Source organism: Paenibacillus sp. FSL R10-2748 (genome assembly GCF_038005565.1).
Taxonomy (GTDB): Bacteria; Bacillota; Bacilli; order Paenibacillales; family Paenibacillaceae; genus Paenibacillus; species Paenibacillus polymyxa_B.
On sequence record NZ_JBBOTK010000003.1, the window covers coordinates 634388 to 692058 of the forward strand.

Here is a 57671-nt window from a genome sequence, read left to right on the forward strand (position 1 = left end):
GTAGCGGGATTGGCAGCAGGCACGGAAGAACCACCAATGGTCACACTGCCCGGTATGAAGGATGATCCGGCGGGAATGCTCTCCGAAAAGCTGAGATTTGCAGCAATGCTGCCCGTGTTGGATATCTGAAACGTGTACGTAATCGTATCTCCAACTGTAGCAGCCGTTGTATTGGCACTTTTAACAATTCCAATAACAGGTTGGTAGATTGGTGTACTGGCAGTGTTGGACGGAACGTTGCCAGAAATGACAGGTCCTCCAGGCACGGTTTGGAAGGAAAAGGATGCCGATGCTTGATTGCCCAGCTGGGTGTTTGCTGGCAATGAAGTAACGGTTGCACGAAATGTAATGGTCACCGTGGAAGCAGGAGCTACACTGCCCACTGTGATACCTGTAGCGGGATTGGCTGTTGGCTGGGCTGTGCCCGCGACAACAACACTGCCGGGTACGAAGGTAGCCCCAGCTGGTATGGTATCGGTAAGTACTGTGTTGGAAGCACTGACGAGCCCCGTATTCGAAATGTTAACCGTATAGGTCACAGTATCGCCAATAACCAAGCCTGTAGAGCTGGCAGTTTTGGTCAGGGTCACCAGTGGAGCATTGATATCAATTTGAATGGCATTGGCATTTACAGTGTAAATGTCACCATTTGTTGTCAGCTGGAGGACACCTGTGGTTTGGCTATTGAGCAGCGTGGAGGAAATATCGACATTGGTAATGTCCCAACCTTGCCGTCCACCCGTGACCTGCGTTCCAGGTGCTCCATTCACGGCATTAGTTGTACCGAAGGTCCCCGTCGTGACCAATGTACCGTCGTCTCCGTTAATTTGGGAAGCGAAAAAATTAGTCGAAAAATTATTAGGCCCAGACAGCGCAGTCAAACTCGATGTGGTAGGTCCAAACAACGCACGGTCACCCGTAATGTCCACGTCACCCTCTTGGGCGCTAATCAGCGCCCTACCACGCAAAGTCCCCTGCACAGGTGTGGCAAAGCCGCTCACCACTACATTGACCGAGCCTGTAGCGGTACTGACCCCTTCACCACCAACACGTAGCGACAGGTTGCGGAAGGGCAGAGACGGGTTATTGTACACCACAGCCAGCGTCCAGCCGGCATGGTTGGTGTTGGTGGAATCGGGAACCGTGATGGTGCCCGTCACATTTCCGACCGTATACGCACCAGCGCCACCTTGAATGACCAGATTTGTGACATTCGCTGTTCTCACATAGGTACTGAGACTAGTGACGTTGACCGATGTTGCAGATTCAGGACTGACCGTAGTAGATAAAGCAGGTGTCTGAAATGTGACAGGGTTGCTGGTGCTGGACAATACATTGGTACTGCCGTTGGCATAACTTCCTCCCCAAATAAGCTCAGCATACAGCACCGTACTGCCCGCAGGGAGCACAAGGAATGCTGTCGATGAGTTACTGGTAAAGGTAGAAGTCGTGCCAAATGGATACGTACCGAAGCGAGAGGCTGTATTAGTTGTGATGAACGCGCCAATGCTGGTCGCTGTTCCCGGCACTCCTACCGAATTAGAGCGTGCCAGCCCAAGTGTATTCCCTATAAAGGTGACAGCCCCCGTCTGGTTCGTTACGTAACGCTGAATAAAAGCCATGGATTAGCTTCCTACTTTCCATCTCTTCCAAATCCGTTATCTTAGGATTTTCGTATAGGAAGAGCCAGCTAGGCTGGGTGTAATAATCCTTTCGTATAAATTGCCTGCGTTATAACCAGGCCTTGCATATCGCACAAGCCCATGTACCTAATCCAGCGGGAAAAGGTCACCCCCTTTTCGATAAAATAGCTTAGCATGAAGCCCAAAATAGTTGTTTGTCGTGACGTCAGCGGGGCAATATTTATATATGCACTCATTATTCACATATGTATGCAAGTCAATTTTAAACATACCTGTTTTCAAAGAATGACGTTATCGGAAGCGTTTTAGCGAAAAAAGAAGAATTTTGTAAAATAGCTTCGAAATGTTGGTCTCTTTTTTTACTTGGCGTTAACATATGTGCTATACTGAAGGAGCAAAGGAGGCGTGCCCTATGAACTTAACAGTACGAGGTCAACAGATCGAGGTTACCGACGCTTTGAAGGACTACGTTGATAAGAAATTCAGCAGACTTGAAAAGTATTTCGATGCACCCCCGACGTCTGATGGAAGTGTAACGTTAAGCACAACCAGAGATTTGCACACTGTAGAAGTAACCATTCCTTTGCCGGGGCTTGTACTCCGTGCCGAAGACGAGAGCGATGACATGTATTCATCCATTGATGCCGTGGTAGACAAGCTTGAACGGCAAATTCGCAAGCACAAAACCAAGCTAAACCGAAAATTCCGCCAGGAAGGCAGTTTGAAAACCCTTTTTGTGGAAGATCCGGCAGGTGGCGTGGCTGTTGCTGAAGATGAGGATGTAGAACTGGATGAGCTGGAAGTCGTCCGCACCAAGCGTTTCTTATTGAAACCTATGGATGTGGAAGAAGCTATTCTTCAAATGAACATGGTTGGACATAATTTCTTTGTGTTTTCCAATATTGACAACGAAGAAGTTAACGTAGTTTACAAGCGCAATGATGGTAAATACGGTCTGATCGAACGGGAATAGCCTATGAAGTAGGAACTTTTCACATTTTAAAATGAATAGAACGATTTCGATTGAAGCATGCTTCATGGATATTAGGAAAATGAAAACAACACGAGCCTTATCCTTGCGAACCTGGCGGGATAGGGCTCTTTTATATGTTTTTTTTGTAAATGTAAGGAAATTTTAACTTGGATAAGCGTAACGAAGTTGTGTATTTCGTGCGTCAATTGTTTTGGTATCTTTAACCGGATGCAAATCTGGAGGCTGCTTGTGTTGCGGCATGTCCTACAAACTGTTACAATTTATGCAAAGAACATCGCACGATGGGCTGGTACAGCCGGGCCTGTCAAACATATCGGGAATCAATTTCATCATGGACCCTTTCTTATTGTGAAATTGATTCTATTAATTGTTTTGCGCGAAAGGGGTAAACCATGCTAGGAATTGTTAAGAAAATCTTCGGAGATACCAATGAACGTGACGTCAAGCGTTTAATGAAGACGGTTGAACTGATCAATAAGATAGAGCCGGATTTCGAAAAGCTCTCGGATGAGGAGTTGCAAGCGAAGACGGCAGAATTTAAAGCTCGGGTCGAACAAGGGACTACGGCTGAAGAAATTTTGCCGGAAGCTTTTGCAACGGTTCGCGAAGCGTCAAAGCGGGTGCTGGGTAAACGTCATTATGACGTACAGATGCTCGGCGGTATTGCGCTGCATGAAGGTAAAATTGCCGAGATGAAAACCGGTGAAGGTAAAACACTGGTAGGAACACTGCCGGTTTATTTGAATGCTCTGTTGGGCAAAGGCGTGCACGTGGTTACGGTCAATGACTATTTGGCGCAACGTGACAGCGGAGAAATGGGACAGATTTATAACTTCCTGGGAATGTCCGTAGGGCTGAATTTGGCCAATATGGATCATGCCGCCAAGCAGGCAGCCTATGCTTGTGACATCACGTACGGTACAAACAACGAGTTCGGGTTCGATTATCTGCGTGATAATATGGTGCTTTACAAAGAGCAGATGGTACAACGTCCGTTGTACTTCTGTATCATTGATGAAGTCGATTCTATTCTCGTCGATGAAGCCCGTACGCCATTGATTATTTCAGGACAAGCTCAGAAATCGACAGAGCTGTATTTCGCGGCTGACCGATTTGTGAAGAGCCTGAGTGTTGAAGAAGATTACACTCTGGATATTAAGGTGAAGTCGGTTGCTTTGACCGAAAACGGCGTATCCAAGGCCGAGAATTTCTTTGGTCTTGAAAACTTGTACGATCAGGAAAGTGTTACAATCAATCACCACATTGTACAGGCATTGAAGGCTAATGCCATTATGCGTTTGGATGTGGACTATGTCGTAGCTGACGGTGAGGTCCTGATTGTCGATGAGTTTACAGGTCGTCTGATGGCTGGACGCCGTTACAGTGATGGTCTGCATCAAGCCATTGAAGCGAAGGAAAACATCATTGTACAAAATGAAAGCATGACGCTAGCGACGATTACATTCCAAAACTATTTCCGTATGTACCGCAAATTGGCGGGGATGACGGGTACAGCGAAAACAGAAGAAGAAGAATTCAAAAAAATATATGGTCTGGAAGTACTCCAAATTCCAACGAATCGGCCTAACCAGCGTGTAGATATGCCTGACGTTGTATACAAGAGCGTAAAAGGCAAATTCCATGCAGTGGTGGATGAAATCCTGGAGCGCAACAAAAAGAACCAACCGATATTGGTAGGTACGGTTTCTATTGAAAACTCGGAGCTTCTTTCTGAAATACTGAAACGCAAAGGCGTTCGTCACAAAGTGCTTAACGCCAAGTATCATGCTGAGGAAGCTGAGATTATTTCCCGTGCAGGTGAAGCTGGCGCAGTTACCATCGCTACCAACATGGCTGGACGCGGTACTGACATCGTACTGGGCGAAGGCGTATCAGAACTCGGTGGTTTGCACATCATCGGTACAGAACGTCATGAATCCCGTCGTATTGATAATCAGCTTCGCGGACGTGCAGGACGTCAGGGTGATCCGGGCTCCACACAGTTTTACTTATCGCTGGGCGATGAGTTAATGAAGCGTTTTGGTGCGGACAACGTGCTGAGTATGATGGAGCGTTTGGGCTTCGAGGAAGACCAACCTATCGAGAGCCGTATGATTACACGTGCTATCGAATCAGCTCAAAAACGTGTCGAAGGCAACAACTTTGATCAGCGTAAAGTTGTTCTCCAGTATGATGATGTAATGAACCAGCAGCGTGCTATTATTTACAAGCAACGCCGTGAGGTGCTGGAATCAGAGAACATCAAGGAAATTGTGTTCGACATGATCAAGCCTGTCATTGAGCGCGTAGTGGAAGCTCATTGCGGCGATGACATTCCTGAAAACTGGGAGCTTGAAGAAGTAGCAGAGTATGTGAACAACAACCTGCTTGAGGAAAATACACTTACGCGTGATGACCTGTGGGGCAAGGAAAAAGAGGAGATCGTGGATATGATCTTCGAGAAAGTTACCAACAGATACCACAGCCGTGAAGAAATGATTGGCGAAGATATGGTACGCGAGTTCGAGAAGGTTATCGTATTGCGTGCAGTCGATAGCAAATGGATGGACCATATTGATGCTATGGATCAATTGCGTCAAGGTATTCACTTGCGTGCTTACGGCGGTACCGATCCGCTGCGCGAATATCAATTTGAAGGCTTCGAAATGTTCCATGCTATGATTGCTAGCATCCAAGAGGAAGTAGCGACATACATCATGAAAGCACAAATTGAATCCAATCAAGAGCGTCAGGCTGTCATCGACGAAGACAAAATCTCGACGAGTGGTGAACCTGCGGCTCCTAAAAAGAAATCCGCTCCTTCGCGTCCGCGTAGAAAATAACGGATTGAAATTAAGGGAGAGATCTTGAGATACACTATTCCCTGCAGTGCATATAATGGCAGGCGGCAGTTCACCACTGACCGTCGGCCATTTTGTGCCATACAGGGGTGAGACTGATGTTTTCAACTTATAGGTCTCTGTTGGAGGATCAGTTTGAACATTGATGAATGGCTAGCTTGATCTCAATTCTTTTTAAACAATTATGACAAGCAAGCTGGTCTCTGCTTGTTTGTCAGTTAATTCAGTTCTTGACTCGGCTCACATACCAGAGCCGATAATTTAAAAGTCGTTTGACTCTACGGCGGTCGGCAGCGAAGCGGAGGATTTGAATCTGGAGAAGCGCCAGCGATCGTAAGATCAAATCATTCGCGCAGCGTCTCTTCACCCAGCCGTAACTCACAACGCTTTTACTCCCCTAACCCTATATTAAAAGGAGAATGTCATCATGATTGATCCAAATGTAAAACATGATTTAAGAGAAATAGGCAAGAAACTAACAAACCTTAGGGGGTCTCTTTGACTTAGATCTCAAACAGGAAATGATCTCAAACTTTGAGGAAAAGATGGCTGCGCCTGATTTTTGGGATGATAACGATAAAGCTCAAGCCGTGATCGCGGAAATGAACGCGGTTAAGTCTTCTGTAGACAGCTATGAACAGCTCCGTCAGGAATATGAGGATGCGGGGATGATGGCTGAGCTAGCTGATGAGGAAGGCGACGAAACACTGGCTGGAGAAATTGAAAATAGTATCAGATCTTTGCTGAGCAAGCTTCAAGAGTTTGAACTCCAATTGCTTTTGAATCAGCCATATGACAAGCTTAATGCCATTTTGGAGTTGCATCCGGGGGCGGGTGGAACCGAGTCGCAGGACTGGGGTCAAATGCTGCTACGGATGTATACACGCTGGGCAGAAAAACGCGGTTTTAAGGTAGAAACGCTGGATTACCTTGCGGGTGATGAAGCAGGGATCAAAAGTGTAACGCTGCTGATCAAGGGCTATAATGCTTATGGCTACCTCAAAGCAGAAAAAGGCGTGCATCGTCTCGTTCGCATTTCTCCATTTGATTCCTCGGGTCGTCGGCATACGTCGTTCGTATCCTGCGATGTCGTACCGGAAATTGCGGATGATGTGGACGTTGAGATCCGGACAGAGGATCTTAAAATTGATACGTACCGGGCCAGCGGTGCAGGTGGTCAGCATATTAATACGACCGACTCAGCCGTTCGAATTACGCATCTTCCTTCCGGCATTGTGGTAACTTGTCAAAATGAGCGCTCCCAGATCAAGAACCGTGAGCAGGCAATGACGATGCTCCGTTCCAAGCTCTACGAGCGTAAGATCGAAGAGCAGCGTCAGCAATTGGACGAAATCCGCGGAGAACAGTCCGATATTGCATGGGGAAGTCAAATTCGCTCCTACGTGTTCCATCCATACAGCATGGTTAAGGATCATCGTACTAGCGTGGAAACTGGCAACGTAGGAGCTGTCATGGATGGCGATCTCGATCCGTTCATCGATGGTTACCTGCGCAGCCAAATTAAGCTGGACGCAGAATAATAGCCTGTACGTTTTCCTACAGTCTGCAGACCATGTGCCTGCGGACTGTAGGAATTTTTGTGTAACGGTATTTTTAACTAAAGGAGAACACGAATGATGTCTCAATTGAATCCCCCCGCTGCCCGCCGAAGACGCCGTAAGCCTCTGATTGCCGCCAGCGGACCCGCACGCAACGTGACCGACATTTTGCTGATTATACTCGGCTCTTTCATTACAGCGCTGACCTTTAACATGTTCTTGCTTCCAAACCGGATTGCATCCGGGGGTGTATCGGGCTTGTCTATCTTGGGTGAGGACCTGTTTGGCCTGGAACCAGCCTATACGCAGTGGGGAATGAATATTCCGTTATTTATAGCAGGGGTCCTGCTGTTAGGGAAAAAATACGGTTTGCGTTCTTTACTGGGAAGTATTATGCTGCCGCTATTCGTTTATGTCACGAAGGACTGGGCAGTTCCGACAACAAATCCGTTGCTGGCTTCGCTATATGGTGGAATCGGAGTAGGGTTGGGTTTGGGGACTGTATTTCGGGGCAGGGGCTCGACGGGTGGACTGGCTATTTTGGCGCAGATTATTCAAAAGTATACGGGCTTTAGTCTTTCTCTCTGTGTCATGTTGATGGATGGCACGGTGATTACACTGGCTGGTTTCGCCCTCTCGCCGGAACGTGCGCTGTATGCGTTGATTGGCTTGTTTGTAACTGGTAAGGTCATTGATGCTGTGGAAATGGGACTGAGCTACTCCAAAGTAGCTTACATCATATCCAATCAGAAAGAAACGATCACGCAGGCTATTTTGCAGGATTTGGACCGAGGATTGACAGAGCTGGCAGGGCGGGGTGGTTACACGAACGAAGAACGTCCTGTTCTTATGGTTGTAGTCGGACAAAACGAGGTAACTCGCCTCAAGACGCTCGTCCGCTTGGTAGACCCGGAAGCTTTTGTGATTATTAGTAATACTCGTGAGGTATTGGGTGAAGGGTTTAAGAAGGAAAGCTAAAACAAAGGGGCCTGTCTGAGACTTGCTCTTAACTGAATCAATGCAGGAGAGCCCACTAATGTAGTAGGCTCCTCTCTCTTTTAGAATAGCTTTACTAGATTCTTTTTACTAATCGTTCAAGCCAATTTGCCGGTTGTCCTTGATTGAAATACGAGGTTAGCGTTCCTCTTACCCCTGTTTTGACCATAAATAGACCGCCTGCTAATGGTTGATCGGCACTATCATTATCTTGAGCAGTCGTAATATATAACTCATCCAGATGTTCACCGCCAAAAGCACACGAAGTCACACAATTGACGGGGAGTGACACCTCAGCAATCACTTCTCCATGAGCAGGATGGATACGGGAGACACGTTTACCACCCCATCGCGCGACCCACAACATGCCCTCTGCATCGATTGTCATGCCATCTGGATACCCTTCACTTTCATCCAATCTAGCCACCAGTTGCTTATTCCTAATCGTGCCTTGTGCCACATCGTAATCGAAGGAGACGACCTCCAATGTTGGAGTATCAATGTAATACATTGTACGATGATCTGCGCTCCAGGCTAATCCATTAGATATGGAAGCTTTATCAACCAGTAAGGAGACATTGCCTTTTGTGCTCAGACTATACAATGCTCCTTGCGCGTGTTCGCCATTTAGGCTCATTGTTCCTGCTAAAAAACGTCCTGTAGGATCGCATTTTCCGTCATTAAAACGATTACCTAGTTTACCTTCCTCAGGATCATGGATCAATACTTTGGCCCCTGTCTCAATATCCAAACAATATAGACCGCTAATCAGCGCTACGATCACTTTATTTTTGAGATAAGGTACAACTGCACCAATATGTTCACCAACCTCTATTGTACGATCTGTGCACGTAGAAGGATCATAGATATGCAATTGAAAACCTTCAATATCGACCCAAAATAAACGCTGAAACCGCTGATCCCAGCTGGGACCCTCGCCTAACTTTGCCTTTGCATCTATAACGATATTCGCTGTATATGTTTCGATGTGTAGCACCCCTAACGTTTAAGTTTATTTTCGACCCCAATTATCCGCTTCAGCGGCTCCTCTGCGCAGATTCACTAGATGCAGCCCATGTGACTCCCTTCATGTTCAACAAGTTCATAAAGTGCAGCAAACGGCCAATCGAGATGAATACCAATATATGAGATAATTTAAAGGGAATATCCCCCCCTTTTCTTTATGCAAAACGGCAGACTGTATTCAAGAGACTCTCTGTCTATTTTTTATTTCCTTTATTATAGCTCGTACAGCTTGTCCGTCAAAAGAATAGACAAGAGCGCATATTTTAAATTTGGAGGAATAACATGACATGAGGTGTTGTATTTATATGAATAGAGTCGTATAATAATACATATTTCATAAGAACGGAATGGAGGAAGGTCTGTGAGCAGCAAGTTAAAAGTGGCAATTGTCGGTTCCACCGGGTATGGCGGGGTGGAGCTGATTCGTTTTTTGGTTCATCATCCGCAAGTAGAGATTGTATCTGTTATTTCTTCGTCCAGCGCGGGTGTCCCAATCAGTGACGGGTTTCCACATCTAACGGACATTGTGGTGCAGGATTTGGACGGTGTCGAAGTCCACGAAATTGCTGCCAAGGCCGATCTGGTTTTCACTGCTACGCCATCGGGCGTTAGTACCAAGTTAGTGCCGCAGCTTCTTGATGCCGGACTGAAAGTCATTGACCTTTCCGGGGACTTCAGGCTTCGAAGCGGGGAAACGTATGAAGCATGGTATAAAAAGCCTGCGGCTTCACCCGAGTATCTCAAGCAAGCGGTATACGGACTCAGTGAGGTGTATGCAGAAAAGCTGGCGGGCGTTTCTTTTATTTCAAATCCAGGCTGTTATCCGACCGCAACATTGCTGGGGATTATTCCTGCGCTGAAAGCGGATTGGATTGACCATCGGTCGCTGATTGTGGATGCCAAATCCGGTGTATCCGGCTCGGGTAGGGGAACAAGTCTTGTTTCGCATTATGCGGAAATGAACGAGAATTTCAAGGCTTATAAGGTGAATAAGCACCAGCACATCCCTGAGATCGAACAGGTACTAGGTGATATTGCGGGCGAGGACGTTACGATTACGTTTACGACACAACTTGTTCCAATGACCCGAGGAATTATGAGTACAATTTATGTCACGCTGAAGGGTGACCATACAGATCAGGATCTTATCGGGTTATACCGGGATTATTATAAAGGGCATCCTTTTGTCCGTGTACGTGGCGAAGGTATATGGCCAGCAACGAAGGAAGTATTGGGTTCGAATTACTGCGACATCGGTTTTGCAGCAGATGCCCGAACCGGGCGTCTTACGATTATTTCTGTCATTGATAATGTTGTGAAGGGTGCAGCTGGACAGGCGATTCAGAATTTAAATTTGATGATGGGATGGGAGGAGAACCTCGGGCTGGGCTTCATACCGGTATATCCGTAAGTAGCAAGTAACCGCAACAAGATGCAGGAAACGTCAGCGAGCGGAATTTCGAATACAGGCAGCTGCCATTCATCGAATATGTTGCGAACGAGGGCACATAATTATGGGCAAAGTAGAGTTTACAGTAGTAAACGGGGGGAACATTGTAACTCCGCGTGGCTTTACAGCCGGGGGATTACACTGCGGACTAAAAAATTCGAACCGCAACGATATGGGCGCGATTCGTTGTGAGGTAGAGGCGACAGCTGCTGCGGTGTACACCACCAATGTGTTTCAAGCTGCACCGCTGAAGGTGACCCGCGAGAGCTTGGCAGATGGTCGATTGCAGGCAGTAGTGGTGAACAGCGGGAACGCCAATGCCTGCACAGGACAGCAAGGAGAGCAGGATGCCTACGCTATGCGTTCGGCTGCGGCTCGTGAACTGGGTGTTGCTGAGAGCAATGTAGCCGTCGCCTCGACGGGCGTGATCGGCGAGCATTTGAAAATGGATCGTGTGCTTGGCGGAATATCCTCCTTACCTGACCGTATGAACGGGGCAAACGATGGAGCGGAGCAATTTACCCAAGCCATTCTGACAACGGATTTGGTTAAAAAGGAAGCGTGTGTGGCGGTTGAGGTGGACGGTGTGACCGTACACATCGCCGGGGCGGCCAAGGGATCGGGCATGATACATCCGAATATGGCAACGATGCTCGCTTTTATGACCTGTGATGCAGTGATCGGACAGACGGCGCTTCATCAACTATTAAAGCAGGCAACGGATACCAGCTTTAATATGATTACGGTGGATGGGGATACGAGCACGAACGATATGCTAATCGCCATGGCGAGCGGACTGGCTGGCAACCGTGAGCTGCACGTAGGGCATCCCGATTGGGACGCTTTTGCCGAGGCGTTCACCTATATCTGCCGAGAGCTGGCGAAGGCAATTGCTCGCGATGGAGAGGGTGCTACGAAGCTGGTAGAGGTGTCTGTAAGCGGAGCGGTAAGCGATGCGTCCGCCCAAGCGATAGCCAAGACAGTGGTTGGGTCCAGTCTGGTCAAGTCGGCCGTTTTCGGAGCAGATGCGAATTGGGGACGGATTATTGCGGCCGTAGGGCGTGCCGGAGAACCTGTTAATCCAGATACGGTAGATATTCGCTTGGGTGATATTGTTGTGCTAAGCCAATCGAGTCCGGTCGCTTTTGACGAAGAAGAGGCGCTAGCCTATTTGCGGGGAGATACGGTGCAAATTATTGTTGATTTGCAACACGGGAACGGAATCGCTACAGCGTGGGGCTGTGACCTAACCTATGATTATGTGCGGATTAACGCTGCTTATCGGACATAGGTACCAGAATAAAATACGGATTGAATAAGGATAGTAGTTGTTAGAAGCAACGAGCGGATGTAAGCCCAGCATCATTTAAAAATGGCACGGATATGCAGAGAAGAAAAGGAGAGATGATATGCAATCGGCAGTGGAACACGCGGATCAAGCGAATCATGCGGGAGTGGCACGTCGTAATTTTGTGATGAAATGCGGAGGAAGTACGCTGGCTGCGTTACCTGATTCCTTTTTTGAAGATTTGGCGCGTTTGCAGTCGGAAGGTCTTCAACCTGTCATTGTACATGGCGGTGGCCCTGCGATTTCCGACAACTTGGCGAAGCTGGGGATCGAAACGGAGTTTATTCATGGATTACGCAAAACGACCGAACCTGTGTTGGATGTCGTGGAAATGGTACTGGCAGGCAGCATTAACAAGCAGATTGTACGTAGAATAGGGATGCATGGGGGCCGAGCGTTGGGGTTGTCAGGCAGTGATGGCTATTTAATCGAAGCCAAGCCTGTGTCGAATGCCGTTGAGGTCGGTTGGGTCGGAGAGGTAACATCCGTTCAAGCCTCGATTATTACAGGTGTACTGGATATGGACTATATGCCTGTTATTGCACCCATCGGGATTGATCGATCGGGTCAGCGTTACAACATTAATGCGGATACAGCGGCGGGTGCGGTAGCCTCTCATCTGGGGGTCAGTCGGATGATCGTCGTTACAGATGTACCAGGCATATTGAAGAAGTATGGCGGAGAAAAGAGAGTGCTGGATTCTATCACCGTACAGGAGATTGAGGATATGATCAGCACAGGTGAAATATACGGTGGTATGATCCCGAAAGTGAGAGCGGCTATTGCCTGTATCCACGGCAAAGTGAAGGAAGTCGTCATTGTGAACGGTAGCGAACCGCAGGTACTAAGCCGTGTGCTGGGCGGAGAATCGATTGGAACACGCATCGTGCGTATGCAGTAATTACAATATATAGCTTGACCTATATAACCAAACGATAAAGGAGCGTGAACATAATGAGTAAGGAACCGAATACGCTGGTGAGCGAGGAAATGCCAAGTACGGATGGAAGCGGAGTGCAAACGGAAAAGGTGTCGGCAAAAGCGCAGACAGAAAGCTCTCTTTTTCCAACCTACGCAAGATACCCGCTTACACTGGTAAAAGGACAAGGAAGCTGGCTGTGGGATGATCAGGGCAAGCGTTATCTGGATTTCATGTCAGGCATTGCCGTTACCAATCTCGGCCATGCGCCTCAAGCAGTAGCTGAGCGATTGAAAAAACAGATCGATGAACTGTGGCATGTATCCAATCTGTTTCATATTCCGGGGCAAGAACGAGCCGCTGCCTTGCTGACAGCCAATAGCAGCGCGGATGCTGTGTTTTTCTGCAACAGCGGGGCCGAAGCGAACGAAGCTGCAATTAAGCTGGCGCGTCGTTACCACCAGAAGGTAAAGCAGACTGGTCGCTACGAAATCATTACGTTCACGCAATCCTTTCACGGACGGACGCTGGCAACCTTGACTGCTACGGGTCAGGACAAAGTTAAAGAGGGTTTTTTACCGCTTCCTGCTGGGTTCAAAAGTGTTCCGCTTCATGATCAGACGGCGCTTGAAGCAGCCATCAGTGAGCATACGGCGGCAATTATGCTGGAAATGGTGCAGGCCGAAGGTGGCATGTATCCGGTAGACCCTGCTTTCGTAGATGTGATCACAAAGCTGTGCCGCGAGCATGGTTTGCTGCTGATCATTGACGAGGTACAAACAGGTATGGGACGGACGGGCAAACTGTTTTCCTTTGAGCATTATGGTATAGAGCCGGATATCTTTACATTGGCGAAAGGACTGGGCAGTGGTTTCTCTGTGGGTGCGATGCTAGGCAAAGGATATTTGCGTGAAGCGTTCACAGCGGGCAGTCATGGTTCTACCTTTGGAGGTACGCCACTTGCTATGGCAGCGGTTCAAGCTACTATTGAAACGATTATTGATGACAAGCTACCAGAACGTGCAGCTGAGATGGGAGATTACCTTTTCCATAGTCTGCAAAAGCAGCTTGGAGATAGTCCTTTTGTAAAGGATATCCGTGGAAAAGGTCTGATGGTCGGTATTGAGTGTGCAGAACCGGTAGCGGAGCTTGTTTTGGCAGGACAGAAGAAGGGGATTCTGTTCATTACAGCAGGACCGAACGTGATTCGTCTGTTGCCTAACTTGTATGTAACGAAAGACGAAATAGATCAGGCTGTAACATTGATTGCTGAATTGATTCGGGAGCATGTGGCTTAGTGTAAAGGCCAAATCATCCTAGACTAGAGTACAAAAGGAGACGATAGCATGAGCCAGGGCGGCGCACTGCAGCAGATGAATTTGAAGGGGCGGGACTTCCTGGAACTGGACGATTACTCTTCAAAGGAAATCCAGTATTTAATTGATCTCGCCATTGAAATTAAGCGTAAGCACAAAAACGGAGAAACCTATCAGCCGCTAAAAGGGAAAACGCTCGGACTGATTTTCGAAAAATCCTCTACACGTACACGGGTATCTTTCGAAGTCGGTATGTATCAATTGGGTGGGCATGCTCTTTTCCTCAGCAAAAATGACATTCAACTGGGACGCGGCGAACCGATTAGCGACATGGCTCAAGTCATGTCACGTTATCTAGATGGCATTATGATTCGTACCTTTGGGCACGATAATGTTGTAGAGTTGGCACGTTATGCGTCCGTTCCTGTGATCAATGGATTGAGTGATTTAGCTCATCCGTGCCAAGTGCTAGCTGATTATCAAACCTTGTATGAGCAAAAGGGTAAGCTAAAAGGGCTCAAATTGGCTTACATCGGAGACGGTAACAATATGGCTCATTCCCTCTTGATTGGGGGAGCGAAGCTTGGAGTGCATGTGTCCATCGCAAGTCCAGCTGGATACGAGCCTGACCCGAGTGTGGTCGCAGCTTCCCGTGAAATTGCCAAACAGACAGGTAGTGAGATCGTTATAACCCAAAGTCCGCAGGAAGCAGTACAAAATGCGGATGCGATCTACACAGATGTGTGGGCGAGCATGGGCTTTGAGGAAGAGCAGAAGGAGCGGGAGCTTGCTTTTGCCGACTTCCAGGTGAATGAGGAGCTGGTCAAGCTGGCGAAGCCGGATTATTTATTCCTGCACTGTCTCCCTGCGCATCGTGGGGAAGAAGTGAGCGCAGGCGTAATCGATGGTCCGAATTCGGTCATTTTTGATGAAGCGGAGAATCGTCTGCATGCGCAAAAAGCGCTGTTAGTTGCTTTAATGGCTTAAGATTGATAGGTATTGATAGGTAAAGAAGATAAAGGTAAGCAATCGGGGAGGACTTCAACAATGGCAAAAGAAAAAATCGTACTCGCATATTCCGGCGGTCTGGATACGTCGGTCATTCTGAAATGGCTCAAAGAAACTTATGATGCTGAAATCATCGCATTCACCGCAGATATCGGTCAAAAGGAAGAACTGGACGGTTTGGAGGAAAAAGCACTCGCTACGGGGGCCTCCAAAGTGTACATTGATGATCTGCGTGATGAATTCGCCAAGGATTTTATCTATCCGATGTTCCAGGCGGGTGCTTTATATGAAGGACAATATTTGCTCGGAACGAGTATTGCACGTCCATTGATCGCTAAGCGGATGGTCGATATTGCGATTGCCGAGGGAGCAACAGCCATTGCTCACGGGGCAACAGGCAAAGGTAACGATCAGGTGCGCTTCGAGCTGAACGCGGCGGCGTTGACGCCGGATATCAAGGTGATCGCACCTTGGCGGCTGGAAGAGTTCCGCAATCAGTTCCCGGGCCGTGCAGAAATGATTGCCTATGCGGAAAAACACGACATTCCGGTAACTGCTTCTGCAGCCAAGCCATACTCCATGGACCGTAATCTGCTGCATATCAGCTATGAAAGCGGCGTGCTGGAGGACCCTTGGTTTGATCCAAGTGCTCCTGAAAATAAAGAAATGTTCTTGCTCAGCAACGCGCCTGAGGACGCTCCTGATGAAGCAGAATATTTGGAGTTGGAATTTGAAGCAGGTAACTGCGTCGCTTTGAACGGAGAACAGCTAAATCCACTGCAAGTGATGGAAAAACTGAATGAACTGGGCGGCAAACATGGTATCGGACGTGTGGATATGGTGGAGAACCGTTTTGTTGGTATGAAGAGTCGGGGAGTCTATGAGACGCCGGGCGGTACGATCCTGTTCACAGCTCACCGTAAAATGGAATCTATCACGATGGATCGCGAGGTTATGAATCTGCGTGATAGTCTGATTACCCGTTATGCTACCTTGGTTTACAACGGTTTCTGGTTCGCACCGGAACGTGTCGCTTTGCAGGCTCTGGTTCATGAGAGTCAGAAAAATGTCAGTGGTACCGTGCGCGTGAAGCTGTACAAAGGCAACGTTATCGGTGCAGGCGTTAAAAGTCCAGTTAGCTTGTACAACCCGGACATTGCGACCATGGAAGCCGATCCGACACAAGCCTACGATCAAGGCGATGCAACAGGCTTTATCCGCTTGAATGCTCTGCGTTTGAAGGTCAACGCGGGCGTAACACAAAATCATAAATAATGATGTAACCTAAAAAATGTACGGGATGCGGGCCGTTCTTGTCCAAACGACGAGGGCGGCTTGTATTGCAGAGAGGGGATCATGCAATGAGTAAGCTATGGGGCGGACGGTTTACGAAGCAAACGAACAAGCTGGTAGAGGAATATACGGCTTCTATCGGGTTTGATCAGACGTTGGCGGAAGAAGATATTCAAGGCAGTTTGGCTCATGTGGCCATGCTGGGGAAATGTGGAATTATTCCGCAGGAGGATGCAGACACGATCAAGGGAGGACTACACACGGTCCTAGAGCGTATCCGCCGTGGGGAAATTGAATTTTCTGTTTCGGATGAGGATATTCACATGAATATCGAAAAAAATCTAATCGAGGCCATTGGTCCGGTCGGGGGTAAGCTGCACACTGGGCGTAGTCGTAACGATCAGGTAGCAACGGATATGCACTTGTATTTGCGCGGACGTGTGGTATCGCTGGTGGGTATGCTGCATGATGTACAAGCTGCATTAATCGGGCAGGCAAAGGATAATCTGGACACGATTGTACCTGGATACACACACTTGCAGCGTGCGCAGCCTATTTTATTTGCACATCATCTGCTGGCGTATGTGTCTATGCTGGAGCGTGATATTGACCGACTCAAAGACAGCTACAAGCGGATTAACGTGTTGCCGCTCGGTGCTGGCGCTTTGGCCGGGACCACTTTTCCGATCGACCGTCATTTTGTAGCCGAGCAACTGGGATTTGATGGCGTATATGAAAATAGCCTCGATGCCGTCAGCGACCGGGATTTTATCGTAGAGTTCCTGGCTGGCGCCTCGCTGATTATGACGCATTTGTCTCGTCTGAGCGAAGAATTGGTGCTATGGAGCAGCACGGAGTTTGGTTTTATCGAGCTGGATGATGCTTTTTGCACAGGCAGCAGCATTATGCCGCAGAAGAAAAACCCGGACGTGCCCGAGCTGGTACGTGGTAAAACCGGACGTGTCTATGGAAACCTCATGGGCTTGTTGACTGTACTGAAATCCTTGCCGCTGGCATACAACAAGGACATGCAGGAGGACAAGGAAGGGATGTTCGATACCGTTGCCACGCTGGAAGGAGCCTTGCAACTGTTCGCACCGATGATCGCCACGATGAAGGTGAACAAGGATCGCATGCGTCAAGCGGTCAACCAGGATTTCTCCAATGCAACTGATATTGCGGACTTTTTGGTCGGCAAAGGGCTTCCGTTCCGTCAGGCGCATGAGGTCATTGGCAAAACCGTGCTGTATTGCATCCAGCATGGAAAATATTTGCTTGATCTGACACTGGACGAATTTCAGCAGTTTTCGGATCTGTTCGACGATCGTATTTATGAGGTGCTTCAACCAGAAGCGGTAGTTAATGCACGGAATGTATATGGCGGAACCGCTACTGGGCAGGTACAGGCAGCCATTGGGCGCAGTGAACAGCTCCTGGCGAATACATCAACATGGTTTGAAGGGCACAAGCCGAAAAATTAATCAGTAAAGAAAGATATTATTGTCTTGCACAGTAGCGGGATGCTGTGTAAAATCAGATTTTAAGGAATTAGCAATCTAGGTTTCAAAGGCACCGTTCGCGGTGTCTTTTGTGCTTTTTGAGGTATTTGTTTTATTCATGATCCCAATGATCATGAAATGCATAGATTTCCTGGAAGGTATTTTTCATAGCATTTAATTTATAGTTCTAAATACCTACTAATACGCTAGTGTGAAAGTTTCTAGAATTTACATTTTTGTATACTACGCCTACGATGATTATGGTAGAATAGCACTAAGTTTTTCATTGAATTACCAATTCAATAGGACAAGAACTATATTCAATAAATAAATGTCAAGTTACTAGAGGCACTTTTGATTAGGACAATTTCATAAATGTGTAAATGAAGGGCTTGAATGAGAACATAGGTATGTCCTGGTTTCGGGAGAACGGCAAGTAAAAGCTCTAAAGTCGATGTAGCTGAAGGCAGAGTCGGGATGATCTAGGGAGGTATTATGAGAACTAAAAGGACGGCGCGTCAGTTAAAGAGCGCTTGGTTCGGTTATCGCGCTTCTGAAGCCGATCAACTGATATCTTCATTGCATGAGGAACGGGTGCAAGCGGAGGAGTTACTGCGTGAGGAGCGGGAACTTTTCCACGCGGCGCTGGAACGGAAAAAGCAGCGGGATGCGGAGTTAAAGCAGCTGCTTGCGGATGCGCTTGCGGAAGAGCGGCGCTGGATTGAAAGGGCGGGAATTCATGGGTGACAAGCTTAGGTGGCAGGTTGGAGGAGTTTCAATTCGCCAAACCAAGAGAAGAATAAAAGAAGAGCGTCAGCGAATCGAACAACTGCAACAACAGCTAGAGGCTCAGCGGTTAGAGCAGGCCCCGGTGCTGTACAAGCTTGATTTTCATATTGAAGAGTTAGAACGGCGACTTCAGGATACAGAACTTCGTATCCAGGCGATACAGAACGCCAATGATACAGCAGCAGCTGTGGAACAATTGCTGGATGAAGGGATACAGGATGGACAGGTGCAGGAGGCTCAAGTCCAATATGCCTCTGGGCAGGAACAGACAGCAGCAGGAGCTGCTATGGGCGCTGGTTCCAGTATCCCTGGTACGGAAGGCGAAGAGGCGGCAACAGGAACGCAGAGTGGACGAAACGGCAAGGCCCGTCTGGGGGATCAACTGGTGGAGAACGGGATGATCACCCGCGATCAGCTGACAGATGCCATCCGTAACCAGAAGCGTTACGGTGGCAGGTTGGGTGATATTCTTGTAGAGATGGGCTTCATTACAGCCGAGCAGCTCCAAGAGCAGGTTGACGGCGACGAGTCCAAGGAGCGCCTAGGCGATATGCTGGTTCGTTCCGGCTATATATTACCGGAACAACTGGAGCGCGCACTGGAGTTCCAGGCGAAGAGCGGCGGGCTGCTCGGCGACATCTTGCTGTCATTGCAAATGCTGGAACCTGCGGATTTGTACCGCGCGATTGCTACACAGAACCGAATCGGGCGCATTGGTGAGGAGCTGGCGCTGGATGCGGCGTACAAACTACCCGAGCAAGTGGCAATGGCTTATGGCGTGGTCGTCATCCATCAGTATATGAACCGATATATTGTGGCGGTTAGCGATCCGTTGCCAGAAGAGCGACGCTTGAAGCTGGAGGAAATCTTGGGTATGCCGGTAGAGCAGGTGCTTGCTACGAAGGAAGAGATGGAGCAGCTCTGGGGTAAAATCTACGGTGAAGAAATGATGCAGGAGAGCACGACTGGGCTATTGGAAAAAGAACCGCACAATTCGGCGCGGACGACTTTTACAAAGGGACAACTTTGGGTGTTCGCAGCTATGGGTATGATTACACTGCTCGGTCTCTTGTGGAACAGTTGGAAAACGGTGTTGATCATCAATATGATGATTCAGCTGTTTTATTTTGCGATGACGCTATTTAAATTTGGCATTATTTATCTCGGTTCCCGGCGTGGGGCGCAGCTTCGTTTTACGAAGGAAGAGGTTGACGCCATGGATGAAAAGAAACTGCCGATCTATACCATTCTTGTACCTATGTATAAGGAGGCGGGCGTGCTTCCGATGTTGTTGCGGAATTTGGAGCAGCTGGATTATCCAAAGTCCAAGCTGGATGTGCGGCTGCTGATTGAAGAGGATGACATTGAGACGATCGAGCTACTCCGTGAAATGAAGCTGCCGGCCTATTACACGACACTGGTCGTTCCAGACGGTTTGCCGAAAACCAAGCCGAAGGCATGTAATTATGGACTTATTCGGGCACGTGGCGAGTTTGTCGTGATTTACGATGCTGAGGATCGTCCCGACGCTGATCAGCTTAAAAAGGTCATTGCAGCGTTCGATTCACTCCCTGAGCATTATGCATGTATTCAAGCGAAGCTCAACTACTTTAATAGTACACAAAATTTGCTGACCCGCTGGTTCACTCAAGAATACAGTATGTGGTTCGAGTTACTGCTGCCGGGTATTATGCAGTTAGATACCCCAATTCCTTTAGGCGGCACATCCAATCATTTTCGGGTATCTGTATTGAAAGATATTAATGCGTGGGACCCCTACAATGTAACCGAGGATGCCGATCTGGGCATACGTCTGTATAAAGGCGGCTACAAAACTGCTATTGTCGATTCCCGCACATGGGAGGAAGCTAACAGCCGCGTGGGCAACTGGATTCGTCAGCGGTCACGCTGGATCAAGGGGTATATGCAGACATGGCTGGTTCATATGCGCAATCCGGTTAAGCTGGTGCGCGAAGTGGGCTGGAAGGGCTTTTTCGGCTTTCAGGTGATGATTTTGGCAACTCCGATGTTGCCGTTGCTGAATCCGATTTTTTGGGGTTTGCTTATTTTATGGTTTGGCTGGGAATTATCCTTTATTCCCAAGCTGTTCCCGGGGTATGTGTATTACCTGGCCAGCGCGGAATTTTATATCGGTAACTTTCTGTTCGTATTCAGTAACGTGGCCGGAATGTATTGGGTCATCGGGGAACTGGAAGAGCGCGGTGAACGAACATTTTCATACGCGATGGTCAAATATGGGCTACTCTCGCCGTTATATTGGGTACTTATGAGTATAGCTGCGGTGAAAGCCGCTTGGCAGCTCATTACCAAGCCGTTCTATTGGGAGAAGACGACACATGGTCTGACCGATATGCACGACTTGGATGATACCCCGGCACAGTCCTCCTGAATATGAAGAAAGAAGGAGCAAGAATGGAGACAAAAACACCTTTTTTATCCGTCGTCATTCCCATGTATAATGAAAGCTCGCATCTCGAGCGTTCACTTAAGGTAATTGATGGGGTATTGTCTGTTGTCACCTCACGCTATGAGCTCATCATAGTAGATGATGGTTCCAAAGACGATACGTGGCTCAAGCTGTCCGAATTGTCCCGTCGTATGCCCTCTTTGCTCGCGCTCCGGCTGAGTCGGAATTTCGGTAAGGAGCTGGCGTTGTGCGCAGGTCTGGAAAATGCCTCTGGCGATGCGATTATTGTCATGGACGGTGATTTGCAGCATCCTCCTGAAATGATTGGAGAAATGGTACGTTTATGGCAAAATGAAGGTTATGATTTGGTCGAATGTGTGAAAGAATTTCGGGGAGAAGAGTCGGTGGGCAAAAAGCTCGGTGCTTCATTGTTCTACGCGACCCTGAACCGCTTGACGGGCTTTAATCTCAAGGATGCCTCCGATTATAAGCTACTGGATCGACGAGTGGTGGATGCCTGGATGGCGATGCCAGAGCGTATGCCGTTTTTCCGCGGAATGACGGCCTGGCTAGGTTTCCGCAAAACCCAGATTTCATTCCGGGTGGCTCCACGCGAAGAGGGGCCAAGCCGCTGGAGTCCGTTAGGGCTGACTCGACTGGCAGCAGAAGCGATCGTTTCGTTTTCGACAGTACCATTGCGGGTAGTGAGTCTGATGGGCCTCATTTTTATGCTGATTTCAGTCGTATTGGGGATTCAGACCTTAATGCGCAAATTAACGGGTGATGCTGTGACCGGTTTTACCACTGTCATTTTGCTGCTCTTGATTATTGGCAGTGTACTCATGCTGTCAATTGGTGTGGTAGGAGAATATATTGCCGCCATATATCACGAAGTCAAAGCTAGGCCTCGCTATTTGATAGCAGATAAACGGGCGAATGCTGACCGATTGTGGGTGGACAGGGAGTTTAATCAACATGATCAGACGTTCATATCTAAAGTATCCAATCATTAAATACGGTATTGTGGGGCTGCTGGGTACAGGTATCCATGTTGGTGTGCTTGTGCTGCTGGTGGAGTTGTTTACGGTACCAGCAGTAACGGCTACTACAATCGGATTCGTGGTTACATTGCTCGTTTCGTATGTGCTGAACCGAAACTGGACGTTCGAGCCTACCGGCGAGGGAAGCCGCACCCAGTTTCTTAAATATTTATTGGTCTGTACCTGTGGCTTGCTCTTAAATGCCGCTCTGATGTACGTGACCATTCACTGGATCGGTTGGTCGTATCTGATCGGTGAAGTACTAACTACCATCATCGTGCCTGTTCATAATTATATCTGGAACCGTTACTGGATCTTCTCCGTTCCGCAACAGCGTCAGAAAGAGGTTTCATGATTTTAAGAAAACACGGAAAATTGCTATCATTGTTTGCTTGTATTACTACTCTTGAACTGGCCGTGGGTGTGTATTTTGCATGGCATCTTGGCTATATGCATACCGATGCGCTCAGTCGAGTGGCTAATGCATTTTATGTGCTGTACAGTCGTGACCCACACTTGGGTGCTATCGGGTTTGTATGGAATCCGCTGCCCAGTTTGATGGAACTGATTGTGCTGTTGTTTTATCCTTTATTTCCAGTACTCGCTTCCCACGGGCTGGCGGCAGTGATTGTGAGCAGCCTATTTGCAGGGGCGAGCGCGGCATTATTGTATGCGACGGGCAAACAGTTGGGGCTTCACGGTGCAACCAGTTTGCTGATTGCGCTATTATTTTCACTGAATCCATTTATGTTTCTGTTTGGCTTCAACGGCTTGAGTGACTCGCCATATATCTTTTTCATCCTGTTGACTGTGAGTCGATTTTGTATGTGGTTGAAGGATCGCAAGGCGGCGAATTTGATCGTATCCGGTTTTGCGCTTGCACTGGCTTTTTGGGTACGCTATGAAGCGGTTCCGCTTGGCGTTGCGATGGCTTTGGGTGTATTGCTGACGATCTTTTTTCTGCATAGGTGGCGTACAAACAGAGAGAGGGTTAGAACGGAATTGTCTTTAAAAGAGCGACTGTACAAGGTGGAGGCGACATGGCTTCTATTATTGTTGCCACTTGTCTTTTCCGGCCTGCTTTGGCTCTTTTTTAACTGGATTATCATGGGCGACCCGCTTTACTTCTTACGCTCGCAGTATTCCAATTCCACACAATCAGCGGCTTTGTTGGAGGATCAACGCTTTGTGGCCATGTTTGCCCACCCTGTGCTGATGCTAAAGTTTATCGGGCAACGAACCTTATGGTATGCTGCTCCGTTGATTGCCATTTTGCTCATACGACTATTGGACAAACGTCTGTTGAGTTGGAGCACGCTTACGCTATTAGCAATCTTTTTATCGGTGCCTGGACTTCAGCTTTTGCTGATGCTCAAGCAGTCTTCTTTTGGCTGGTTCCGATATTTTATGTATGTATTCCCGATTACGGTTGCCTGGTTGCCGTATGAGCTAAGTTTATTGAAGGGGAAAATGAGGGGGATCGGAATCTCACTGGTAACAGCAGGAATGTTGGTAACAGCAGGCTTGTTATCCTACGCACTGACGAACCCCGCGATTGCAGCAGATGAACACAGCTATTTAACGCATAGTGGTAATGAAAGCTACGAACGTCAAATTATTGAGCGGAAAATAGCGCCGTGGCTGGATGAGCATTATGGTTCATCCCTCATTTTGACAGATTCCTATGCGGCCTATCCGATTATTTTGAGTAGTAAAATTCCAAAGAAATTTATGATTACGAGTGATTTTGACTTTGGGGAATCTTTAATGGATCTGCCTGCTTCCAAGGTGGATTATGTCTTGGTCACGCGCTTGGTGGATGGGGTACCGCTGGATCAGGTGAACCGGAACTATCCTGATTTGTTCGAAAAGGGAGCGCCGTGGGCCTCGTTGGTACATGACTTTGACGGTCAGTGGCGACTGTACAAAATAGAGCATGAAGAATCGAAATAATTATTATATTTTAGTGCATCGTAGCGGAGGGAAGCATACAGCTGTAGGGTGTGATTAGGCTACAACTGTATCACCGCAAGAAGTTTGAGGGGGAACGAGAGGAATGTCCTTTCGCAAATGGTCTGCAAGCAGATGGATGGCTATAGGTCTGTTTGTATTTATACTTGCATTGGAACTGTCTGCGGGCATCTATTTCAGCTATGTTCTGGGATATATGCACACAGACGCGCTCAGTCGCGTAGCTAATGCATTTTATGTGCTGTACAGCCGTGACCCGCATCTGGGCGCAATCGGATTTATCTGGAATCCACTACCCAGTCTTCTGGAAATGGTGATTCTACTGCTGTATCCAATCTTTCCGGCATTAGCCACCTATGGATTGGCTGCTGTCATTCTTAGTGCTACCTTTGCCGCTTTGACCGCTATGTTGCTGTATCGGGCGGGGGTCAGAACAGGGCTTAGCTCAGGGATGAGCATCATGCTGGCACTGTTGTATGCACTGAATCCGTTTATTTTACTGTTTGGTGCCAATGGGCTGAGCGATTCGCTATACATATACTTCATTATGATGACGGTGATTGAGTTTGCATTGTGGCTAAAGGATCGCATGACGGCAAGTCTGATTGTTTCTGGATTAGCGCTTGCCATGGCGTTCTGGACTCGCTATGAAGCGGTTCCTCTGGGCGTGGCAATGGCGGGTGGAGTGGTATTGGCGATCATGTTTCTACATCGAAACATGGGCAGACGTGAACTGGCCTTGCGAGAAAAACTGCACAAGGTAGAGGCAACTTGGTTACTGCTTCTGCTCCCCGTGGTCTTTTCCGGGCTGTTGTGGATTTTCTTTAACTATCTCATTATGGGGAATGCTTTTTATTTCCTGAATTCGGAGTATTCGAACACGGCCCAATCGGCAGAGCTGCTGAATGATGATAAGTTTGTAGAGATTTTCTCCAATCCGCTGGTGGCCTTGAAATTTATTGCTTCCAAAACACTCTGGTATTCGGTACCGTTGTTTGCTATTCTGTTCATTCGTCTGTTGAGTGGACGCTTGTTCCGATGGGGAACATTGATTATTTTGCTGCTGTTCCTGTCAGTGCCAGGGTTGCAATTTTTACTCATGATGAAGCAATCTTCGTACGGATGGTTTCGTTATTTTATGTACGTGTTCCCAATTACCGTAGCCTGGTTGCCCTATGAGCTGAGCCAGCTTCAGGGACGATGGCGGAGGGCAGCCTTTGGCCTGGTGTCCGTCAGTCTGCTGCTTACCGCTGGATTACTTTCCTATGCATTGACTCGCCCGGATATTGCACCGGATGAGAACAGCTTTCTCACACGAACGGGGAATGTGAACTATGTGAGACAGGAGTCAGATCGTAAGATTGCCGTCTGGTTGGATAAGCATCTGCCGAAGTCTACCATTATGACCGATTCGGCTTCAGCCTACACCATGATTGTCTACAGCCAATATCCAAAACGCTTCCTGATTACCAGTGATTATTTGTTCAATAAGGCACTAAGTTATCCGCAGGATAGCCATGTGGATTATATCCTTGTACCTAAGATCATGTCAGGCATGCCACTGAGTAAAATCAATATGGTATATCCGAATTTATATGAAAAAGGCGCTCCTTGGGTCCAGCTTGAACGTGAGTTTAACGGTGAGTGGCGCTTGTACAAGGTGCTACCCAAGTCACTAACTAAAGGATCTCCATCGACGGAGACCATAACAAATCCCTAATGTGCATAAAAATCCCCGAGCCTATCCCTTCGCCATGGTGCGATGAGGGGAGCTGCGGGGATTTTTTTAACCTGTTTAGTGCTCTTTGAGCGGTAGCCACGCCAGTACATCCTGAATTTTCGCGTCCCAGTATCCCCATTCATGAGCTCCAGGACCTTCTTCGTAGGTCAGCGGAACTCCGATAGTATTACATGTTTCACGAAAAGCCTGATTTCCCTTATATAGGAAATCCTCCGTGCCGCAGCATTGGTAGAGCCGGGGAAGTGAGGTCCCCAAAGCAGCATGACGTTGTAACAGTTCCAGCAAATCGTGATCCGTTCCACGTATTTCATCTGGACCAAAAATGTTAAGCCATTCCGCTGGACTCATCGCATTTTGCATAGGATCGGTGCGTGATGCGTGTAAATCCATGACTCCCGAAAGGCTGGCAGCGGCTGCAAAACGCTCTGGATGCTGGAGTGCCAGTTTGAAAGCACCATATCCACCCATAGAAAGTCCGGCTACAAAATTATCTTCACGCTTGTCGGACAGAGGAAAGAATGAACGTGCCAAAGCCGGCAATTCTTCACTGATAAAGGTCCAATAAGCCGCGCCTTGCTCCATATTCGTATAGAAACTCCGATGTACCTGGGGCATGACGACAGCTAGGCCCAATGAGGCGACATAGCGTTCAATGGAGGTTCGGCGTAACCAGGTTGAATCATCGTCCGATAGGCCATGCAGCAAATACAGCGTCGGATGTGACCCGGTTCCTTGCTTGCCTTCCAGTCCAATTTGCGAACGGGTTGCCTGAGGAAGAATAACATTCATGGATGTGCTCAGACCAAGAACTTCAGAATAAAACTGACATTGAATAAGAGCCATAAGAAGACCTCTTTTCTTAGGGTTTTGTGACCTCATTGCAGTGTTCCAGCATATGACCGAATATTCATTCAGTATACCTTAGCCTGTCTAAATATACATATCCAAGTGAATAACTAGGCATTAAGTCCCGTTTCTTATTTATCCTACATAAGGAGGGGGTATGGTTATATGGGACGATTTTTTTAATTTGGGGGTTATTTGGGTTTGATTTCTGGTAAAGTGTTTAAAAAAGAATGATGAATCCAATCAGAGGAGGAATTTATAGCATGGGAAAAAAGTTAAGAAACACAGTTACAGGTGTATTGAGTACAGGTCTTATTCTTAGCGCATTCAGCGCAGCGGCAGCTGCTCCTCAAACTACAAGTGGACATTGGGCAGGAGATCAGGTGCAACGCTGGTCAGCCACAGGACAATTGGACGGCGCGGTGAAACCAGATGCGGCAATCACACGTGCAGAATTTATTGTTCTTCTGAATCGCAGCTTGGGTACGTTCACGCAGGATACTCCAGCAGTGACTGACGTAACGTATGCGGACAGTGTAAAAGTAAACGGTAATGGAAGCAGAACGTTCACAGATGTACCAGCCTCTCACTGGGCATACAACGAGCTTACAAGTGCCGTGAATGCAGGTTACATAAGCGGCTATGCAGATAACAAGCTCAAACCAAATGGTAAGGTAACACGTCAAGAGGCTGCGGCTATCGTAGGCAAAGCTATTGGACTCACTGCCGGTAACGCAGCAGATGTTACTAAATTCATTGACTCCGATAAAATTGGAGCTTGGGCGAAGAAAAGTGTAGCGGCAGCTGCGGAGCAAAAAATCATCAACGGTTATCCGGATGGTAAATTCCAGCCACTGAAGTCGCTGACTCGTGCAGAGGCGATTGCTATTCTGGACGCTGCTTCCGGTTACAACCTGAGCCCTGTTGATAATCTGACGACGACTCCTGGTGGAACGGTGACGGATTCCACATACGGCAATGTGACAGATTCCACTTATGGTAACACGTCGACTACTTCTGGCAGTGAAACAGAAGATAGCAGCACAAGTACCAGCACAGATAGCACGACTACGGACAACTCTACAACCATAGATACCAACACAGATACTGACACAACTACGGATACGACTACAGATAGCACTACAGACACAGCTGCTGACGCGGTTGCAACTACGAAAGCACTGAAAGTCAACGATGTGTATGACGGAGAAGGTACAATTACGGGGACAGCTAAAGCAGGTTCCACAGTAACCGCCTATTCCAATGAACTGCCTATCGGTAGTGCAGTAGCCAAAGATGATGGCACATTTAGTATCAGTGTGCTTGCTCAAAAAGCAACGGTTAGGCTGGTAATCAAAGCTGAAGATGCAGACGGTAACGAAAGTGAGCCTGTAGAAATTTCTGTTTTGGGTAAACGCAGCGAGTAATTTATAGCTAAAATCCCCCTTTCACTCTGTCTGGAACAAGTCCAGTCGACAGTGGAAGGGGGATTTTTCGTTTATTCGCTTATACCGTCCTCGACAATAGACTTCTCGGGTTCACGTGTTTGTGGCTCAGACGATGTGCCACCGCCATAACTAGCTATAATGCGTTGCTGCGCTCGATACGTATCGCGGCTGATTCGGGTGCGATCTACGGTTTTTCCGTCCACCTTTTTTACCCGGAATGTTTCTACCACATACCCTTCTTTGCCCTGCCGAAGTACTTGATAGAAGCCGGGGGAAAGGGAGTCATTACGGAGTCTCTTCTCCGGTATGGGAAGTATGCGAACCGTATGGGATTCCAGTTCATACGAAACATTGGACGGAAATGTACCAAAAAATTTAACAGTAAGCGTTCGGTTTTGGACAGCCGCACGAAGTATTAAATGCTTGCCTGTATTGTTTCTAAAACGAAAATTAATGGACCCTGTAGCAAAAGTCGCATCCTGACCTTTGGGCAGGTAGCTGACCGGCAAGGAATGGTTGCGGCGCTCAACAATGTCCAAACCGACTCGCAGTGCTGCATTATACACCGTGCTGGATACCTGACAAATCCCGCCACCTATGCCGGACTCCAACTGACCGTTCACGATCACTGGAGCTTCACGAAAGCCATGAGTGCGCTCAGCCTTGGCAATCAATTGACCGTAGTCGAATATGTCACCTGGCTTGAGAATTAAACCATCAACGGTGCTTGCCGCTGAATTGACGTTATACACGCGTCCTTCCGAGCTGCTGCCGAGACTGGTGGAGAACTGGACGATTTTGCGCTCAATCCCTTCATTACGCAGGCTGTCCACCGAAATTTTCGGCTCCAGCTGAAGGAACGGTAATTCCACTCGTATCGGCTCCTCCGAAGCGGTAAAATCCTTGGGCAGGGCCTTATCCAGTGCGGCGTCCAGTTTAGGCCAATCCAGACGTCGCGCAGAGCGCCCAGGAATATAACGAACCTGATCATTCCCGTCAATCTGACGCACAGCATTGATAGGCATGCCATATCGTTGCTCCTCCCAATCGGCTCCGAATTGGGCTTTCAATATCTCCTTCTGTCGGAAAGATGCGATAGACCATTCCTTTTCGAAGCTAAAACGTGTCTGCACACGAGTCCATAGATGCTCCGAGCTGAGCGCCTTCACGGCATTCCGAAATGCCTCCGCTTTATAATGAATTCCTGCTTCCCCGAGTGTAAGTTTTATATCCTGTGCACTGCTGTCACTGTCCGTCAGAAGCAGTGAGCGTTGCTTTAATGCATCCAGCTTTTTATCCACCAGCCGGAGAGCGGCTGTGTAATCCATGCTTCCTACGTTGACTCCTCCGACCCTCACTCCCTCCGGCAGCGTTTGTCTGTCGGCGTACAGATGAAGTCCCCCCCACAACATGGCCAGCGCCAGAACACCAGCCCATATCCAAATGACAGATAAATGAATTTTTTTCATAATGCAGATGTCTCCTGTCTGATAAGCTTGATAGCGTACTCGTGTGCCATATTATTCATATATATGTGCCAAAAGCAGAAAACTTTCGGTACTATTTAGGTAACAAATTTGTTACAATGATAAACGGTATGATGAAATAGAGAAGTTTTTAAAGGAAATGCATGGAATATGTCGAATGGATATTAGGTTATGCGTAATATGATTAAGCAGCGGGAAGTGATCGAGTGATTGAAATGCAGGATGTGTGGAAGACCTATACTAACGGAACCCACGCACTTCAAGGAGTATCGGTCAGAATTGACCGTAATGAATTTGTATACGTAGTCGGCCCGTCTGGAGCGGGGAAATCGACTTTTATGAAGCTTATTTATAGAGAAGAAGTACCTACCAAGGGGCAAATTTCAGTCAATGGTTTTAATATCGGGAAGCTCAAGCAGCGTAAAATTCCCTACGTTCGTCGTAACATCGGAGTCATTTTTCAGGATTTCCGCCTTTTGCCGCGTTTGACGGCTTATGAGAATGTGGCTTTTGCTATGGAAGTTATTGAAGCTCCCAAGAAGCTGATTCGCAAACGGGTACCAGAAGTGCTTGAACTGGTTGGCTTGAAAACAAAAATGAATCGTGAGCCTGCCCAGCTTTCCGGTGGGGAGCAACAGCGTGTAGCGATTGCACGGGCCATCGTAAACAATCCTTCCGTGATCATTGCCGATGAACCTACGGGAAATCTGGACCCCGAGACATCGTGGGAGATCATGCAGTTGCTGGACGAAATTAATTTTAGGGGTACGACCATTGTGATGGCGACCCACAATAAGGACATCGTGAATTCCATGCGTAAACGCGTAATTGCTATTGAGAATGGCAACATCGTAAGGGATCAGGTAAGAGGGGAGTACGGATATGACTTTTAATACCTTCTTACGTCATCTGCGGGAAGGTTTCAAAAACATATTCCGCAATGGCTGGATGTCCGTGGCATCCGTCACTTCGATTATTGTGTCATTACTTATATTGGGCGTATTTATCATGCTGGTGCTCAACGTCAATTCCCTGGCTGATCAGGCAGATAGTCAGGTAGAGGTTAACGTATTTCTGGAGCTAAATGTAGAGCAGAACATGCGCGAAACACTGCAAAAGGAAATCGCAGCGATGCCGGAAATCAGTAAAACGACCTTTGTGACTAAAGCTCAGGGTTTGGAGGAGCTGCGCAAAGATTTGGGAGACAGCGGCAAGGAGCTGCTGGAGGGTTTTGACAAGGACAGCAATCCACTCCCGGACAAAATTGTGGTAGAGGTTATTGAACCAACAACGGTTCCATTTGTGGCTGAAAAGATTGAGAAGCTGAATACGTTGCATCCAGAGAAACCGATTTTAAAGGTTCGTTATGGAAAAGGCACCGTAGAGACGCTCTTTACGATTACGAAGCTCATACGTAATGTAGGCTTTATATTCGTCGCCGGACTGGCGCTCATGTCCATGTTCCTTATCTCGAATACGATTCGCGTGACCATATTGGCACGACGCAGAGAGATTGGCATTATGAAGCTGGTCGGTGCGACCAACTTTTTTATACGCTGGCCGTTTTTTATCGAAGGCGCGCTTATTGGTCTTATTGGTTCCCTTATTACTGTAGGTATTTTATTTACTGGCTATCAGCGTTTGCTGACCGCCGTTCAGGGCGATATAGCTCTGAATATGTTGAAGCTTATGCCACTTGAAGGCATTTGGATTCAGTTGAGTGCATTGCTGATTATTTTGGGTATGCTGGTCGGAATTGTTGGCAGTACCCTGTCCATGCGCAAGTTCTTAAAAGTATAAAGAAGCGTTGGCTGGACGTCGTGGTCGGTATCAATTAGAACGGGGAAGCCCGGTGTTATTTTGCGATAAAGGATGGGGAGTGCAAGTTGAAAAAAACAGGATCTGTGTTGGCCGCTACCTTGGTAGCCGCATTGCTAATCCAGCCTTCTGACGGATATGCCAAAAGCATGAGTGAAATCAATTCGCAGCTGAACCAATTGGAAAAGCAGGCCCAATCTGCCAAGCAACAACAGGAAAAGGCTGCTCAAGATAAACAGTATGCTCAACATTACAAAAATAAAACCGTGCAAAACCTGAAAATTGTGCTTGCTCAGATTAACAGCGTCAGTGATCAGCTGACTCGTGTTGCGGTTCAGATTGATCAAACGGAAGATAATCTACGTGCGACTAAAAAAGATTTAGCTGAGGCCATTGATCGTATCCAGTCACGGGAAAAAATGCTGGAAACTCGTGTGCGTTTGATGTATACGGATGGAACCGTCTCATATATGGACGTGCTTATGTCTTCGTCCAGTTTTAGTGACTTTCTCAGCCGGGTAGATTCCTTGAAAACGATCGTGGAGCAGGATCAAATCCTGTTGGACGAGCATAAAAAGGACAAGGCATTGGTCGTAAGCAAGAAGAAACAGCTGGACACGGAATATAAAAATGCCAAGAAGCTCTATGCGCTCAAGCAGGACGCCAAAGCAGAACTGAATTCGAAGGAAAAAGAGAAACAAAGACTGATTTCCAATTACGATCATGATATTGCTGAGTCAGATGAAATCAGCGAAGAGCAAAATGACATGCTGGTAGCACTCGCTAACAAACGTGTGGGTCTGGTGCAGGAGAAGAACAAGCTTAGAGCGGAGCAGGCTGCCAAAGCAGCACGCGCTAGAGCGGCTGCACGTGCGGCTGAAGCCAAACGATATGCATCTTCATCCTCAGGTGCCGCCTCGAATTCCAGCCATGCGGCAGCCAGTACGTATACAGGCGGAACGGGCACATTGGCTTCGCCTGTATCCCATTACCGACTTTCATCTACTTTTGGCATGCGGGTACATCCGATTACCGGCAAGCTTAAAGGCCACACAGGTGTTGATATGGCGGCTCCTCAGGGAACCGATATTCATGCAGCCGAAGATGGTGTTGTCATTGTTGCCGAATGGTGGAGTGGCTATGGAAATACGGTTGTGATTGACCATGGAGACGGGCTATGGACCCTATACGGACACATTCGCAATGGCGGTACGGTGGTTCATACCGGGCAGACTGTGAAACGTGGTCAAAAAATTGCAGAAGTTGGTTCGACGGGCAATTCCACAGGACCTCACTGTCATTTTGAGGTGCGCGAAAATAACAAACCTGTAAATCCGATGAACTATTTATAGTAGATAAGGTAAGCCCTATTTATAGCCATTACGGTTGTAGATAGGGCTTTGCTGTAATGGTTAATATCCGATGAAGAACATGTGCATTGAGACACGGAGTAGGATACAATTAACATATTCCGTACAAGCTAGACGTATACTTCGTGGATGGATATGCGTTGTAAGGCAATAGGATACAAGATAATGAGAAGGCGGTGGACGATTAGATGTTGAAAAAAAGTACAGCGATACTCTTGATGGTGATCGGGCTGCTTGGCGGCAGTCTGCTCACTTTTGCCTATACTGGAACGACTACAGTAGGGAACAGCGCTCTGGGCGAAGGACTGCTGGCGAGTGTGACAGGTAGCAGTTCTACCTCCAGAAGTGATATCCGCAAAATTGAGACGGCGATGGACCTGATTCAGGGACAATATTATCAGGATGTGGATCGTACCAAGCTGGTGGATGGCGCCATCAATGGTATGATGGAGTCGCTCGGCGACCCGTATTCCTCTTATATGGGTAAAGAAACTGCCCAACAATTCGAGCAATCCATTGAAGGTTCTTTTACTGGGATCGGAGCCGAAGTAGCTGCCGAAAACGGGAAAGTAGTTGTAGTCACGCCAATTAAAGGCTCCCCGGCTGAAAAGGCAGGATTACGCTCTAAGGATATTATTTTGTCTGTTAATGGTGAAACACTGGACGGATTGGATCTAAACAAGGCCGTTTCCAAAATCCGTGGACCTAAAGGCAGTCAGGCAAAAGTCAAAATTCAGCGCAGTGGCTCTCCTGATCCGCTCGAATACACGATTACCCGTGACAACATTGATATGGAAACTGTAACGGCTCATATGGAAAGCGACGGTGTAGGCGTCATCACGATCACCCAGTTCTCCTTGAATACAGCAGAACGTTTCAAGGAAGAGTTAGCGAAGCTCGAAAAACAAGGGCTTAAAGGGCTCGTCATTGACGTGCGTAATAACCCGGGCGGCGTGCTTTCCGTGGTCATTGATATTGCACAGCAATTTGTACCTTCTGGCAAAACGATTGTACAAGTGGAAGACAAGAATCAGAAGCGTGAAGAAGAGAAATCCAAAGGATCACGTAAGAACTATCCAGTGACTTTGCTAATGAATAAAGGCAGCGCAAGTGCGTCCGAAATTCTGGCAGGTGCTCTCCAGCAATCAGCAGGTGCTGTGTTGATCGGGGAAAATTCCTTTGGTAAAGGTACTGTACAAACCAGCTATGACAAGCAAATGGGTGACGGTAGCCTGCTCAAAATCACGATTGCCAAATGGTTAACGCCAAATGGAACGTGGATTCATAAAAAAGGGATTAAGCCGAATATTGCGGTGGAACAGCCTGAATACTTCACAGCAGCACCGTTGAACAAGGAAAAGTCCTTGAAATACAATATGAATAGCAGTGATGTGAAAAATGCACAAATCATTCTGCAAGGCTTGGGTTACAAACCAGGTCGCGAGGATGGCTATTTTGACAAAGTAACGGAAAGCTCTGTTATTGCTTTCCAAAAACAAGCGAAGCTGACGGCTAGCGGCATCATTGATGCGAAGACAGCAGCAGCGATGGAAGCCAAGCTGATTGAGAAAATTCGTGATCCGAAAAATGATAATCAACTCAAGCAAGGGATTGAAGAGATTCGGAAGGAAATGAAGACAAGCGCAGCGAAATAATAGTGAGGCTACAACAAGGGGGCTGGAAACAGCCTCCTTTTATATTGGGATTTATTTGCAGTCTGTCGGTTTGTCTTCCCTACGTTGGCAATTTCATATAGAATAAATGGATATGAAATGTACGTGATCCGCTATACAGCGGGCCAGGGGCATAAGGAGTGTGAATGGACTTGGAATGGGCATTACAATGGGGATGGAGCGTCTTGAATGCTTGCTTGTACCTGCTTTTGCAGCCGTTTTATTATATCTCAATACTCATTGTAGCACTTGGTTATCGTCGGCAAATGCTGCTGGAGCGCAAGCTATTTCATACCAAAATGCATAGCTGGACTGCAGAGACCTGGCGTGTCGTATGGAGTGGTTTGCTTGCTGGAATGGCGCTATCTGCTCTGGGAATGTTCGTCAGTGTGCATCTGAACTCGGCTTCCATCGTGTGCCTGTGGGTAGCGACATTACTGCTCATGCTGGTACGCGTCCGTTACCTGTGTCTCGCTTATTCGGTAGGTCTGCTAGGTGTGGTTCAGTTTTTCTTAAACGTGGCCAGTGGCTGGCAACCTGGAGGAGCGCTTGGAACATCAGTCGCAGCCATCCGCGGATTGGATATTCCAGCACTGTTGGTGTTGGTCGCCGTGCTGCATGTGGCTGAGGCGCTGTTGGTTCGCTGGCAAGGGGGGAAGGCGGCCACTCCGCTGTTTGTCGAGGGCAAACGGGGAAGATTGGTTGGCGGTTATCGTATGGAAGACCTCTGGCCCATTCCGTTGTTGTTGTTGGTACCGACTCAGGGAGGATTCACGCTTCCCTGGACACCTTTGTTCGGCGGCGATGCCGGAACCGGGTATATGCTGGCAGCCTTGCCAGTCCTGATGGGCTTCAGCAGCGTGACGCTAGGCCAGCTACCACGACAGAAGGCGGTACTTACTTCGAACCGTTTGCTCCTGTATAGTGTGGCTTTACTTCTGCTGAGCTTGCTGGCTGCATGGTGGAGTCCGCTGATATTGCTCGCAGCATTATTCTCCTTTCTGGCTCATGAGGCGCTGATCTGGTATGGTAATATAGAGGAAAGTCGTCTTAGCCCGATGTTTGTCCATCCGGAGCAAGGGATGCGTGTTCTCGCTGTGCTGCCAGACAGTCCAGCGACAGCCATGGGTATACTGCCGGGCGAGGCCATTTACCGCGTGAATGGGGTTGTTGTGAATACCCGTGCCGAGTTACACCAGGCCTTGCGAATCAACTCTGCTTTTTGTAAGCTGGAGGTACGCAATCTGCGAGGCGAGAGCAAGTTTGTGCAGCGAGGCATGTACGATGGCGATCATCACCAGCTAGGGGTCGTGCTTGCACCGGATGCAGACGCGAGCTGGGCCGTATCCATACAGCCAGCCTCCATCTATCGGATTGTTGCCATGCACATAGGCGCACGACGACGTAAAGCTGGACAGGCATCGCAGGCAGAGGGTGCACATTTGGATACCATGGACAAATAGATGTTACAACAAGAGGGTAGTCATTATTTGATTAGAGTCGAATAAGGCTACGCTCTTTTTATATGCCGACAGTAGCCTGCTTGAAATCAATATTCTGATCGGTATACAATGAATATGTAATAAGAAGCGTTGATGAACCGAATGCCTATCATGTGTGACAAGCAGGGAGAGGAAAAGATGAACGCGATCCACTTTATTCGAGAGTACATCAGGCATCCACGCAGCGTAGGCGCTGTTATACCCAGCTCAAGGCAGTTGGCCAAACAAATTGCCACACCGATTTACTTTGACAAAGCATCGTGCATTATTGAATATGGTGCAGGGACCGGTGTGTTTACGCAAGAGCTTATTTTGAACAAGCGTCCAGAAACGCTACTTTTAGTGATTGAAGCTAATGAATCGTTTTACAAAACGCTACAAAGCAAGTACGGACACTTGGAGAGGGTACACATTATTCATGGATCGGCTGAGCATGTAGCGCAGTATATACGACAGTATGAGGTCCCAAAAGTGGATTATGTCGTGTCAGGGCTGCCTTTCACCAGCTTGCCCGCTGCATTATCCAGCCTCATTTTGGGACAAACGGCTGAGGTTTTGGGCCAGGAAGGCAAATTTATTACGTTCCAGTACAGCAAGGTCAAACACAATTTTTTCCGCACCTTTTTTGCTGACATTCAGATTAAAAAGGTAAACTGCAATGTCCCGCCTGCTTATGTGTTCACTTGCAGCTTGTAACCTTGCAGCTATGTAGAGGATTAGAATAAATACGATTGTGAATATACGGATGATTATGAGAAGACTTGGTCAGCGTCATTGAGATGCTGAAACAGTCTTTTTTTGTTGTGCACTTTTATGGATATATAAGAAGGGGATATGTTAAAAAGCAAAATTCATTTAAGGAATCATATTTTAAAATGGGGCTTAACCTATATATTACATAAGATGGAACCCGCTAGATTTTTGTAAGATTCATGATAAATCTGAACTTTTGTTAAAGGAGATTTATATATGGTAAAACCGCTGATATTCATGCGTTGGTGTGAGTACTATGAGTTAAGTGACCGTGAGACGGATTTTGTATCTTTTTTTATGATGAATTTCTCGGCTGCCCGTTCAGGCAATCAACCGAAGCTTAGGGAGCAGTTTGTTGAAATTCAGAAAAAAACCTTTCCTGAGTACCCGTTTGATATTACCCCGGAAGAACTGGATTACTCCAAATTCGAAGGCTTGATGAAGCAAGTGTTGAAAATTCATTTTGACACGGCCGAGCTGCTATACTCCTTTTATCTCCAAAAACTGTGCGCACCTTTAGCAGAATACATTTTATCCACTGGAGAATCAGAGCCTGCACGCATCTATTATAAGCTTATTCAAAAGGATAAAGTGCGCTAGGGAAGACGAGTGTGGATGAGCTAGAGCTATTGGGATACCTCAAGCTATATGGTTATTTAAGAAATTAATACTAGCTAATTAAAACAATAGTTAAAAATGTCAATATACCTTTGTGTTAAGGTAATATTATAAATCCAGTTTCAAAGAAAGAGGGTGTTGTTTTCGGCTGGAACTTTCAAGCATGGATATGACGCTGCAACGGAACGATAAGCTCGTTTGGGGACAGGGAAGGGGCCTTAAAGCCTCAAGGAGGGGCATTCGTATGGGTGCCGCTCTTTTTAAATTGAAGGGAGGAAGCGGCATGAAGGCGAAAAATAGTAGTAGTATTTGGTCCAAACGTTCCAAATGGCTGCCTGTCGTCATGGCATGCACGATTATAGTAGGGGGTGCTCTACCGACTCCAACTGTAGTTCACGGTCAAACGGCAAAGACTGTTACCATTAAAGTCGATACATCCAAGGATCGTAAGCCTATTAGCCCTTATATTTACGGTACGAATCAGGAGTTGGCAGGCGATGAGAATCTGACTGCCAGACGACTTGGTGGCAATCGAATGACCGGATATAACTGGGAAAACAATATGTCCAATGCAGGAAGCGACTGGATGCAGTCCAGCGATAGCTATTTATGCGACAACGCCGGATTGACAAAAGCCGAATGTGAAAAGCCAGGTGCGGTGGCAACCTCGTTTCACGATCAATCGCTGAAGCAGGGCACATATTCTTTAGTCACACTGCCGATGGCCGGTTATGTGGCCAAGGATGGAAACGGAAGTGTGCAGGAAAGCGAAAAGGCTCCTTCCGCTCGGTGGAATGAGGTCGTAAACGCTAAAAATGCGCCGTTCCAACTACAGCCTGATCTGAATGACAATCAGGTTTATGCGGATGAATTCGTCAACTTTTTAGTGAAAAAGTACGGCGTTGCTTCAACAAAAACGGGCGTGAAAGGATATGCGCTCGACAATGAACCCGCTCTCTGGTCGCATACGCATCCGCGTATTCATGGTGAAAAGGTTGGAGCCAAAGAGTTGGTGGACCGGTCGGTAAGTTTATCCAAAGCTGTTAAAGCGGTTGACGCGGGTGCGGAAATTTTTGGGCCCGTTCTTTACGGTTTTGGCGCCTATAAAGATCTTCAAACTGCACCTGATTGGAACTCTGTAAAAGGCAACTACAGCTGGTTCGTGGACTATTACCTGGATCAAATGCGTCTCAGCTCGCAAGCCGAAGGCAAGAGATTGCTGGATGTCTTCGATGTACACTGGTATCCTGAAGCGATGGGCGGGGGCATACGAATTACAAATGAGGTAGGCAACGACGAAACGAAGAAAGCCAGAATGCAAGCGCCTCGTACTTTGTGGGACCCGACCTACAAGGAAGATAGCTGGATTGCTCAATGGAACAGTGAATTCTTGCCTATACTGCCTCGATTAAAGCAGTCGGTGGATAAGTATTACCCAGGAACTAAGCTGGCTTTGACTGAGTATAGCTATGGTGGCGAAAATGATATTTCCGGCGGTATCGCTATGACTGATGTGCTGGGCATCTTGGGCAAAAACGACGTCTATATGGCAAACTACTGGAAGTTAAAGGATGGTGCCAACAACTACGTTAGTGCCGCTTACAAACTTTACCGCAATTATGACGGAAAAAGCTCTACTTTCGGTGATATCAGCGTTCATGCACAAACGTCGGATATTGTTAATAGCTCGGTGCATGCTTCCGTAATGGATGCATCCTACAAAGAACTGCACCTCGTTGTCATGAATAAAAGCATGGACAGTGCATTCGACGCCCAATTTGATCTTTCCGGCGAGACGACTTACGGTTCCGGTAAAGTATGGGGTTTCGACAAAAATAGCTCGCAAATTAAGGAAGCAGCGCCAATCACGCAAATTTCAGGCAACCGCTTTACCTATACAGTACCGCCTTTGACGGCTTATCACATCGTGTTGACTGCCGGCAATGATACGCCTGTAGAAAATCCTGAAAGCTTTGCGCTGAGGGCTGAGGCTGGCGATGGGAAAGTCGATTTATCCTGGGACGCTTCCAGCGGAGTTGTAGGTTACAGCGTACAGCGGGCAACGTATGAAAACGGTCCTTTTGCTGCTGTAGCATCCAACTTGGTCGAAACGTCTTATACGGATACGAACGTAACGAACGGCACTTCTTATTATTATAAAATAACCGCAAAAACAAAGGCAGGAACGAGCGCATCCAATGTCTTGAAAGCGGTTCCGCGGGCGCCTGTAGACGGTCCGGATCGCTATGAAGCGGAAGATGGCACGCTGAAGGGGACCGTTGTGGAATCCAGTGGGACCGGCTTCTCCGGTACTGGTTATGTAACTAATTTCCACAATGCAGGGGATTCCCTGACGATGACGATCCAGGCTCCCACGGCAGGCTTGTACAATCTTACAATCGGATACCGTTCTCCTCATGATGACAAACGCACGAATTTCTCTTTAAATGGCAAAGCGTCTGGCGAGCTGGTACTTTGGAAAACGGCTGATTTTAAAGAAACGTCCGGTGGTAAGGTTCTGTTGAATGCAGGGGCGAATACGATCGGTTTTGAAACAGGCTGGGGCTGGTATGATATCGACTACGTCAAGCTGGAGCCAGCTGCTGACCGTCCACCGCATGCGGTAACGAAAACGCTCATCAATCCGAATGCGACAGTAGAAGCAAAAGCATTGATGAACTACCTGGTTGATCAATACGGGAAGAATATGCTTTCCGGTCAAGAGGATATGCCCGAAATTGATTGGCTTCAAGCGAATGTAGGTAAAAAGCCGGCTATTGCGGCACTTGACCTGATTGACTATTCCCCAAGCAGAGCGGAACACGGTCTTAGTTCCACAGAGACGGAAAAGGCGATTGAATGGGATAAGCAAGGGGGCATTGTTACCTTTGCATGGCACTGGAACGCGCCGAAAGGTCTGATCGATACGCAGGGAAAAGAATGGTGGAGAGGCTTCTATGCCGATTCGACTACATTCGATATAGAATATGCGATGAATCATCCAGAGTCCGAAGATTATAAATTGCTTATTCGCGACATCGATGTGATTGCAGGGCAATTGAAGAAGTTGCAGGATGCGAAAGTTCCTGTCCTGTTCCGTCCTTTGCACGAAGCGGAGGGCAAATGGTTCTGGTGGGGCGCTAAAGGTCCTGAGCCTGTTAAAAAATTGTATATTTTGATGCACGATCGTTTGACTAATGTGCACAAATTGAACAATCTGATCTGGGTCTGGAACTCTGTTGCTCCCGACTGGTATCCGGGAGATGAGTATGTGGATATTTTGAGCTTCGACTCTTATCCGCAAGCAGGCGACTACAGCCCACAAATTGCAAAATATGAAGACCTTGTTACATTGGGCAAGGACAAAAAGCTAGTTGCCATGAGCGAAAACGGGCCTATCCCGGACCCTGATCTGATGAAGGCGTATCAAGCCCATTGGAGCTGGTTCGCTACATGGTATGGGGATTTCTTGAGAGACGGCAAACAAAACAGTCTTGAGCATCTGAAAAAAGTGTATAATCATCCGAACGTCATTACGCTTGAAAAGCTCCCGACTAACTTAAAAACGTATGGCATTACCGAGCAACCGTCAGTACCGGGTAGCTTCACGCTGAACGCAGCGGGCGAAACGGCGAAAGTAAAGCTGAGCTGGACAGCATCAGCGAATGCAGCAAGCTATGAAGTGAAGCGTTCGACGGTTGAAAACGGCGCTTTCGCCACAGTGGCGAGCGATGTATACGGAAGCAGCTACACCGACATAGCCGTAACGGCAGACACGATGTACTATTACCAAGTCGTAGCGAAGAACGATGCAGGTCAAACGGTTTCGAACACGGCTAGCGCAGCACCGAAAGCGGATACTCAGCAGCCGACAACGGGATTTGTGCTCCAGTATCGCGTAGCGGATACAAATGTGAACGACAATAACTTGAAGCCGCATTTCCAAATTTTAAATAAAGGTACAACCTCCGTACCGATCAACGAGTTGAAACTTCGCTACTACTACACGATCGACGGTGACCGTGACCAGACATTTAACTGCGACTATGCGGTGCTGAGCTGCTCGAAGCTGAATGGTAAGCTGGTTAAAATGGATAAAGCTGCAACCGGTGCTGATTATTATTTGGAAGTCAGCTTCAACTCGAATGGAGGCGTGTTAGCACCTGGAGGAAGCACGGGCGAAATTCAAACCCGTATTCATAAAACAGACTGGTCGAACTACAACGAAAGTGACGATTACTCGTATAAAGGCACGCAAACTTCATATGCCGATCATACGAAGGCTACGTTGTATCATAATGGTGTACTTGTTTGGGGAACCGAACCGACAGCTAATTAAGACAGGCGTCCATCGTTGAAATGAGCAGGGGATTTAGTATCCCACCTGCTCATTTTTTTGTACAAAAATACTCCAAGAGATATGTTTGATTATTATATTCAGGTTTAAGAAATCACGAACTAAAATTACCTTATAATGTTAGTAGAGACGAAAAATATAATTCTTCAAGCTAAAGAGGGGGATTAGCATGGAACATACACCTACGATCCGCTCGAAGATAGAGACAGAACTAAAGCAAAGGGGGCATACATTTAGCAGCTTCAGTAAAGTATCTGGAATTAACCGTGGTATATTTAGCACCATGCTTAACAGCAACCCACCTAAGCCGATCTCGGTTCGGCAGATGGACTTGATTACCAAGGCATTGGGATATCCCGAAGGCTGGCTGTATGAGTTATACATAGATGAATGCTTTTATGAGGGAAAAGGACACTGGAAACGGATTAAGCCTTTTTTATTGCGTTGTGTAGAGTTAGGGAGAAAAGACTGTATTCAAAAGGTATTGTGGAGACTGACCGAGGACTTGTCCTATGTGTCGACGATATTTGAGCTTGCAGAAGAACTATATGAAGCAGGCAAGGAAAAAGAGACTGTCCCCTTTTACGAGTGTGTAATCGAAAATGAAAAATATCGTTATTCCGAGCGGCTGGCTATAAGCCAATACAAAAGGTTTAAAGCATGTACAATGCCTGACTTGGAAAAGAGCCTTGAGTTAGTATTGGAATTTATACCTTATCGCAATTTTCTTCCTGAACGTTATCAGTTGGAGGCGATTCATAAAATCACAAATATATATTTTTATTTACATAAATGGGATGAGGTAGAGAAGTACGGCCATGAATTAAAGAAACTGGCTTATGTAATCTATATGAATCAGCAAATAACGAAGGAAAAAAGAAGAGCAACTACATGGTTGCGTGCAGAAAGACACTTGGTATTTTACTATGGCTATGGGTTCCTTTCTGTCTCAACAGCTTTACAAAAGAAAGGACTTATTAAGGAGGCAAGGACAGAGCTTGAAGGCTATGCAGATTTAAGTTGGTTTAAAGGGCTTGATTCAGAAGGTGAAGCAGATGTGGAGCAATTCCGTGTATGGGCTGAAGCAAACTCTTATACTTTAGATTTACTCTTAGGCAAGAGAGATATACTTCCGGCGTATATAACTTTCCTCGAAAATCACCCTGAAGAAATAAGTTCCGGACTTGTAACTATACTTGAAACTGCTAATAAATATGATTTTGATGTAGACTCTATTATTGATAAATATTCTGAGCAAATAAAGGGATTACAGGAATCTGATGATGTTAAACAATTGACCTATTATTATTGTTACATGTATCAGCTTGCCATTTATCATTACAGACATGGGAGAATACTAAAAGGACAAAAGGATACTCTTAATTATCTTTCATTATCCAAGCAAAGAAATTGGTTTAAGCCTCCAATTTCGATTGAGTTTCTTCAAGATCATATGCAATCAGATTAGACCAATCTTCTTCGAGATCGGTCTTTTTTATTGATTATTATGTAAAAAATGAAATGATATGTTTATTTTAATCTTTTTTGTAACACATCAAGAATTAGAATGGAATTAATTAGAAGGGAGGAGATGAAAAAATGAAAAAACTAGTATTTTGGTGATGTCTACAATTGCTTGGAAGTTCAATGTTTGATTAGTAAAGTACTCATAGCTTGAGAATAACAGAAACGTAGTCACAGACATAAAGCAAGGTGTTTAGTAGCTTAAGAACTTTTAAAGAAGACTATTAAAGAGGAGAAATGACAAATGAAAAAAGCAATCTTAGCACTATCAATTTCCGCGTTAGCTTTATCTTTAGGGGGAGTAGCCTCGGCTTCACCAGTAAGTTCATCGGCATCAGATGTAAAACCAGCGACAGTTACGGTAACTTTTGAACTTGCAAAAGGAGAAAAGCCACCTATTACAAAGCAGGATACCACACTTAAATTAGGTATAGGTAGCTCATATGCTATGGAAGGTTCTAACTGGATGATTTTATACGGAAGTGATGTTGTCGAACTTCATGGAAATAAGGCCAAAATGATCGGTTATGGAACAGCCCAAGTAGCCGCATATAAATCTAATGGAGACAAGCTTGGAGTTTATACTTTTGATGTTAGAAGATAGATAGTACTTATATGCAGTGAAGGAGGTGAAGTACGCTTCACTTCCTTCACTTATTTATTATCATGGATTAATCGGGTAAGTAATCTCTAGATCAGGGAAATACTCTATTTTTGGATTTCCATCTTTGTCTAATTCAAATTTGCTCTTATCATCTTTTCTTAAGATAACCTTGTCGACCTTTATAGTAATTGATTTGGGGAGAGAGGTGAAAGGTTCAAATCTTGAATCAGTTATCAGAACGTTGCCATCCGTAGCACTCCAACCATTGCTGCTAATAGATTTCAGTTGTTTTCCTTTATCATCGTAAATTTCATACTCCAAAAAAGGAAGTGACGAAATTTTCGAATTAGTAGGTAGCTTTATGCGAGTAGTGATGCTGGTTGTAATCGGTGTGAGCTCAACTTTTTCTAGGGTATAGTCAATGTTTGAATACTTTCGCTTAAGAGACGGTGTAAAAACCAAGTTATTCTTGGTGTTCTTTTCCACAGGAATTTCTATTTTAAATGGTTGCTTAATGCCGGAGACAGGCATGGAGACTGTTAAATTAAACTTATCTGGGAAAGGCTTCCCTCCCTGGTTACGTAAATCTGAAAATTGTATAATTGTTGAATTAGAATTTTTCCCAGGTATCGTATAAGGATCAATGGAGTTGCTAGTGTTAGCAGGTGCATAAGAGTGTATGTCTTCTCCATTAATGGAAAGTATTAAATCATCAAGTAATAAGGGTAATTCGGTGTTTAAAAATCTTTTGTCAGTGGTTTGTCGTTCTAAGGCAATGGATACACGTGTTCCATCAAACATGACCTCTGGTACGCTGAGAGTCAGGCCATCGTGAGTATCACTAAGATTTGGTTTGGATACTAGCCCTTTTTCGTCCGCTGTTTGTAAACCAATATCACCAGCAAGCTGGAATATAGAATCTATACCTGGAATTTGTTTCAAGGAAGCAGCCATTGTTGGTGAAATAAATCCAGTACTAACGACAAGTGCAAACGCCATTACAAGTGCGGCGGAGGTTCCGAAAAAGGCATTGCAAACTCTTTTTGAACGAGAGTTAGAGTGCTGATAGCGTCTTGTTTTCATTTTACTATAGCGTTCCATAGTTCTATCTATTAAATCCACTTGTATTGGAGTATTCCGAATAAGCTTTTGTAAGTGCTCGATTTCTTTATCTTCCGGGTTTAAATGAGTGCTCAATTTGTTTTCCTCCCTTTTCATTGTAGTTAATTAGCTTTTTACGGAGTCGCTCATATCTTTTTCGGATCGTGGCTGATTTTAGCCCCATAATTGTTGCAATCTCTTCGTAGTTGTAATCCTCAAGCGAACGTAATAATAAAATCTGGCGATCTTTTAATGTTAGCTGATCCAGTAACTCGTGAATTAAATTTGTATACTCGTGTATTGGCTGTTGCTTTAGATTCAGTTTGTACTGAATGAAGGACTTGAATGTTCTAGCGTTTCTTTTTAATAGGTCAGTACAATGATTTTGAGCGATTTTGTAAAGCCAAGCTGAAAAAGAGACTGTAGGTACGAACTGCTCGATGTGCTCAAGCCCTTTAATAAATATTTCTTGAGCGGCATCTTCTGCTTCTTCCTGATTTTTAAGTAAGTAGTAGCAATATAAAAAGATCTGCTGTTGATAACGTCGTATGATATGTGTATATGCCTGTTTGTCGCCCGCTTGGACCTGTTCTATGACAAGATTGATATCTGTGTCTTGATTATTTGCATGTAGTTTTTCCATTAACGTCCCTCCTTTCTGCCTATATAACTGAAAAAGGTGTGCGTTTGTGACATTCCAATAAAAAAACTTGAAGTTTGCTTTTAATGCTTCTCCAGATGTACCTCATTCAACTTTTCAATTATCACGGAATTCGTAAAAAAAAGGCTTCTTTCTAAGGCATCATAAAATAAAATGACTTTATAGACCATATATTTCACTATTTTAATTATTTTGTAATAAAATGAAGTTCTTATGGTCGAAATCACATGCTAAGTATGACTTACGATATGTCTGAAACTATATTGAGGGGGATTGAAATGGAACATACACCTACGATCCGCTCGAAGATAGAGACCGAACTAAAGATAAGGGGATATACATTTAGCAGCTTTAGTAAAATATCCGGTATTAACCGTGGTACATTCAGTACCATGCTGAACAGTAATCCACCCAAGCCCATCTCCGTTCGGCAGATGGACTTGATTACCAAGGCATTAGGGTATCCCGAAGGCTGGTTGTATGAGTTATACATAGATGAATGCTTTCACGAGGGGAAAGGGCACTGGAAACGGATCAAACCTTTTTTATTGCGTTGTGTGGAGTTGGGGAGGAAGGAGTGTATTCAAAAGGTATTGTCGAGACTAACCGAGGACTTATCCTATGTGTCAACAGTATTTGAGTTTGCAGAAGAACTGCACGAAGCAGGCAAGGAAAAGGAAGCGATCCCCTTTTACGAGTGTGTGATAGAGAACGAAAGGTATCATCATTCCGAGCGGTTGGCAATCAGCCAGTTTAGGCTATTTTCTTGTTCTTTAAACAAAGATTTGGAGAATAATCGTCAACAAGCTATAAAATTTGCTCCTTATCGCAAAAATTTGCCTGAATCTCATCAATTGGATGCTTTATTAAAGCTGGCAAATGTGTACTACCAAGTTGATGATTGTGAGACAACTATACAATATGCTAAAGAACTTGAGGAGATCACCAAAAATATTTTTGAACAGCAGATTCTAACTAGGCTGAAAAAACATGAAATCAAGCCTCTAAATACAGAAAGACATCTAATCGTCTATTATGGTCAAGCCTATTTAATACAGGGAGTTGCCCTTGAAAAGCAAGGGCTGTATGAAGAAGCAATGAAATTAATACCTTACTATGAAAAATTGACTTCTTTTAAAGGGCTAGATGAAGTGGGAGTTTTAGAGGCACAGAAATTTGAAATGTGGGCAGAGGCAAACCGTTTGAATTTAGAAATTCTAATGGGAGATATGACTAATTTACCCGCTTATGTGGAACTTATTAGGAATAATCCTCAGGAAATATTACTTGGACTACTAACCATAATAGAGTCGGCCAATACCTACAATTACACAGTAGACGATATTTTGATCAATTTTGCTGAGAATATTAATGAATCTAGGAACTTACGCACAAATATTTCTTATTATATGACGAACTATGACCTAGTGACCTATTCTCGCTTTTTTCTTCAGCTTAGTCGCTATTATTTTAATAAGGGAAACTATATTGAGGCGATCGATAGTATGTTGAACAGTCTCAAAGCAACCTCACAGTTGAATGATAAGGCTTTCTATATCAGGTCTATCACGTTATTGTTTGAGAAATACAAAGACCATTCGACACATGAACAACGGGCAGAATATGAAAAAGTACTTAAAGCTGTCGAATATAACATTAAGCAAATGACGCCTTAAAACTCAAAAAGGCTATGTACTTTTCTACTATAGGTAGAGAGACATAGCCTTTTTTACATTTAGAGAGTATGGCGCACCGCTAATACTAAGAATTTAATTTATCATTAGCATCCGAATCACCTGATTTACTCACTAAAAGCTCACCCTCTGAAGAGGTGAACAGTTCTTTTAAGATCCGATAAGCTTTATTCTGTTCCGCTTCACTCTGCTGGGAAAGAATATGAATACATCCCCATATCCAGGGCTGGCTTTTGAGTTCTTCATATGAATTAAAGTTAAAAAATGCAAATACGTTTGTGTTCAGCGCCTCTGCTATTTTCTCTAATGTTTTGATCTGCACATTGACTTCACTGCGTTCCAACTTCCCTATGTAGGAGCCTGTTGAATCGGATGCTTCTGCCAGTTGTTCTTGTGTAATATCACGCAATTTTCGAAATTGGCGAATTTTCGTTCCTATAAGTTTCGTCGTTTCCATAGACCTCCACACTCCTATAGTATGAGTGTAGACAAAGCCAGATCAGGCGTGGAGGTAATTGTATTGCCTAAATTGTTATATATTTAGTTTTTGTGAGAACTATTTAATAAACATCAAATTCCATAATATAATAAAACAGTGTAGAAAAGGGGTTGACCATCATCCAATTTATTCATATAATTTCTAGTATATTGTAATTGATTGTCGAGGAGGGTGATTTTTAAAATCATCTGAATACGCCGGGGGTGTTTTTATTGGAAAATGCAACCACGATTCGTTCGGAAATTGAGAAAGAACTAAAACTTGGTGGCTACACTTTTAATAGTTTTGGACAAGCTACGGGGCTTAACCGGGGCATATTTAGTGCTATGCTTAACGGGAATCCGCCTAAACCTATCTCCGTAAGACAAATGGACTTGATTACCAAAGCATTTAATTATCCAGAGGGCTGGTTGTATGACCTGTATGTGGATGAATGTTTTTATGATGGAAGACCACATTGGAAAAGGGTCAAGCCGTTCCTTATACGTTGTGTTGAAGTAGGAAATCTGCGATGCGTGGAGAAAGTGCTCTCACGCTTAATGGAGGATCTTAACCACATTCCAACAATCTTTGCTTTGGCAGAGGAGTTATACGAAGGGGGGAAGCTGCAAGAGGCAATTCCATTCTATGAATGTGTCATTGAAAATGAAAAGTATCAACATTCTGAGAGATTGGCGATAAGCCATTATAAATTGTTTCGTGCAAAAATTGGAGAGAATACTGAATTAAATCTAAAGGCGGCTATACGATTTGAACCTTTTCGTTTTCGGTTGCCAGAGTGCCATCAATTAGACGGATTGTTGCATCTAACAAATATATATTCTTCACTACATAAATGGCAAGAAACAATTACACACAGCGATGAGCTTTGGGAACAATCTAAAATTATATATGAAGAAGAAAATAAAAGAAGGGCTCGGAAAAACAGGAATTATGTACCGATAAAGACCGAGCGACATTTAGTAGTATATTATGGGCAAGGATTACTTATGAAAGCTTATGCCTTACAAAAAATTGGCGACTATGAGAATGCAAAAAAAATCGTTGCTGAGTATGCCGATCTAAGTTGGTTTGAGGGTTTAAACACCGTTGGGAAAAGAGAAGTGGAAAAGTTTAAGGTATGGTCTATGGGGAACTCTTATACACTTGATTTACTATTAGGAGATACGTCTGTGCTCCCTCAATATGTAAACTTATTAGAGAACAATAATGATGAGATATTACCCGGTCTTGTGAATATTTTAGAATCGGCTAATAGAAATTTCTTCTCAGTTGACAGTATTTTGGATCGGTTTATCCAATATATTGATATTTTTAGAAATACTCAGGATGTAATATTTATGGATGATTATTATAATTTTAATTTCCAACTAGCCATTTATTATAGGCGAAATAAGAGATACAAGGATGCAATAAATGCTAATTTACAATGTATACAGATATCATTCTTTCTTAAAAATGTAGAGAGTTTCGCCCAAAGTATGGTTTTATTCGAAAATAATAGAGCTTTATGTGACGAAGGACAAATTGAGATTTATAAGTCTATTATTAAGGAGGTGTGCAAAGATGAGGAAGGTTTTACTTTCACTTTTGCTTTCTCTAATAGTAGTCAGTAATATCGGGGTTCTGTCTTCTTTCCATGATATTATAGTTAGTAATAATTCTCATATTTCAGTTTCTAGTCATGGTAGAGGCGGGTGAAATTCAATAGTGCTGTTCACTTCCAGGTGAGTTTCAAGGGAGTTTTCCAAGTAAATAGATGGATCAAAAAACCAGCCTTACTGAGGCTGGTTTTTTGATTCTCCCCGTTAAAGGGATGAATTGGGTTTTATTATATTTTTAACCTGTAGGGAAGGTATCAGCTTGTAAACTAATGTAAATACCACACCGAACAGGAGGTTTATTGATGTGAAATGGAAACAATTGGAGGAATGCATCGAAGAAAAGCGGAAGGAACTAAATGATTTGGCGAATGAGGTGGGATTGAAGGATCGGCGGGTGTTAATCAAGTCCATGGAGTTGGATCGACTCCTTAATAAATACAGTGACTGGAAATATAGCTATCGCAGACAACAGAGCATACCCCAAAGTTCACAAATACAAGAGAAGCAACACGAGCTTGTCCTATCTTATTAATCTTCAAGTATCATGACAAGATAAAACCTAACTTCACCAGGGCTTCTAATACATAGTGGGATATAGAATAAACAAAATAATCTCTATTGCATCTCGTACGCCGCTCTTATACATGTTGTTCGTACGGTTTATTGTTCTGCGTCTACATCAGAGCGGAAGCCATGTATTAATGATGAATATGTATCAAAAAAACCTCCCGATTCACGTTATTGCGTGACTCAGGAGGTTTTTGGGTTTTACTGTTGAAGCTGGCGTAGTACGGTGATTTCGACACGGCGGTTTTTTTGTCGTCCAGCTTCGGTGCTATTGTCACCAACCGGCCGGGTATCTGCATAACCCGCATACTGAAATCCTGAGGGTGAAAGTTGCTCTCTGTCGAGAAAGAATCGGAGTACAGATAGTGCCCGTGCGCCGGAAAGCTCCCAGTTATCCTTATACGTCGATGAGTTCGAGGAGCGCGTAAACGGAATGTTGTCCGTATGGCCCTCAATGCTAATTGGTGTTTTCAAATCTCGAAACAGACTGGCCAACTTGGATAGCGTGTTGGCAGAGCCTTGTTTGAGTGCAGCTCTACCTTGATCGAATAAAAAGCGGTCATTCAGCGTAATGACAATACCACGCGGCTGATCTGACACAAAAATCTGGTTTTCCAGTTTGTTATCAGTAATATATTCTTGAATGACACCCATTAAATTTTGCAGCTCTTTTTCCTGCGTGCGAAATGCTTGTTCACGTTCGGTGAGCTTTGTCGATCCAGCTTCCTTTTTATCGGCTGCCGGTTGCTTGGTCGTGGGTGGATTCTTGCTGGTGTAACGATCAGCAGTACCTGTAATGCCCGAGCCTTGCTCCAAAATAGAATCTCCTTTGTGGAACGTATCCTGGAGGGATTGAACAACGACATCGTATTTTTTAGCATCCAGACTACTCATGGCATACATCACAACGAAAAATATGAGCAGCAGGGTGATCAGATCGGCATAGGTAATCATCCAGCGGTCACGATGGTCTCCGCCGCCTCCTTGACCCCCACGGCGCTTACCGCGCGCTCTCATGGAAGTCCTCCTTTGGAGAAGCGTCCTCTGTGCGTGAGCGACGAGGCGGTTTGTGATCTATATTTTGCTCTGAGCGGATAAAGAACTCCAACTTTTTGCGTACAAGCTTTGGATTCTCTCCGTTTTGAATAGCCAGAATACCTTGCAGCAGCAAATCCATTGTGATAATTTCACTCTCACTGGCTGCTCTTATTTTGGATGCGATGGGCAGGAAGATCAGGTTGGCGCTAGCAACGCCGTATAGTGTTGCGATAAAAGCAACAGCAATAGACGGACCAAGCGCAGTAGGCTCGGTCAGGCTGCCCAGTACATGGATCAGGCCCATGACAGTACCGATAATTCCCATCGTAGGGGCATAACCGCCTGCGGATTCAAATATTTTGGCGTACCCTTCATGTTTGTGTTCAATGGCATCTAACTCAAGCTCTAAAATCTGTTTGATCTGCTCCTGCTCGGTGCCGTCGATGACCAACTGAAGACCTTCACGCAAAAATGCATTCGGATGCTCTGATGAAGTACGCTCTAGCGCAAGCACACCGGATCGGCGTGAGGTGGCCGCCATGGAAACCAAATCTTCTATATATTGCTTCGTAGGATTGTCCTCACGGCTAAATGCCATCCGTAGAGCGGTGGGGATCGTCTTCAGCTTGGAAGCTGGGTAGCTGATCACAACTGCGGCGAAAGTTCCCCCAAATACAATTAGAGCCGATGTACCTTGAAGCAGCCCTGTAAATTCGCCGCCTTCCCATAAGAAGCCACCGATTAATGCTATGATTCCGGCGATGATGCCCAATACGATGGTGATATCCAAAATTTAATTCACTCCTATTCAAGACTTATCGTTTGCATCCACGGTAAGAAAGAGGTATAATACGGGAACAAACATTCTTATCCAACCATATTTCCCAAGTATCATTGCTCGGGAAATATCGACATAGAGTTACAGGTAAAGACGTTAAAGCTCGACTGGTGTAAAATCATGATGTTTCCATTTTAGACGATAAGGGTGATGCAGGGCAATGAGTGATATCGTTGTTAGCGATAAGACTTTTGAAATTCAGTCGGAATTCCAACCTCAAGGCGATCAACCTCAGGCCATTTTTGAATTGGTAGAGGGAATTGCAGAAGGAAAGAAGCATCAAACGCTATTGGGTGCTACGGGAACAGGTAAGACGTTTACCATCGCACAGACCATTGCCAAGTTGAATCGGCCTACGCTGGTTATTGCACATAATAAGACTTTGGCTGCTCAACTGGCGAGTGAGTTTAAAGAGTTCTTTCCGAATAACTCAGTCGATTATTTTGTCAGCTACTATGATTACTATCAACCGGAAGCATACATTCCGTCTTCCGATACGTATATTGAGAAGGATTCCAGCATCAATGAGGAGATTGATAAACTTCGCCACTCAGCGACAAGCTCTCTGTTTGAGCGTCGTGACGTTATTATTGTAGCGAGTGTCTCCTGCATTTATGGTTTGGGTTCCCCGAAAGAATATTCAAGCTTGCTGCTTTCGCTTAGAGTCGGCATGGAGAAACCCCGCAATCAGATTTTGTCCCGCTTGGTCGATATTCAATATCAGCGGAACGATATCAACTTCGTGCGGGGTACTTTCCGTGTACGGGGGGATGTTGTCGAGATATTCCCGGCTTCCCAAGGGGAACACGCTATACGTGTAGAACTGTTCGGGGATGAAATTGAACGAATTACCGAGATTAATGTGCTTACGGGTGAATTGATCGGTGAACGTGATCATATTGCCATTTTCCCGGCATCTCACTTCGTTACTCATGAGGATACGATGAAGGTAGCATTGGTCAACATTGAACGTGAGCTTGAAGAGCGGTTAGCGGAGTTGAAGGAGCAAGGGAAGCTGTTAGAGGCGCAACGTTTGGAACAACGTACCCGCTATGATATCGAGATGATGAAAGAGGTTGGCTTTTGTTCCGGTGTCGAGAATTATTCAGGTCCACTGACATTCCGCGAGCGAGGAGCAACACCATATACGCTGATGGATTATTTCCCGGATGATATGCTGATCGTCATTGACGAGTCCCATGTTACGTTGCCGCAGATTCGTGCCATGTATAACGGTGACCAAGCACGTAAGAATGTACTGGTAGAACATGGTTTTCGTTTGCCATCTGCATTGGATAATCGTCCGTTGAAGTTTGAAGAGTTCGAGGACAAGGTAAGTCAAATCGTCTATGTATCGGCTACTCCAGGACCCTATGAGATGGAGAAATGCGAAACGATGGTACAGCAGATTATCCGTCCTACCGGGCTTCTTGATCCGATTATTGAGGTGCGTCCGAGCAAGGGGCAGATTGACGATCTCATTAATGAGATACGGCTTCGCATGGAACGTGAGGAACGGGTACTGGTGACCACACTTACGAAGAAGATGTCTGAAGATTTGACTGACTATTTAAAAGAAGTGGGCATCAAGGTTCGGTATATGCACTCCGAGATTAAGACGTTGGAGCGGATGGCTATTTTGCGGGATCTTCGTCTAGGGACCTTCGACGTGCTAATTGGGATCAACCTGTTGCGGGAAGGTCTTGATTTGCCGGAAGTATCGCTGGTTGCAATTTTGGATGCGGACAAAGAAGGCTTCCTGCGTTCTGAGCGCTCTCTGATTCAGACGATCGGACGGGCAGCACGGAACAGTGACGGTCGTGTTATTATGTACGGCGATAAGATTACCGATTCTATGGATAAAGCGCTAAAGGAAACGGAACGTCGTCGTGCGATTCAAATTCAGTATAATGAAGAACATGGGATTACCCCGCAAACCATCCGTAAAAAGATTCGTGATGTTATTGAAGCAACTAAGGTGGCAGAGTCTAAGAATGATTACCTTCCTAATGAGACGGGTAAACTTTCCAAGAAGGAGCGTCAATCACTCATTCAGCGTCTGGAAGCAGAGATGAAAGACGCCGCCAAGAACCTACAGTTCGAGCGGGCAGCCGAGCTGCGTGACGCTTTGCTGGAGTTGCGAGCTGATTAAACATTGAGAATAAGCTAGAAGCAAAACATATGAAAATAAAATGTTTGATTGCTTTGCTTTTAAAAATAGTGAGGGCGGCCTATGTGGTCGTTCTCTTTGCGATATATCACTTCCATGGGATAATCCAATGCGATATAGCATGACGTGAACTACGGCTAAGGAGATGAAACATTTGGCGAATGAAAGCATCATCATCAAAGGCGCACGCGCGCATAATCTCAAAAATATTGACGTGACGATTCCACGGGACAAGTTCGTCGTCCTGACAGGGCTTAGCGGCTCAGGTAAATCGTCACTGGCTTTCGATACGATCTATGCGGAAGGGCAACGGCGGTATGTGGAATCTTTATCTGCGTATGCCCGTCAATTCCTCGGGCAAATGGAGAAACCAGACGTTGATTCGATTGACGGTCTGTCTCCTGCCATTTCCATTGACCAAAAAACGACAAGTCGGAATCCGCGTTCTACCGTCGGAACGGTTACCGAAATCTATGACTACCTGCGGTTGTTGTTTGCCCGGGTGGGTCATCCTCATTGTCCTGAACATGGCATTGAAATCACTTCACAGACCGTTGAACAGATGGTGGACCGCATTTTGCAGTATCCTGAAAAGACAAGACTTCAGATTCTGGCTCCATTGGTATCCGGCCGCAAAGGTGAACATAAAACACTGTTCACGGATATAGCCAAGCAGGGCTTTGTACGGGTACGTGTGAATGGAGAACTACGTGAATTGTCTGAGAAGATTGAGCTGGAAAAGAATAAGAAGCACTCGATTGAAGTGGTCGTAGACCGCATCGTAGTCAAGGAAGATGTGCGTGCGCGTCTGTCTGACTCTATTGAGACGGCACTGAATCTTTCAGGTGGGCAGTTGCTTGTAGACATTATGGGGCAAGAGGAGTTGCGGTTCAGCTCCAACTTTGCATGCCCTATTTGTGGATTCAGCATAGATGAACTGTCTCCAAGAATGTTTTCCTTTAATAGTCCGTTCGGCGCTTGTCCGGATTGTGATGGGTTAGGAGTTAAAATGGTGGTTGACCCTGATTTGCTCATTCCCGATCCTGAAAAAAGTGTCGAGGATGGGGCTTTTCAGGCTTGGAGTGGTGGAACTTCCACTTATTATCCTCAATTTTTACAGTCAGTATGCGAGCACTACGGTATTCCACAGGACATTCCTGTTAGTCAATTGACGACAGAACAAATGAACCTCATTTTACATGGAACGGGTGAGCAGAAGATCCGTTTCCGCTATGAGAATGATTTTGGTCAACGTAAGGAAGCCTATGTGACCTTTGAGGGGATTATCCCCAATCTGGAGCGTCGTTATCGTGATACGGCTTCTGAGGGTATACGTGAATTTATTGAAGGCTTTATGAGTGCAAAGCCATGTAACACTTGTAAGGGACACCGACTGAAAAAAGAAAGCCTGTCGGTAACCATTCAAGAGCGTAATATAGCTTTTGTGACAGCTTTGTCTATCGGTGAAGCCTCAAACTTTTTCCATACACTGGAGCTGAGTGAGAAGGAGAAGTCGATTGCCAATCTCATTTTAAAAGAAATTAACAGCCGCCTGGGATTCCTCGTTAACGTTGGTCTGGAATACCTGACTTTAAGCCGTGCGGCAGGCACGTTGTCAGGCGGTGAGGCACAGCGTATCCGACTGGCGACACAGATCGGGTCCAGCCTGATGGGTGTGCTTTATATTTTGGACGAGCCTAGTATAGGATTGCATCAGCGAGATAATGACCGTCTGATTAGTGCTTTGGAGCATATGCGGAATCTCGGTAATACGTTGATTGTGGTGGAACATGACGAAGATACGATGATGGCGGCGGACTATATCATTGATATCGGGCCAGGAGCTGGAATCCATGGTGGGATGATCATGTCGCAGGGGACTCCGCAGGAAGTCATGGAAGACCCGAATTCCTTAACCGGGCAGTATTTGAGTGGACGCAAGTTCATTCCGGTCAATACCGAGCGGCGCAAGCCTGCTGATAAATGGTTGGAGATTCGCGGAGCCAAGGAGAACAATCTCAAAAATGTGAATGTCAAAATTCCATTGGGTGTTTTCTCAGCTGTTACTGGTGTATCTGGTTCTGGAAAATCGACGCTGGTCAATGAAATTTTGTACAAAACGTTGGCGCGTGATCTGAACCGTGCGAGAGTACGTCCAGGGCAGCATAAAGAAATTCGCGGACTAGAACATATCGAAAAGGTTGTTGAGATCGATCAATCGCCAATTGGTCGTACACCGCGTTCCAATCCTGCAACGTATACTGGTGTATTTGATGATATCCGTGACTTATTCTCGCAGACGAACGAGGCCAAAGTACGAGGCTACAAGAAAGGCCGCTTTAGCTTTAACGTTAAGGGAGGTCGTTGTGAAGCTTGTAGAGGCGATGGCATCATCAAGATTGAGATGCATTTTCTGCCGGATGTGTATGTTCCATGCGAAGTGTGTAAAGGCAAGCGTTATAACCGGGAGACCCTAGAGGTTAAATACAAAGGGAAAAGTATTGCCGATGTGCTGGAGATGACGGTAGAGGATGCAACGGAGTTTTTTGTAAATATTCCGAAGATTCATCGCAAGATCCAGACACTGATGGATGTAGGTTTGGGGTATATCAAGCTGGGTCAGCCTGCGACTACCTTGTCTGGCGGTGAAGCACAGCGTGTGAAGCTAGCCTCCGAATTGTATCGTCGCAGTACGGGCAAAACCATTTATATTTTGGACGAGCCGACAACCGGCCTGCATGTTCACGATATTGACCGATTATTGACGGTGCTGCATCGTTTGGTTGATTCAGGAGAGACGGTGCTGGTCATTGAGCATAATCTGGATGTGATTAAAACAGCCGATTATCTGATTGATTTGGGACCGGAAGGCGGAAGTGGCGGTGGAACGATCTTGGCTACCGGGACACCGGAGCAGCTCGTGAAAGTCGAAGAATCCTATACAGGTCGATACTTAAAGCCGATCCTTGAACGGGATACAGAGCGTAGTCAAGCGCTTCAGACAGTCGATCTATAGATACCGTTTAGCATAGTTTTAAAAGCCCTGCACAGGCAGGAAGGCAGAATACGAACTAGTGTATTGATGCCTTCGTCTTGGCAGGGTTTTATTTTTTTTGTAAAAAAAGAAAACTTTTATCAAATTCCTGCGTTAAAGCATGTGACACATAGTTTACCAAGCGCTGGAATAATAAGTATATACGTATATTCATCGACAGAAAGTCTCTGAGTGGTCTCTAAATTTTGGAGTTTTGGATGTTTAGGCTCGGGCTTGAAGAGGTAAATATATAACTCATGATTATATAGCATCATACGAAGTTCCGTGCCCGCGTGACAACCATTACAAGTTGAAGCGAAACCGTCTGTAGTTTTATCACATCTAAGAGGTTCATACAACATCTCTGAGGAAGTCATGAAGGGAGCTGGAACGCTTGAAGGTTAAGCAAAGTAGAGTTTTACGTACACGTGTGTATACATGGGCAGCAGGAGCTGCTTTGGCGGCATGTTTGATGGGATATAGTGCTGCACCGTCCTATGCCTCCGAGGTGTCCGAGGCGTTTGCGCCCAAACAAGCCGAAATCGAAACAAGTGCGGCAATTGGTAGTATTAAGGATTTAGGAA

43 protein-coding genes (2 of these 43 running past the window's edge) are annotated in these 57671 nt (G+C 45.9%); 34 read left to right on the forward strand and 9 right to left on the reverse strand.

Annotation, left to right across the window (positions count from 1 at the left end; all coding sequences use genetic code 11):
- Window positions 1–1622, reverse strand: the start of a protein-coding gene (locus NSS66_RS12765) for a DUF7507 domain-containing protein (RefSeq protein ID WP_340959066.1). Its footprint begins 9454 nt before the window's first position; only the first 1622 of its 11076 coding nucleotides appear in the window; the start codon lies at window positions 1620–1622; its stop codon lies beyond the left edge, outside the window.
- 433 nt (window positions 1623–2055) lie between these two features.
- Here NSS66_RS12765 and hpf point away from each other — a divergent pair, with 433 nt between their 5' ends.
- The 4 genes from hpf (at window position 2056) to NSS66_RS12785 (ending at window position 8035) form a co-directional block, all read left to right on the forward strand.
- Entirely contained in the window at window positions 2056–2616 is a 561-nt protein-coding gene (gene hpf, locus NSS66_RS12770) for a ribosome hibernation-promoting factor, HPF/YfiA family (protein ID WP_023990642.1), read from the forward strand.
- A gap of 413 nt (window positions 2617–3029) precedes the next feature.
- Window positions 3030–5480 (forward strand): preprotein translocase subunit SecA, encoded by a 2451-nt coding sequence (gene secA / locus NSS66_RS12775; RefSeq protein ID WP_340959068.1) that lies wholly within the window; start codon window positions 3030–3032, stop codon window positions 5478–5480.
- Between the two features lie 445 nt (window positions 5481–5925).
- Window positions 5926–7039, forward strand: a protein-coding gene (gene prfB / locus NSS66_RS12780) for a peptide chain release factor 2 (RefSeq protein WP_103744773.1) whose coding sequence is annotated in 2 segments (ribosomal slippage) — window positions 5926–5997 and window positions 5999–7039 — 1113 coding nt in all. Because the reading frame shifts where the segments join, the coding sequence is not laid out codon by codon here.
- Window positions 7040–7135: 96 nt separating this feature from the next.
- Window positions 7136–8035 carry a YitT family protein gene (locus NSS66_RS12785; protein WP_023990638.1) on the forward strand — a complete coding sequence of 300 codons (900 nt, stop codon included), beginning with the start codon at window positions 7136–7138 and terminating at the stop codon, window positions 8033–8035.
- A gap of 94 nt (window positions 8036–8129) precedes the next feature.
- On the opposite strand, the gene NSS66_RS12790 is transcribed toward NSS66_RS12785, so the two are convergent.
- Complete coding sequence (locus NSS66_RS12790) at window positions 8130–9050, reverse strand: SMP-30/gluconolactonase/LRE family protein (protein WP_013312255.1); 921 nt, start codon at window positions 9048–9050, stop codon at window positions 8130–8132.
- Between the two features lie 390 nt (window positions 9051–9440).
- On the opposite strand from NSS66_RS12790, the gene argC reads away from it, so the two are divergent.
- From argC to NSS66_RS12855, 13 genes are all read left to right on the forward strand, one after another.
- Window positions 9441–10490 carry an N-acetyl-gamma-glutamyl-phosphate reductase gene (argC, locus tag NSS66_RS12795; RefSeq protein WP_069290524.1) on the forward strand — a complete coding sequence of 350 codons (1050 nt, stop codon included), beginning with the start codon at window positions 9441–9443 and terminating at the stop codon, window positions 10488–10490.
- Window positions 10491–10593: 103 nt separating this feature from the next.
- Entirely contained in the window at window positions 10594–11820 is a 1227-nt protein-coding gene (argJ, locus tag NSS66_RS12800) for a bifunctional glutamate N-acetyltransferase/amino-acid acetyltransferase ArgJ (protein WP_075154846.1), read from the forward strand.
- A gap of 118 nt (window positions 11821–11938) precedes the next feature.
- Window positions 11939–12778, forward strand: a complete 840-nt coding sequence (argB, locus tag NSS66_RS12805; RefSeq protein WP_340959070.1) for an acetylglutamate kinase — start codon at window positions 11939–11941, stop codon at window positions 12776–12778.
- 53 nt (window positions 12779–12831) lie between these two features.
- Window positions 12832–14094, forward strand: coding sequence for an acetylornithine transaminase (locus NSS66_RS12810; protein ID WP_023990633.1), 1263 nt, complete (start codon window positions 12832–12834; stop codon window positions 14092–14094).
- A gap of 48 nt (window positions 14095–14142) precedes the next feature.
- Entirely contained in the window at window positions 14143–15099 is a 957-nt protein-coding gene (gene argF / locus NSS66_RS12815; protein ID WP_340959072.1) for an ornithine carbamoyltransferase, read from the forward strand.
- Window positions 15100–15159: 60 nt separating this feature from the next.
- On the forward strand, window positions 15160–16395 hold the full coding sequence (locus tag NSS66_RS12820; RefSeq protein WP_023990631.1) for an argininosuccinate synthase: 1236 nt from the start codon (window positions 15160–15162) through the stop codon (window positions 16393–16395).
- An 86-nt stretch (window positions 16396–16481) separates the two neighbouring features.
- Entirely contained in the window at window positions 16482–17894 is a 1413-nt protein-coding gene (gene argH, locus NSS66_RS12825) for an argininosuccinate lyase (protein ID WP_053326223.1), read from the forward strand.
- Window positions 17895–18407: 513 nt separating this feature from the next.
- Window positions 18408–18659: a hypothetical protein gene (locus NSS66_RS12830; RefSeq protein ID WP_023990629.1), complete on the forward strand. Its 252-nt coding sequence runs from the start codon at window positions 18408–18410 to the stop codon at window positions 18657–18659.
- The gene (locus tag NSS66_RS12835) at window positions 18652–21111 is read left to right on the forward strand and encodes a glycosyltransferase family 2 protein (RefSeq protein ID WP_053326222.1); all 2460 of its coding nucleotides are present in this window, start codon (window positions 18652–18654) and stop codon (window positions 21109–21111) included. The genes NSS66_RS12830 and NSS66_RS12835 overlap by 8 nt, the downstream gene beginning before the upstream one ends.
- A 23-nt stretch (window positions 21112–21134) precedes the next feature.
- Window positions 21135–22142: a glycosyltransferase family 2 protein gene (locus NSS66_RS12840; protein WP_023990627.1), complete on the forward strand. Its 1008-nt coding sequence runs from the start codon at window positions 21135–21137 to the stop codon at window positions 22140–22142.
- Window positions 22105–22524, forward strand: coding sequence for a GtrA family protein (locus tag NSS66_RS12845; RefSeq protein WP_023990626.1), 420 nt, complete (start codon window positions 22105–22107; stop codon window positions 22522–22524). Before NSS66_RS12840 ends, NSS66_RS12845 begins: the two co-directional genes overlap by 38 nt.
- Complete coding sequence (locus tag NSS66_RS12850; protein ID WP_069080797.1) at window positions 22521–24122, forward strand: ArnT family glycosyltransferase; 1602 nt, start codon at window positions 22521–22523, stop codon at window positions 24120–24122. Before NSS66_RS12845 ends, NSS66_RS12850 begins: the two co-directional genes overlap by 4 nt.
- Before the next feature lie 103 nt (window positions 24123–24225).
- Window positions 24226–25860 (forward strand): glycosyltransferase family 39 protein, encoded by a 1635-nt coding sequence (locus tag NSS66_RS12855; protein WP_340959074.1) that lies wholly within the window; start codon window positions 24226–24228, stop codon window positions 25858–25860.
- Window positions 25861–25935: 75 nt separating this feature from the next.
- Here NSS66_RS12855 and NSS66_RS12860 read toward each other — a convergent pair whose 3' ends face one another.
- Window positions 25936–26724, reverse strand: a complete 789-nt coding sequence (locus NSS66_RS12860) for an alpha/beta hydrolase (RefSeq protein ID WP_069080799.1) — start codon at window positions 26722–26724, stop codon at window positions 25936–25938.
- A gap of 266 nt (window positions 26725–26990) precedes the next feature.
- Between NSS66_RS12860 and NSS66_RS12865 the strand changes: the two genes are divergently transcribed.
- Window positions 26991–28154 (forward strand): S-layer homology domain-containing protein, encoded by a 1164-nt coding sequence (locus NSS66_RS12865; protein ID WP_028542121.1) that lies wholly within the window; start codon window positions 26991–26993, stop codon window positions 28152–28154.
- 71 nt (window positions 28155–28225) lie between these two features.
- Here NSS66_RS12865 and NSS66_RS12870 read toward each other — a convergent pair whose 3' ends face one another.
- Window positions 28226–29644, reverse strand: coding sequence for a VanW family protein (locus tag NSS66_RS12870; RefSeq protein ID WP_069080800.1), 1419 nt, complete (start codon window positions 29642–29644; stop codon window positions 28226–28228).
- A 224-nt stretch (window positions 29645–29868) separates the two neighbouring features.
- Between NSS66_RS12870 and ftsE the strand changes: the two genes are divergently transcribed.
- The 10 genes from ftsE to NSS66_RS12920 all read left to right on the forward strand — a co-directional run bounded on the left by ftsE (window position 29869) and on the right by NSS66_RS12920 (window position 43881).
- Window positions 29869–30555 carry a cell division ATP-binding protein FtsE gene (gene ftsE / locus NSS66_RS12875; RefSeq protein ID WP_023990620.1) on the forward strand — a complete coding sequence of 229 codons (687 nt, stop codon included), beginning with the start codon at window positions 29869–29871 and terminating at the stop codon, window positions 30553–30555.
- Window positions 30545–31462 carry a permease-like cell division protein FtsX gene (gene ftsX / locus NSS66_RS12880; RefSeq protein ID WP_339201018.1) on the forward strand — a complete coding sequence of 306 codons (918 nt, stop codon included), beginning with the start codon at window positions 30545–30547 and terminating at the stop codon, window positions 31460–31462. Before ftsE ends, ftsX begins: the two co-directional genes overlap by 11 nt.
- Window positions 31463–31548: 86 nt before the next feature.
- On the forward strand, window positions 31549–32832 hold the full coding sequence (locus NSS66_RS12885) for a M23 family metallopeptidase (protein ID WP_023990619.1): 1284 nt from the start codon (window positions 31549–31551) through the stop codon (window positions 32830–32832).
- Between the two features lie 206 nt (window positions 32833–33038).
- On the forward strand, window positions 33039–34505 hold the full coding sequence (locus NSS66_RS12890) for a S41 family peptidase (RefSeq protein ID WP_023990618.1): 1467 nt from the start codon (window positions 33039–33041) through the stop codon (window positions 34503–34505).
- A 164-nt stretch (window positions 34506–34669) separates the two neighbouring features.
- Window positions 34670–35986, forward strand: a complete 1317-nt coding sequence (locus tag NSS66_RS12895; RefSeq protein ID WP_023990617.1) for a PDZ domain-containing protein — start codon at window positions 34670–34672, stop codon at window positions 35984–35986.
- 177 nt (window positions 35987–36163) lie between these two features.
- Window positions 36164–36721 carry a class I SAM-dependent methyltransferase gene (locus NSS66_RS12900; protein WP_023990616.1) on the forward strand — a complete coding sequence of 186 codons (558 nt, stop codon included), beginning with the start codon at window positions 36164–36166 and terminating at the stop codon, window positions 36719–36721.
- 273 nt (window positions 36722–36994) lie between these two features.
- The gene (locus tag NSS66_RS12905) at window positions 36995–37378 is read left to right on the forward strand and encodes a hypothetical protein (RefSeq protein ID WP_023990615.1); all 384 of its coding nucleotides are present in this window, start codon (window positions 36995–36997) and stop codon (window positions 37376–37378) included.
- Window positions 37379–37679: 301 nt separating this feature from the next.
- A complete protein-coding gene (locus NSS66_RS12910; protein ID WP_340959075.1) occupies window positions 37680–41735 on the forward strand; it encodes a glycosyl hydrolase in 4056 nt (1351 codons plus the stop codon).
- 187 nt (window positions 41736–41922) lie between these two features.
- Entirely contained in the window at window positions 41923–43221 is a 1299-nt protein-coding gene (locus NSS66_RS12915) for a DNA-binding protein (RefSeq protein WP_340959076.1), read from the forward strand.
- A gap of 300 nt (window positions 43222–43521) precedes the next feature.
- Complete coding sequence (locus NSS66_RS12920; RefSeq protein WP_034095106.1) at window positions 43522–43881, forward strand: hypothetical protein; 360 nt, start codon at window positions 43522–43524, stop codon at window positions 43879–43881.
- A gap of 60 nt (window positions 43882–43941) precedes the next feature.
- Here NSS66_RS12920 and NSS66_RS12925 read toward each other — a convergent pair whose 3' ends face one another.
- Both NSS66_RS12925 and NSS66_RS12930 read right to left on the reverse strand, forming a co-directional pair.
- Complete coding sequence (locus NSS66_RS12925; RefSeq protein WP_340959078.1) at window positions 43942–45078, reverse strand: DUF4179 domain-containing protein; 1137 nt, start codon at window positions 45076–45078, stop codon at window positions 43942–43944.
- Complete coding sequence (locus NSS66_RS12930; protein WP_023990611.1) at window positions 45050–45625, reverse strand: RNA polymerase sigma factor; 576 nt, start codon at window positions 45623–45625, stop codon at window positions 45050–45052. The genes NSS66_RS12925 and NSS66_RS12930 overlap by 29 nt, the downstream gene beginning before the upstream one ends.
- Window positions 45626–45921: 296 nt before the next feature.
- Here NSS66_RS12930 and NSS66_RS12935 point away from each other — a divergent pair, with 296 nt between their 5' ends.
- Window positions 45922–47319 (forward strand): DNA-binding protein, encoded by a 1398-nt coding sequence (locus NSS66_RS12935; protein ID WP_279835355.1) that lies wholly within the window; start codon window positions 45922–45924, stop codon window positions 47317–47319.
- Between the two features lie 85 nt (window positions 47320–47404).
- Here the strand turns inward: NSS66_RS12935 and NSS66_RS12940 are convergent, their stop codons facing one another.
- Window positions 47405–47794 (reverse strand): helix-turn-helix domain-containing protein, encoded by a 390-nt coding sequence (locus NSS66_RS12940; protein WP_340959079.1) that lies wholly within the window; start codon window positions 47792–47794, stop codon window positions 47405–47407.
- Between the two features lie 254 nt (window positions 47795–48048).
- Here NSS66_RS12940 and NSS66_RS12945 point away from each other — a divergent pair, with 254 nt between their 5' ends.
- Together NSS66_RS12945 and NSS66_RS12950 are read left to right on the forward strand one after the other, a co-directional pair.
- Entirely contained in the window at window positions 48049–49452 is a 1404-nt protein-coding gene (locus NSS66_RS12945; protein WP_023990608.1) for a hypothetical protein, read from the forward strand.
- Window positions 49453–49744: 292 nt separating this feature from the next.
- Entirely contained in the window at window positions 49745–49972 is a 228-nt protein-coding gene (locus NSS66_RS12950; RefSeq protein WP_023990607.1) for an aspartyl-phosphate phosphatase Spo0E family protein, read from the forward strand.
- Between the two features lie 236 nt (window positions 49973–50208).
- On the opposite strand, the gene NSS66_RS12955 is transcribed toward NSS66_RS12950, so the two are convergent.
- A complete protein-coding gene (locus tag NSS66_RS12955; RefSeq protein ID WP_013312222.1) occupies window positions 50209–51024 on the reverse strand; it encodes a flagellar motor protein MotB in 816 nt (271 codons plus the stop codon).
- Entirely contained in the window at window positions 51008–51835 is an 828-nt protein-coding gene (locus tag NSS66_RS12960; RefSeq protein WP_028542113.1) for a flagellar motor protein, read from the reverse strand. Before NSS66_RS12960 ends, NSS66_RS12955 begins: the two co-directional genes overlap by 17 nt.
- A 208-nt stretch (window positions 51836–52043) precedes the next feature.
- Here NSS66_RS12960 and uvrB point away from each other — a divergent pair, with 208 nt between their 5' ends.
- From uvrB to NSS66_RS12975, 3 genes are all read left to right on the forward strand, one after another.
- Window positions 52044–54035, forward strand: a complete 1992-nt coding sequence (gene uvrB, locus NSS66_RS12965; RefSeq protein ID WP_023990604.1) for an excinuclease ABC subunit UvrB — start codon at window positions 52044–52046, stop codon at window positions 54033–54035.
- Window positions 54036–54207: 172 nt separating this feature from the next.
- A complete protein-coding gene (uvrA, locus tag NSS66_RS12970) occupies window positions 54208–57069 on the forward strand; it encodes an excinuclease ABC subunit UvrA (RefSeq protein WP_023990603.1) in 2862 nt (953 codons plus the stop codon).
- 412 nt (window positions 57070–57481) lie between these two features.
- On the forward strand, window positions 57482–57671 hold the beginning of the coding sequence (locus NSS66_RS12975; RefSeq protein ID WP_076295824.1) for a hypothetical protein. 1022 nt of this gene lie beyond the right edge of the window; 190 of the gene's 1212 nt are visible here — the first part of the coding sequence; the start codon lies at window positions 57482–57484; the stop codon falls past the right edge of the window.

Coding starts and splice junctions, on each gene's coding strand:
- hpf (WP_023990642.1), top strand. CDS start 2,056: ATGAACTTAACAGTACGAGGTCAACAGATCGAGGTTACCGACGCTTTG.
- secA (WP_340959068.1), top strand. CDS start 3,030: ATGCTAGGAATTGTTAAGAAAATCTTCGGAGATACCAATGAACGTGAC.
- NSS66_RS12785 (WP_023990638.1), top strand. CDS start 7,136: ATGTCTCAATTGAATCCCCCCGCTGCCCGCCGAAGACGCCGTAAGCCT.
- argJ (WP_075154846.1), top strand. CDS start 10,594: ATGGGCAAAGTAGAGTTTACAGTAGTAAACGGGGGGAACATTGTAACT.
- argB (WP_340959070.1), top strand. CDS start 11,939: ATGCAATCGGCAGTGGAACACGCGGATCAAGCGAATCATGCGGGAGTG.
- NSS66_RS12810 (WP_023990633.1), top strand. CDS start 12,832: ATGAGTAAGGAACCGAATACGCTGGTGAGCGAGGAAATGCCAAGTACG.
- argF (WP_340959072.1), top strand. CDS start 14,143: ATGAGCCAGGGCGGCGCACTGCAGCAGATGAATTTGAAGGGGCGGGAC.
- NSS66_RS12820 (WP_023990631.1), top strand. CDS start 15,160: ATGGCAAAAGAAAAAATCGTACTCGCATATTCCGGCGGTCTGGATACG.
- argH (WP_053326223.1), top strand. CDS start 16,482: ATGAGTAAGCTATGGGGCGGACGGTTTACGAAGCAAACGAACAAGCTG.
- NSS66_RS12830 (WP_023990629.1), top strand. CDS start 18,408: ATGAGAACTAAAAGGACGGCGCGTCAGTTAAAGAGCGCTTGGTTCGGT.
- NSS66_RS12835 (WP_053326222.1), top strand. CDS start 18,652: ATGGGTGACAAGCTTAGGTGGCAGGTTGGAGGAGTTTCAATTCGCCAA.
- NSS66_RS12840 (WP_023990627.1), top strand. CDS start 21,135: ATGGAGACAAAAACACCTTTTTTATCCGTCGTCATTCCCATGTATAAT.
- NSS66_RS12845 (WP_023990626.1), top strand. CDS start 22,105: ATGATCAGACGTTCATATCTAAAGTATCCAATCATTAAATACGGTATT.
- NSS66_RS12850 (WP_069080797.1), top strand. CDS start 22,521: ATGATTTTAAGAAAACACGGAAAATTGCTATCATTGTTTGCTTGTATT.
- NSS66_RS12855 (WP_340959074.1), top strand. CDS start 24,226: ATGTCCTTTCGCAAATGGTCTGCAAGCAGATGGATGGCTATAGGTCTG.
- NSS66_RS12860 (WP_069080799.1), bottom strand. CDS start 26,724: ATGGCTCTTATTCAATGTCAGTTTTATTCTGAAGTTCTTGGTCTGAGC.
- NSS66_RS12865 (WP_028542121.1), top strand. CDS start 26,991: ATGGGAAAAAAGTTAAGAAACACAGTTACAGGTGTATTGAGTACAGGT.
- NSS66_RS12870 (WP_069080800.1), bottom strand. CDS start 29,644: ATGAAAAAAATTCATTTATCTGTCATTTGGATATGGGCTGGTGTTCTG.
- ftsX (WP_339201018.1), top strand. CDS start 30,545: ATGACTTTTAATACCTTCTTACGTCATCTGCGGGAAGGTTTCAAAAAC.
- NSS66_RS12890 (WP_023990618.1), top strand. CDS start 33,039: ATGTTGAAAAAAAGTACAGCGATACTCTTGATGGTGATCGGGCTGCTT.
- NSS66_RS12895 (WP_023990617.1), top strand. CDS start 34,670: ATGGACTTGGAATGGGCATTACAATGGGGATGGAGCGTCTTGAATGCT.
- NSS66_RS12900 (WP_023990616.1), top strand. CDS start 36,164: ATGAACGCGATCCACTTTATTCGAGAGTACATCAGGCATCCACGCAGC.
- NSS66_RS12905 (WP_023990615.1), top strand. CDS start 36,995: ATGGTAAAACCGCTGATATTCATGCGTTGGTGTGAGTACTATGAGTTA.
- NSS66_RS12910 (WP_340959075.1), top strand. CDS start 37,680: ATGAAGGCGAAAAATAGTAGTAGTATTTGGTCCAAACGTTCCAAATGG.
- NSS66_RS12915 (WP_340959076.1), top strand. CDS start 41,923: ATGGAACATACACCTACGATCCGCTCGAAGATAGAGACAGAACTAAAG.
- NSS66_RS12920 (WP_034095106.1), top strand. CDS start 43,522: ATGAAAAAAGCAATCTTAGCACTATCAATTTCCGCGTTAGCTTTATCT.
- NSS66_RS12930 (WP_023990611.1), bottom strand. CDS start 45,625: ATGGAAAAACTACATGCAAATAATCAAGACACAGATATCAATCTTGTC.
- NSS66_RS12935 (WP_279835355.1), top strand. CDS start 45,922: ATGGAACATACACCTACGATCCGCTCGAAGATAGAGACCGAACTAAAG.
- NSS66_RS12940 (WP_340959079.1), bottom strand. CDS start 47,794: ATGGAAACGACGAAACTTATAGGAACGAAAATTCGCCAATTTCGAAAA.
- NSS66_RS12955 (WP_013312222.1), bottom strand. CDS start 51,024: ATGAGAGCGCGCGGTAAGCGCCGTGGGGGTCAAGGAGGCGGCGGAGAC.
- uvrB (WP_023990604.1), top strand. CDS start 52,044: ATGAGTGATATCGTTGTTAGCGATAAGACTTTTGAAATTCAGTCGGAA.